The 57,441-nt window shown below is 62.2% G+C and carries 52 protein-coding genes and 1 pseudogene (1 of these 53 cut by a window edge); 32 read left to right on the top strand and 21 right to left on the bottom strand.

The genetic code is table 11. The features are described from left to right. The first annotated feature begins 19 nt into the window (after positions 1-19). The 3 genes from P3T43_RS11870 (at position 20) to P3T43_RS11860 (ending at position 2,832) form a co-directional block, all read left to right on the top strand. A complete protein-coding gene (locus tag P3T43_RS11870) occupies positions 20-397 on the top strand; it encodes a PTS glucitol/sorbitol transporter subunit IIA (protein WP_429281229.1) in 378 nt (125 codons plus the stop codon). A gap of 101 nt (positions 398-498) precedes the next feature. Continuing rightward, positions 499-2,508 (top strand): phosphoenolpyruvate--protein phosphotransferase, encoded by a 2,010-nt coding sequence (gene ptsP / locus P3T43_RS11865; protein WP_429281228.1) that lies wholly within the window; start codon positions 499-501, stop codon positions 2,506-2,508. A 132-nt stretch (positions 2,509-2,640) separates the two neighbouring features. Further along, entirely contained in the window at positions 2,641-2,832 is a 192-nt protein-coding gene (locus P3T43_RS11860; protein ID WP_429281227.1) for a hypothetical protein, read from the top strand. 202 nt (positions 2,833-3,034) lie between these two features. Here the strand turns inward: P3T43_RS11860 and P3T43_RS11855 are convergent, their stop codons facing one another. Together P3T43_RS11855 and P3T43_RS11850 are read right to left on the bottom strand one after the other, a co-directional pair. Further along, positions 3,035-5,440 (bottom strand): FUSC family protein, encoded by a 2,406-nt coding sequence (locus P3T43_RS11855; RefSeq protein ID WP_429281226.1) that lies wholly within the window; start codon positions 5,438-5,440, stop codon positions 3,035-3,037. A 188-nt stretch (positions 5,441-5,628) separates the two neighbouring features. Next, entirely contained in the window at positions 5,629-6,270 is a 642-nt protein-coding gene (locus tag P3T43_RS11850; RefSeq protein ID WP_429281225.1) for a VC0807 family protein, read from the bottom strand. Positions 6,271-6,433: 163 nt separating this feature from the next. On the opposite strand from P3T43_RS11850, the gene arfB reads away from it, so the two are divergent. Beyond that, positions 6,434-6,838, top strand: coding sequence for an alternative ribosome rescue aminoacyl-tRNA hydrolase ArfB (gene arfB, locus P3T43_RS11845; RefSeq protein WP_429281224.1), 405 nt, complete (start codon positions 6,434-6,436; stop codon positions 6,836-6,838). A 24-nt stretch (positions 6,839-6,862) separates the two neighbouring features. Here arfB and P3T43_RS11840 read toward each other — a convergent pair whose 3' ends face one another. The 4 genes from P3T43_RS11840 to P3T43_RS11825 form a co-directional block, all read right to left on the bottom strand. Then, complete coding sequence (locus tag P3T43_RS11840; protein WP_429281223.1) at positions 6,863-8,155, bottom strand: sensor domain-containing phosphodiesterase; 1,293 nt, start codon at positions 8,153-8,155, stop codon at positions 6,863-6,865. A gap of 491 nt (positions 8,156-8,646) precedes the next feature. Continuing rightward, positions 8,647-8,907: a DNA-binding protein gene (locus tag P3T43_RS11835; protein ID WP_429281296.1), complete on the bottom strand. Its 261-nt coding sequence runs from the start codon at positions 8,905-8,907 to the stop codon at positions 8,647-8,649. Between the two features lie 216 nt (positions 8,908-9,123). Continuing rightward, complete coding sequence (locus tag P3T43_RS11830; protein WP_429281222.1) at positions 9,124-9,369, bottom strand: hypothetical protein; 246 nt, start codon at positions 9,367-9,369, stop codon at positions 9,124-9,126. Between the two features lie 371 nt (positions 9,370-9,740). Further along, positions 9,741-10,460: a YdcF family protein gene (locus tag P3T43_RS11825; protein ID WP_429281221.1), complete on the bottom strand. Its 720-nt coding sequence runs from the start codon at positions 10,458-10,460 to the stop codon at positions 9,741-9,743. 272 nt (positions 10,461-10,732) lie between these two features. On the opposite strand from P3T43_RS11825, the gene P3T43_RS11820 reads away from it, so the two are divergent. Then, positions 10,733-11,047, top strand: a complete 315-nt coding sequence (locus P3T43_RS11820; protein WP_429281220.1) for a hypothetical protein — start codon at positions 10,733-10,735, stop codon at positions 11,045-11,047. Between the two features lie 324 nt (positions 11,048-11,371). Here the strand turns inward: P3T43_RS11820 and P3T43_RS11815 are convergent, their stop codons facing one another. Both P3T43_RS11815 and P3T43_RS11810 read right to left on the bottom strand, forming a co-directional pair. After that, positions 11,372-11,623, bottom strand: a complete 252-nt coding sequence (locus tag P3T43_RS11815) for a hypothetical protein (protein WP_429281219.1) — start codon at positions 11,621-11,623, stop codon at positions 11,372-11,374. A 296-nt stretch (positions 11,624-11,919) separates the two neighbouring features. After that, positions 11,920-12,315: pseudogene (locus P3T43_RS11810) on the bottom strand (transposase); the annotation flags it as partial. A 409-nt stretch (positions 12,316-12,724) separates the two neighbouring features. Between P3T43_RS11810 and P3T43_RS11805 the strand changes: the two are divergent. From P3T43_RS11805 to truB, 9 genes are all read left to right on the top strand, one after another. Continuing rightward, entirely contained in the window at positions 12,725-13,627 is a 903-nt protein-coding gene (locus tag P3T43_RS11805; RefSeq protein ID WP_429281218.1) for a LysR substrate-binding domain-containing protein, read from the top strand. A 148-nt stretch (positions 13,628-13,775) separates the two neighbouring features. After that, on the top strand, positions 13,776-14,978 hold the full coding sequence (locus P3T43_RS11800; RefSeq protein ID WP_429281217.1) for a pyridoxal phosphate-dependent aminotransferase: 1,203 nt from the start codon (positions 13,776-13,778) through the stop codon (positions 14,976-14,978). A 352-nt stretch (positions 14,979-15,330) separates the two neighbouring features. After that, entirely contained in the window at positions 15,331-16,530 is a 1,200-nt protein-coding gene (gene scpB, locus P3T43_RS11795) for an SMC-Scp complex subunit ScpB (protein ID WP_429281216.1), read from the top strand. Positions 16,531-16,590: 60 nt separating this feature from the next. Continuing rightward, positions 16,591-18,441, top strand: coding sequence for a 23S rRNA pseudouridine(2605) synthase RluB (rluB, locus tag P3T43_RS11790; protein WP_429281215.1), 1,851 nt, complete (start codon positions 16,591-16,593; stop codon positions 18,439-18,441). 469 nt (positions 18,442-18,910) lie between these two features. Continuing rightward, entirely contained in the window at positions 18,911-19,369 is a 459-nt protein-coding gene (gene rimP / locus P3T43_RS11785) for a ribosome maturation factor RimP (RefSeq protein ID WP_144154063.1), read from the top strand. Beyond that, the gene (nusA, locus tag P3T43_RS11780) at positions 19,366-20,841 is read left to right on the top strand and encodes a transcription termination factor NusA (protein ID WP_429281214.1); all 1,476 of its coding nucleotides are present in this window, start codon (positions 19,366-19,368) and stop codon (positions 20,839-20,841) included. The genes rimP and nusA overlap by 4 nt, the downstream gene beginning before the upstream one ends. 93 nt (positions 20,842-20,934) lie before the next feature. After that, complete coding sequence (gene infB / locus P3T43_RS11775; RefSeq protein WP_429281213.1) at positions 20,935-23,868, top strand: translation initiation factor IF-2; 2,934 nt, start codon at positions 20,935-20,937, stop codon at positions 23,866-23,868. 175 nt (positions 23,869-24,043) lie between these two features. Beyond that, complete coding sequence (gene rbfA, locus P3T43_RS11770) at positions 24,044-24,409, top strand: 30S ribosome-binding factor RbfA (protein WP_429281212.1); 366 nt, start codon at positions 24,044-24,046, stop codon at positions 24,407-24,409. A gap of 73 nt (positions 24,410-24,482) precedes the next feature. Next, on the top strand, positions 24,483-25,418 hold the full coding sequence (truB, locus tag P3T43_RS11765; protein ID WP_429281211.1) for a tRNA pseudouridine(55) synthase TruB: 936 nt from the start codon (positions 24,483-24,485) through the stop codon (positions 25,416-25,418). Between the two features lie 155 nt (positions 25,419-25,573). On the opposite strand, the gene P3T43_RS11760 is transcribed toward truB, so the two are convergent. The 4 genes from P3T43_RS11760 to P3T43_RS11745 are packed head-to-tail and all read right to left on the bottom strand — an operon-like array spanning position 25,574 to position 30,558. Further along, entirely contained in the window at positions 25,574-27,136 is a 1,563-nt protein-coding gene (locus tag P3T43_RS11760; RefSeq protein ID WP_429281210.1) for a DHA2 family efflux MFS transporter permease subunit, read from the bottom strand. A gap of 33 nt (positions 27,137-27,169) precedes the next feature. After that, positions 27,170-28,396, bottom strand: coding sequence for an EmrA/EmrK family multidrug efflux transporter periplasmic adaptor subunit (locus tag P3T43_RS11755; RefSeq protein ID WP_429281209.1), 1,227 nt, complete (start codon positions 28,394-28,396; stop codon positions 27,170-27,172). Positions 28,397-28,451: 55 nt separating this feature from the next. Then, entirely contained in the window at positions 28,452-29,984 is a 1,533-nt protein-coding gene (locus tag P3T43_RS11750) for an efflux transporter outer membrane subunit (RefSeq protein ID WP_429281208.1), read from the bottom strand. Positions 29,985-30,036: 52 nt separating this feature from the next. Then, a complete protein-coding gene (locus P3T43_RS11745; protein WP_429281207.1) occupies positions 30,037-30,558 on the bottom strand; it encodes a MarR family winged helix-turn-helix transcriptional regulator in 522 nt (173 codons plus the stop codon). A gap of 384 nt (positions 30,559-30,942) precedes the next feature. Here P3T43_RS11745 and typA point away from each other — a divergent pair, with 384 nt between their 5' ends. The 6 genes from typA to P3T43_RS11715 all read left to right on the top strand — a co-directional run bounded on the left by typA (position 30,943) and on the right by P3T43_RS11715 (position 40,646). Continuing rightward, positions 30,943-32,769, top strand: coding sequence for a translational GTPase TypA (gene typA / locus P3T43_RS11740; protein WP_074298166.1), 1,827 nt, complete (start codon positions 30,943-30,945; stop codon positions 32,767-32,769). A 329-nt stretch (positions 32,770-33,098) separates the two neighbouring features. After that, entirely contained in the window at positions 33,099-35,960 is a 2,862-nt protein-coding gene (locus P3T43_RS11735) for a 2-oxoglutarate dehydrogenase E1 component (RefSeq protein WP_429281206.1), read from the top strand. Positions 35,961-36,073: 113 nt separating this feature from the next. After that, complete coding sequence (gene odhB / locus P3T43_RS11730; protein WP_429281205.1) at positions 36,074-37,351, top strand: 2-oxoglutarate dehydrogenase complex dihydrolipoyllysine-residue succinyltransferase; 1,278 nt, start codon at positions 36,074-36,076, stop codon at positions 37,349-37,351. Between the two features lie 187 nt (positions 37,352-37,538). Then, the gene (gene lpdA / locus P3T43_RS11725) at positions 37,539-38,969 is read left to right on the top strand and encodes a dihydrolipoyl dehydrogenase (RefSeq protein WP_429281204.1); all 1,431 of its coding nucleotides are present in this window, start codon (positions 37,539-37,541) and stop codon (positions 38,967-38,969) included. Between the two features lie 93 nt (positions 38,970-39,062). After that, positions 39,063-40,160 carry a cell division protein ZapE gene (gene zapE, locus P3T43_RS11720; RefSeq protein WP_429281203.1) on the top strand — a complete coding sequence of 366 codons (1,098 nt, stop codon included), beginning with the start codon at positions 39,063-39,065 and terminating at the stop codon, positions 40,158-40,160. A 243-nt stretch (positions 40,161-40,403) separates the two neighbouring features. Then, a complete protein-coding gene (locus P3T43_RS11715; RefSeq protein WP_429281202.1) occupies positions 40,404-40,646 on the top strand; it encodes a transposase in 243 nt (80 codons plus the stop codon). A gap of 155 nt (positions 40,647-40,801) precedes the next feature. Here the strand turns inward: P3T43_RS11715 and P3T43_RS11710 are convergent, their stop codons facing one another. From P3T43_RS11710 to P3T43_RS11695, 4 genes are all read right to left on the bottom strand, one after another. Beyond that, the gene (locus P3T43_RS11710; RefSeq protein WP_429281201.1) at positions 40,802-41,848 is read right to left on the bottom strand and encodes an LPO_1073/Vpar_1526 family protein; all 1,047 of its coding nucleotides are present in this window, start codon (positions 41,846-41,848) and stop codon (positions 40,802-40,804) included. Between the two features lie 7 nt (positions 41,849-41,855). Then, complete coding sequence (locus P3T43_RS11705; protein ID WP_429281200.1) at positions 41,856-42,059, bottom strand: hypothetical protein; 204 nt, start codon at positions 42,057-42,059, stop codon at positions 41,856-41,858. Between the two features lie 26 nt (positions 42,060-42,085). Then, positions 42,086-42,895, bottom strand: a complete 810-nt coding sequence (locus tag P3T43_RS11700; RefSeq protein WP_429281199.1) for an AbiJ-NTD4 domain-containing protein — start codon at positions 42,893-42,895, stop codon at positions 42,086-42,088. Between the two features lie 76 nt (positions 42,896-42,971). Further along, positions 42,972-43,532, bottom strand: a complete 561-nt coding sequence (locus P3T43_RS11695; RefSeq protein ID WP_429281198.1) for a hypothetical protein — start codon at positions 43,530-43,532, stop codon at positions 42,972-42,974. Positions 43,533-43,945: 413 nt separating this feature from the next. Between P3T43_RS11695 and P3T43_RS11690 the strand changes: the two genes are divergently transcribed. The 11 genes from P3T43_RS11690 to P3T43_RS11640 all read left to right on the top strand — a co-directional run bounded on the left by P3T43_RS11690 (position 43,946) and on the right by P3T43_RS11640 (position 51,820). Next, positions 43,946-44,563, top strand: a complete 618-nt coding sequence (locus P3T43_RS11690; RefSeq protein WP_429281197.1) for a recombinase family protein — start codon at positions 43,946-43,948, stop codon at positions 44,561-44,563. A gap of 104 nt (positions 44,564-44,667) precedes the next feature. Next, entirely contained in the window at positions 44,668-45,246 is a 579-nt protein-coding gene (locus P3T43_RS11685; protein ID WP_429281196.1) for a hypothetical protein, read from the top strand. A gap of 483 nt (positions 45,247-45,729) precedes the next feature. After that, positions 45,730-46,584 carry a hypothetical protein gene (locus P3T43_RS11680; RefSeq protein ID WP_429281195.1) on the top strand — a complete coding sequence of 285 codons (855 nt, stop codon included), beginning with the start codon at positions 45,730-45,732 and terminating at the stop codon, positions 46,582-46,584. Then, positions 46,581-46,781, top strand: a complete 201-nt coding sequence (locus P3T43_RS11675; protein WP_429281194.1) for a hypothetical protein — start codon at positions 46,581-46,583, stop codon at positions 46,779-46,781. Before P3T43_RS11680 ends, P3T43_RS11675 begins: the two co-directional genes overlap by 4 nt. Positions 46,782-46,811: 30 nt before the next feature. After that, the gene (locus P3T43_RS11670) at positions 46,812-47,021 is read left to right on the top strand and encodes a hypothetical protein (RefSeq protein WP_429281193.1); all 210 of its coding nucleotides are present in this window, start codon (positions 46,812-46,814) and stop codon (positions 47,019-47,021) included. A gap of 91 nt (positions 47,022-47,112) precedes the next feature. Beyond that, positions 47,113-47,580, top strand: coding sequence for a hypothetical protein (locus P3T43_RS11665; protein WP_429281192.1), 468 nt, complete (start codon positions 47,113-47,115; stop codon positions 47,578-47,580). 6 nt (positions 47,581-47,586) lie between these two features. Then, the gene (locus tag P3T43_RS11660) at positions 47,587-47,805 is read left to right on the top strand and encodes a hypothetical protein (RefSeq protein ID WP_429281191.1); all 219 of its coding nucleotides are present in this window, start codon (positions 47,587-47,589) and stop codon (positions 47,803-47,805) included. A gap of 73 nt (positions 47,806-47,878) precedes the next feature. Continuing rightward, complete coding sequence (locus P3T43_RS11655; RefSeq protein WP_429281190.1) at positions 47,879-48,358, top strand: hypothetical protein; 480 nt, start codon at positions 47,879-47,881, stop codon at positions 48,356-48,358. Between the two features lie 63 nt (positions 48,359-48,421). Continuing rightward, positions 48,422-48,739 carry a hypothetical protein gene (locus P3T43_RS11650; RefSeq protein ID WP_429281189.1) on the top strand — a complete coding sequence of 106 codons (318 nt, stop codon included), beginning with the start codon at positions 48,422-48,424 and terminating at the stop codon, positions 48,737-48,739. Positions 48,740-48,856: 117 nt separating this feature from the next. Continuing rightward, positions 48,857-49,423 carry a hypothetical protein gene (locus tag P3T43_RS11645; protein ID WP_429281188.1) on the top strand — a complete coding sequence of 189 codons (567 nt, stop codon included), beginning with the start codon at positions 48,857-48,859 and terminating at the stop codon, positions 49,421-49,423. A 75-nt stretch (positions 49,424-49,498) separates the two neighbouring features. Beyond that, positions 49,499-51,820: a hypothetical protein gene (locus tag P3T43_RS11640; protein WP_429281187.1), complete on the top strand. Its 2,322-nt coding sequence runs from the start codon at positions 49,499-49,501 to the stop codon at positions 51,818-51,820. A gap of 47 nt (positions 51,821-51,867) precedes the next feature. On the opposite strand, the gene P3T43_RS11635 is transcribed toward P3T43_RS11640, so the two are convergent. Then, entirely contained in the window at positions 51,868-52,962 is a 1,095-nt protein-coding gene (locus tag P3T43_RS11635; RefSeq protein WP_429281186.1) for a tyrosine-type recombinase/integrase, read from the bottom strand. 173 nt (positions 52,963-53,135) lie between these two features. Then, on the bottom strand, positions 53,136-54,158 hold the full coding sequence (locus tag P3T43_RS11630; protein ID WP_429281185.1) for a site-specific integrase: 1,023 nt from the start codon (positions 54,156-54,158) through the stop codon (positions 53,136-53,138). A gap of 84 nt (positions 54,159-54,242) precedes the next feature. Between P3T43_RS11630 and P3T43_RS11625 the strand changes: the two genes are divergently transcribed. Next, the gene (locus P3T43_RS11625; protein ID WP_429281184.1) at positions 54,243-54,548 is read left to right on the top strand and encodes a hypothetical protein; all 306 of its coding nucleotides are present in this window, start codon (positions 54,243-54,245) and stop codon (positions 54,546-54,548) included. A 139-nt stretch (positions 54,549-54,687) separates the two neighbouring features. On the opposite strand, the gene P3T43_RS11620 is transcribed toward P3T43_RS11625, so the two are convergent. The 3 genes from P3T43_RS11620 to P3T43_RS11610 form a co-directional block, all read right to left on the bottom strand. Beyond that, positions 54,688-55,173, bottom strand: coding sequence for a DUF2147 domain-containing protein (locus P3T43_RS11620; protein ID WP_429281183.1), 486 nt, complete (start codon positions 55,171-55,173; stop codon positions 54,688-54,690). 203 nt (positions 55,174-55,376) lie between these two features. Next, entirely contained in the window at positions 55,377-57,077 is a 1,701-nt protein-coding gene (locus P3T43_RS11615; protein ID WP_429281182.1) for a ShlB/FhaC/HecB family hemolysin secretion/activation protein, read from the bottom strand. Between the two features lie 202 nt (positions 57,078-57,279). After that, positions 57,280-57,441 carry the 3' portion of a collagen-like triple helix repeat-containing protein gene (locus P3T43_RS11610; protein ID WP_429281181.1) on the bottom strand. It continues 1,287 nt past the right edge of the window, so only the last 162 of its 1,449 coding nucleotides appear in the window; its start codon lies off the right edge, out of view; it ends in the stop codon at positions 57,280-57,282.

The raw sequence follows: 57,441 nt of genomic DNA, 5'->3' as shown, positions 1-57,441 counted from the left end.
TGCGTGGGACGGAGTCGTGATGCATTACTACAAGACGGTAATTACAGACGTCGGTCCCGAAGTACGGGACCTGCTTGAGGGCGGCGTGCTGATTCTCTATGCGGAGGGCGCGCCGCCCGAACTGGCCGAGGTGTCGGTGCTTCATCGGGCCGAACCGGCCCATGCCGAGGCGCCGCGTGCAGGTTCGCGCTTGCGCATCGGCGAAGTCAGCGCGCAGGTCAGCGCGGTGGGTCCGACGGCGTGGAACAAGGTGCACGAGATGGGTCACGTGGTGATCAATTTCAATGGCGCGAGCACGGCTGAGCGGCCGGGCGAGATCTGCGTGCAACCGGTCGATATGGACGCCTTGCTGGCGAGCATCCGCAGCGGGACGCTGATTGAAATTATCGATCTTTGAGCGCGTGGCTCGTGACGTATCGAACCGCGCGGTCAGGACGACGGAAGTGACGCTGGTCGATGGTGCTGTCCGTTGAACGCTTGATATGTGAAGGTCCTGCGATGTTAGAAACTGCAATCGTTGTCAAGGTAAACGAAGGACTGCATGCGCGTCCCGCTACGCAGTTCGCCAAGCTCGCGAAAGAGTTTTCCTGTTCGCTGCAGATCGTTCGCGGCGCGACGTGCGCGGACGCAAAGAGCGCCGTGAAGCTGATGCTGCTGGGCGTCAAGCAGGACGATCAGATCCTGCTGCGCGCCGACGGTTCCGACGAAAGCGATGCGGTGCGGCGGCTGCTGGCGTTTCTGTCGGAGCCCGGTGCCGGTGTTTCGCTTGGGGGATGTGGCGCGAATGGCCGTGTGGTTGAAGCGGGCGAGAACGCTAAGACCATGGCGGCTGTGGATAGGGTGGACGAGGAGCGGGCGCAGGGGCACGCACAGTCGCAGGAGTCTGCGGGGCAGGGTGTTGCCGACGTGCCGCTGCATGGCGTGGCGGCCAGCGAAGGTCTCGCCTTTGGTGAAGCATTCGTGTATTTGCCCGAGGCGTTGCGTGCAACGCGGCAGTTCATCGAGCCGGATGAAGTGGAGGGCGAGCTGGTGCGCTTCGGGGTGGCATTTCGCGAAGCGATCGCCGCGTTCGACACGCAGTTCGAAACCTTGGGTCAGCACGATATCGTCGAGGCACTGACCAACGTCGCGCAAAGCGATGAGTTTTCCGGCGCCGTCAAGGACCGCATCAGATCAGGCTGGGATGCAGCTGCGGCGACGCTGCAGGTAGGCGAAGAACTCTGCACGGCATTCCTCGCCATAGAGGACGAATATTTGCGCAGCCGTGCCGACGATATTCGCGGCATTACGCGTCAGGTCGCGTTGAAGCTGCTCGGACGGGACGACGTGAGTCTCGCGTCGCTGAGTCGACCTTGCGTGGTGCTGGCCGCGGATCTGAGCGCGCTCGATTTCGCCCGCGCCTGTGTGGCCAACATCGTGGGCCTCGTCTGCATCAAGGGGAGCGCGACCTCGCATCTGGCCATCATGGCGCGCGCGCACGGCATTCCCGCGGTGCTGGGCTTGCCGGTGACGGAGGAGTGTCTGCGTGAAGTCACGAGCGTCGCGCTCGACGGTGCGCAAGGGCAGGTATGGTTCGATCCCTCGCCGCAGCGGCAGGCGGACTTTGCGGCGCGCATCGCGCAGGACCGGCAGCGGCAGGCCGCCTTGAGCGTGTATCGCGACGTCTCTCCCGTCACGCGCGACGGCCGGCACATCGAGATCGCCGCGAACCTCGGCGCATTGTCGGAGATCGATGCAGCGCTCGAAGCCGGCGCGATGGGGGTGGGCCTGTTTCGCACGGAATTGCTGTTCATGGACCGCCGCGCCTTGCCCGACGAGGACGAACAGTACGAGGTCTATAGCCGGCTCGCGCAGGCCTTTCATCCGCGGCCGGTGGTGATTCGCACGCTCGATGTCGGCGGTGACAAGCCGGTGCCCGGCATCGTCTTTCCGCAGGAGGACAATCCGTTTCTCGGCTGGCGCGGTGTGCGCATGTGTCTCGACCGGCCCGACGTGTTCAAGCCGCAGTTGCGGGCGTTGTTGCGTGCGGCGACGTGCGGCAATGTGCGCGTGATGTTGCCGATGGTCGACGATCTCGACGAAATTCGACGTGCGAAGGCGCTGCTCGCAAGCTGCGCACAGGAGTTGGCTCAGGAAGGCGTCGCTTGCGGGCAGCCGTTGCTCGGCATCATGGTCGAGACGCCGGCCGCTGCGCTCACCGCCGATCTGCTGGCGCCCGAAGTGGACTTCTTTTCGATCGGCACGAACGACCTGACGCAATACGTGATGGCGGTCGACCGCGTCAATCCAAACCTGGCGGCGCTCTACCGGACGGATCATCCAGCGGTGCTGCGCGCAATCGGCATGGTTTGCGAGGCGGCGAAGAAGGCGAACATCAGCGTGGCGGTGTGCGGTGAAGCGGCGGCGCGGCCGGCGATGATTCCGCTGCTGATCGGTCTCGGTGTCAACGAGTTGAGTATGAGTCCGTCGTCGGTGTTGCGGGCGAAGAAGATCGTGAGTGAATTGTAGACGGCGAGCATTGCCGGGGCCTGGTGAGCCGTCCGGCCGCGGCGCAGTATTGCGGTTATGCAAGCCACGTGCAAGCCGGGTGGGCGTAGAATGCCAGGCTTCCTGGACCTAACCCGAGACTCGAGCCGCCTCATGAACGAACCGCGCAAGAAGAACCCGACCTTTGGCGTTGCCGTGTTTATTGTGATCGCGGTGTTGCTGGTGATTGCAACGCTCCTCTACAACGCGATCAGCGGCAAGCGCGAGTTCGATCGCGACAATGCCACGCCGCCGACCGTCGCTTCGGCAACGGCTGCAGCAGCGGGCGCCAGCGCCACGCATTGAACAGGTGAGCGCGGCAGTACGGACGCGCATGGAACGGCTGAGCGCGACATAACCGCCGAAGCACGCCGTATGTGCTGTACCGCATCCTCGAAGCCGAGGACGCAATGCGATTGTGGCGATCCGATCCGTGAGTGCGAGTGGTGTGGTCGGGGCTGCGCCTGCACGCCACGCCGGCCCGCTGCGTTTGCCGCTATTTCCCGCCTTATTCGTCGGGCAGACGGATCACGCTGGCGTCCTTGCGGATCTGATTGGCTGCCGCGAGCATCTGTTTGCATTGATGCGAGAGCAGTTTCAGTTCATGGACGGCCTCCGCCGAATAGTCGGCCGATTTCTCGGCCTCGACCACCATCGCATCGAGTTCGCGCGAGAGCTGTTTCGTCAGTTCGACCTGATCGGCCGGCGGTGCGGTGCCGCTCTCGGCTTCGGTGAGATTGTCCCGCACCACGCTCAGCACCCGTTGCAGCGGTTGCAGTGAGACGCTCTCCTGTTGCTGCGCCGAAATGCGCAGCAAGGGGGCGGCCGCGGTGATCTGCGAGGCCAGCGCATGGCTGCGCACCAGCAGGTCGTTGAGCTCAGGGACGAATTTCTGCGCCGCCTTCGGCTCCAGCATCATGCGCTGGAAAGCCTGGCCCAGATTGGCGAAGGCCACATGCACGTTCTTGCGGGCGAGCCGGTAGCGATAGTCGCGTTCGAGTGCAATGGCCGCGGCGGTGGCGGGAGGGCTCGCGGCGGCGTTGGGTGTGGCGAGCGCAGGCGCCTGCGCCAGCGCCGCCGCGCCAAAGTTCGCGCCGCCGAAACCCGCCGCACCAAAACTGCCCGCCGGGTCCGCCATCGCAGCAGCCGGCGCGCGCGCGCCCGCCTCGGTCACGACGGCCGTGGCGATCGCCGCCGGTTTGCCGCTCCACCACCAGCTGGCCTCCAGATACTGCCGGGTCGCGGCAATCATGCTGTTGACGAGCTTGCCCATCAGCCGGTATTCCCAGTACGGGAACAGATGGCTGGCGGCGATGGCGATCGCGCAGCCGACCACCGTATCGATGGCCCGCTCGCCGATGATACGCATGCTGCCAGGCGCGAGCAGATGGAACAGCAGCAGCACATACGCCGACGTGAACACCACACTTGCCGTGTAGTTGAACAGCAGCAGGCTATAGCTCATGACCATCGAGGCGAACATCACCACCAGCAGAATGTGCGGTTCCTTGACGAATACCATCAGCGCGATGCTGGCGGCGCAGCCGATCAGCGTGCCGACAATCCGCTGCCCGTTACGCTGCTTGGTGAGCGAATAGCCGGGCTTCAGGATGATGACCGTGGTCATCACGATCCAGTACGCATTGGTCAGCGGCAACAGCCGCCCGAGCCAGAAGCCGGCGGCCACCGCAATCGTTACGCGCAAGGCATGCCGGAAGCTCGGCGAGGCCATTGTCAGGTTCGAGAGAACCTGCCGGAACGGCACGCGCCGGCTCGACACGAAGCGCGACAGCGTCCGGTCGAGGCGCAGTTCGGTTTCCGTGGTGCGCGCCTCGCTGGAAAGGCTCTTGCGCATCTTGTCGATCAGCCGCGTCGCACTCCAGATGCGTCTGAAGGTCGCCGATACCGCTGAGTACGCCTCAGGGTTCTTCGTCGCCATATCGTGCTTGCGCATCAGCTCGATTTCGAATTCGATGGCGCGCAATTCAGCCTTCACGTTGACGCGGCTGCGCGGCGGCTGGTTCTGCAGCACGGCGAGGCCAATCTCTTCGAGGTCGGCCGCGGCCTTGCGGATCAGGTCGCGATAGAAGGTGAGCATGTCCGAGCCGCCGAAGGTGTTGCGCACCAGCGGGTAATCGGTATGCGCGCCGACGAACAGTTCGTGCAGGTCGACCGTGTTGATGAACAGATTGAAGAGCATCGCGCGGCGCGGTTCGAGCTTGCGGCTCTTGAGCTTGGGCAGGTTGCGCAGCACGATGTCGCGAGCCGCGTCCTGACGCTCGACGGCCGCGATCTGCTTGGCGATCAACTCGCGGTAGCAGTCGTCGAGGTCGTTGTCGAGATCGTAGAAGTCGGAACGCGCGAGCAGATAGTCCGCGCAGGCGAACACGCTTTCGGCAAGGGCCTGCTGTTCGATGCGGTGCATCTGCCAGCGGCTCACGAGCGTCGACCAGTAGGTGTACCAGAGTCCGCCGGCGAGCATCCATGACGCATTCACAAGCGCCTGCATGGGCGTGAAGTGCTCTTCGAGCGTCACGATCATCATGAAGAGCGTCGCGAAGCTGATTTGCGGCCAGCGATTGCCGTACACCACGATCAGCGACAGCACGAAAGTGAGCGGCACGACCGTGCACCAGAGCGCCACCGGATTGACGGTGGCAATACCGGTGGCGAGCGCCGACAGGAAGCCGATCACGGTGCACGCCAGCATTTCGTTGTGCTTGTATTTGAGCGGGCCTGGCATGTCGACCACGCATGCGCCAAGCGCGCCGGTGGCGATGGTGAAGCCTAGATCCCGCTGGTGGAACAGGAACAGGCAAATGACGGCCGGTAACGATACGCCGACTGCGATCCGCAGGCCGCCATAAAAGTACTGGCTATATAGGAATTTTTTGATCTCGACCGAATAACGCATCGACTGCCTGGAGGTTTCATACCACGACAATGATGAGACTGCAGGGAAGCCTCAAACCGAGAATGAGTCTAACTGATTTTGAGGCCTTTCTGACCTCGTCCGTTCGGCCAGGTTATGTGGCGTCGATGCGTTTGCTATGCTTCTTGCGCGGTTGGTGTGACAGGGGGCGGCGGGTGTTTCCCGATGGCTCAGCCGGGCATGGTGCCCGTCTGCGTGTCGCTGCCGGTGCGGTTGCGCAAGCTTTTGCGGTGCCACAGGGTCCATACCAGCAGAGCGCCATAGATGCCATAGCCGATGAACGGCGAGACCACCAGGAATCGCTCGACCGGCCAGGTCCACGCCATCCACGAGCGCAGGGCGGTTTCGCTGGTAAGGCCCACGCCCCAGACTGCCGTCATCATACGCATGGAGGTGGCGAAGGCCGGGCTTTGTGCCCACAGGGCGTCGATGCGTTCGGCGCCGCCGGCCACTTCGCGCGCCACGGTGGCACGGGCCAGGTAGAAGATGAGCGGACGGCGCATCGGCAATGACAGGAGGAACGCCACGCCAACCGCGCCCGACACCAGCGACTCGCGCAGCAGCAACATGCGTGGGCTGCCGCCCAGCGCCATCGCGCCGATCGACAGAACAATGCCGAGCAGCACGATCACGCTCAGGGCGTCGACGCGCCGAAAGCGCGCCAGTTCGACGAGGCTCCAGGCCACCGGCGGAACGGCCGAGGCAATCAGCCCGCCGGTCTCGCCCCAGTGAGGCATGGCGAGCCGGTACGCCAGCCACGGCAGTAACAGATTGACCGCCAGTTCGAGCAGGAAAGCGGGGCGCAGTTTCATACTAATTTACGGTGTAAGCGATACGTGCGAGTATCGGCGAGGCATCGGCAGGCGGCAACCGTTTTTGCGCACCGGCGCGGTTTGCCGATAGCAGGGAAGGGACCGGAGCCGGCCCGCGCGACGGTGCTGTGTACACTTGCGGTTCGTTGCTCCTTATTGCGCCATGACATCCCGTTATCCGATCCCGCCGAACGAAATCGAACTGACCGCAGTGCGCGCGCAAGGAGCGGGTGGCCAGAACGTCAACAAGGTCTCGAGCGCCATCCATCTGCGTTTCGACGTGCGTGCGTCGTCGTTGCCCGATGTGCTGAAGATGAGACTTCTCGCGCTGTCAGACCGCCGGCTGACTCGTGACGGCGTGGTCATCATCAAGGCGCAGGAGCATCGCACGCAGGAGATGAATCGCGCGTCGGCGCTGGAACGGCTGGATGAACTTATTCAGAGCGTCAGCGTGACGCGCACCCCGCGCGTCGCCACCCGGCCAACGCGCGCATCGAACCGGCGCCGCCTCGACGCCAAGGCAAAGCGCAGTGAGATCAAATCAGGACGTTCGCGCGTGGACGATTGAGGCGGCTGCGGCTGCGGCTGCGGCTCAGCGCTTGCGGTTGCCGGGCGCGGCCGGCGGATCAGGCACATCGAGAATGAAATCGACGCACAGGATGGTGGTCTTGCCGCCGTGGTCGAGCGTGACGGCGGCGGTATAGCAGTCCTGGCCGTCGATCAGCGAGTAGTGCGGTCCCATCATCGCCACCCGGCCGGGCGCGGCCATCGCATGCTTGAAATAGGCCCGCCGCGACCAGTTGCTGCGTGTCGTTGCCAGCAACGGTGCGAGCCGCTGCGGAGGCGGCGGCAAGGTGGGCGCGCTGATGGAGGGCAGCGTTTGCTCGCCCTGCGCATCCGTGACGAAGACGCGCCGCGCTTCGGGAATGTGGAACACTTTCAGCGCCGCCTCCGCGAGATTTCCGCTCGTGGCGAAACTGCCGGCGGCGGCCAGCACCGCTTCGGCGAAGCCGTCGAAGCCGAGTTGCTTGTGGCGCGCGTGCTTGCGTTCGTACTCGGCGAACTTGCGCCACATCGATTCGCTCAGGGCCGGCACACGTGCGCACGCGGCCTGCACGGAGCCCTTCGGTTGACCGAGCCAGAAACCTTGCACGAAGTCGACGTCGGCCTGCATCAGGATCATCAGTTCGTCGTCGGTCTCCACCCCTTCGGCCAGCACCAGCGTCCCCGACTGATGCAGCATCGCGATCAGATGGCCGATCAGCGATTCGTCGCCCTGGCGTTTGCCTGCGCGCGCCACCAGCGAACGGTCCAGCTTGACGATGTCGGGGCGGAAGCGCCACACCCGGTCGAAGTTGGAGAAGCCGGTGCCGAAGTCGTCGATGGCAATCAGGAAATCGCGCGGCTGCGAGGCTGCCAGCATGCTGGCGACGGCGGATTCGTCGTCCGCGGGTTGTTCGAGCACCTCGATCACGATGCGCTCCTGCGGGAGCCCGAAATGCGCAGACAATTCGTCGATAAAGGCGCGGTGCGGCCAGCCGGTTTCGAACACCTGCGGCCGCGTATTGAGAAACAGCCAGCCCACCTCGACGTTCTGTTCCATGAAATTGGCGACGTGCAGACAGCGGGCGATCCGGTCCAGTTCGCGTGCTTCGCTGGCGGTGCGGGTGCCGGAAAACAGCACGTCGGGCGTGACGGGCAAACCGACTGGATCGAACGCGCGCAACAGCGCTTCATAACCCACGATGCGCTGGTGCGTGATCGACAGCACCGGCTGAAATACGCTATGCAGCGTGAGCGCGCGCCACGTGGCGGTCCAGCCGCCCTCGTCGCGTACCAGATGGGGCAGAAGTCCGCTGAGCGTCAGTTCTTCGACTGTGGGCATGATGGCGGGGCCTCAGGCGTGCGGTGCGCAATGATGTCCCGCACCGCACGGGCACACGGCCGTGAGTCTGGCGGAGCGGGGACGCTGCCCGAAGAGACGGAGATCAATACCGGCCACGCTGGCCCCCCGGCTGATTGGTCGAAAACCAGTCTAGCAGTTCGAATCTGACGTGAATGTACGGGTTATCACACACGCGCAAAGCGCGTCGGCGGATAGACTTAAACCTACCACGGGGGACTCGGACATGCCCGCCAAAGTGGCGGGCGACGCCTCGTGCATTGGCGTTTCAGCGGGTTTCTTTCTGCAGACGTTTGCCGCGGTCGCCTGCCCGCGCGAGCTGCGTGCGGTTGCTCAGCCGGCGCAGGTTGGGTCGAAGATGCGGCAAGTCGCATGGGGCCGATGATCGCGTGAGCTTGCCTCACGCGCGACGTGCCACGCAGACAGACGGGCAGCGACGCGCCGGCCGCGTGCCCTGAACGGCGTTCTGACGCCTAGTGCGTCGACTGCGGGACGTCGAGAATCAGGATGATGGTCCAGTCAGCGTCGCCATCGTGGTGATACTGGCGTTCCGCGACGATAAACGGCTGTTGCTTGCCGTCCGGGCCGAGGAACAGCACGTCACCTTCCATAGGCAGACATTCAACGGGCGGCAGGGCAAGGTACGCTTCCTGGCCGCCGCCGCGCGGCATCAGTTTTTCGATTTTGCGGGATGCGGCTTCGGTCCATTCGATGTCTAGCTGGATGTTGCTCATGCTGTCCTCCGCACCATTGTGCGCACGGGTTGGGGTGGTTCTTCGGTGCGCGACTTTAGCATACCGCCAGAGCGCGCCGGACAACAAAAAGCCGAAGCCGGCAGGGCCGGCTTCGGCTTTTTTACTCTCTTGCGATGCGGCCGCGCATTGATCCGCCAGTCGTTGAACCTGCATCACTGCGCACGCAACGCGCGCCATGTGCGCATTCCGGCGCTGTTACTCGCTGGCGGCGGCAGGCTTCGCCGCTTTCATGTGATGCGGCTCTTTCTTGTGATGCTTGGCGGGCATGGCCGGCTGGCTTTCCGCGGCTTGCTGCCGGGATTGCAGTTCTTGCGCACGCTGCTCGACGTCGGCGGCCTTGGCCGGATCGGTGCTCATCATGACGCCGTTGTCGTTCTGTGCATACGCTGCGCCCGTCAGGGCCGAGAGGGAAACCAGGATCGCCAGGGACACTTTCTTCATCGTTACCTCCGTAGAGTGGTTGTGGCCGGGTAATGCTGTCCGATTTGCGGGACCAGACCATTCTAGCCAGCTATATCCGCTCCAATCGAAGCTTTGCAACATTTTTGACAGATAGTTACATTTACTTACCTTTGTGCTGACGCATTGAGCACCTCGGTCTGCCGGTAGCGGGTGTTATTGCCGTGAAACACAGCAAAACCAGGTCGTATCGGAAGAAGCTGCGGCAGGGAGGACGAGGCATTCGCCGTCGCATGTGATTGCATGCGATGTGTTCATCAGTGGCGGATTCGAAAAATAACTTTGCATAACTGATCAATTGACGAGGAGACCTACGATTTTTGCCGAAACGGTTCCTCGCTGATTGGGCGTATTCAAAACCAACCAAGCAGGCGATACACATGAAACTGTGCGATGCCGATCAGTTCGTGGAGCGCCAGGTCCGCATTCACGAGATTGTCATAGCGGGGCAGTACGCCGAGGCTGGCCCGCCGTGTGTTCGACACGACCGGGTGTGGTGTCAGCCCAAACCGGTGGAAGTCGAGCAGGGCGCGTGGCATCTGGTACGCGGACGTGACGAGGATCAGCGCGTCGTAGCGCTTATCTTGCAACAGCGCAGCCACGTTACGGGCATTTTCGTACGTGGTGTGGCTGCGGTTTTCCAGCACGATGTCGGCGCGAGGCACCTGCTTTTGCAACAGATAGGGCAGGTAGTTATCCGCTTCCGAGGCTTCGTGGCGCTGCGGATTGCCGCCGCTGATGACCACGTCGCAACTTGCGCCCGTTCGTTTGCATGCCGAATAGATATCGGCGCTGGTCGCGATTCGTATCAGCGCGTCGTCCTTGGGAACCAGTTTGTGCGCATCGTTGTAGTCAGTGCCGCCGCCCAGCATGACGATTACCGTGCGCGCGGCGAAGGTGGGCGGCGCAACCGATTGTGTGCCCCACTGGGCCCAATCCAGAAGCGGTGCGCTCAGCCAGCCCGCCGCAAGCAGCCAGAACAGGGCCACAGCGGCGAGCGCGAGCGGGGCGCGCAAGCGTCGCGTTAGCACGATTGCTGCAAAAAAAAGCGCTAATAAAGTGAATAGAATCAATTTAAATGGGGTAACGTATGGTTTCTGGGGACATTCACGCCGCCGCTATCGCACCGTCCTGGGCGCATCATGGGCACGTGGGATAGAACGCTAGCACGCGGTTCGAACGGGGACCCTGGAAACATGGAAAAACAGGTGGCGCCTGGCGGCGGACGGTAGATCGCCCTTGCGATAAGTCTGGCCGCCATGGGTGGGTGCTACGCGCGTCACTGGTGGCGCGGTGACGTGCTGCGCAAAGATGTGTCATGGCTGCACTTTACGAAAGAAGTGAGATGACCACGTATTCCAACGAAGTAGTTCTTGAAGCGCTGCGGCGGGCGCAATACCGCCAGGTGCCGTGGGCCCGGCGTCCGGGAGCATTCGAATATCTTCGCGCGCTCGGCTTGATGGAGACGGTTCGGCAACGCACCGTCGCGCCCGCGCCGGGGTTTCATGCGCCGGTTGATATCGCCGTGCTGACCGATCGAGGCCGTGCCGAATTCGCCCGTCTTGAGCGCTATGAGCGTGCGCTGGACTGGACCGCACGGAAGATGCACGACTACGTTGCAGCGGAACACCGCACGGTGGATCTGGAAGTCCGTCCGTAGCACGTGGGCCGGCCGATGATCGAGGCGCTGGCATGCCGTCGGGCTGGGCCCGGGGGCGCGGCGTTGCCGCTATTCATTGCCACTTAAGGTGGAAGGGCGGCGCGCCGCTATCCGAATCTACTCAAAATCGCCCGAAAAAAAGCCCGTATCACGAGGATACGGGCGTACCGGAATTACTACTGCCACGCTGTGCTGATGGCATTGATGAGACTGGTTCAAGCCGCGGTGGTTCCCGCAGTTTCCCGCAAGCTTCGCATCACTATTCATTGCTTCGCTGCAGCGAGGAATCACACGAAACGTTGAGGTTGCGCTTGCGGCTAGCGGCTAGCGGCGCCGTTGCGCATCCTCGCGCGCCGACTCCGGCCGCGTGCGGACATTACTGGCGATATCGCCGCGCAAATCCCCGCGTGGCGAGGGCGGGGTGAATTCTCGAGGGCGCTCGCCCTGCTGCCACACGGAAAGCGTAGCCGGGCGGTCGGGATGCCAGTTCCAGCCCTCAGGCCGTTGCTGGGCGAAAGCAGGTGCGGCAATCAGTGAAACGACAATGCCGCACAGAAGCAGGGACATTGGTTTCATGCTGGGCTCCGTTCAAACCTGACTCATCAGGATTGTGTGCATACTCGTACGGTATGCTTAGGAGCGAAAGCACGCTGTAAATAATCGTAAATGGATGTTTCACTGGGTGTCAGTGAAGAGCGGTCGGAATTCCCGCGCGGCGCTGATGGGCAGCGTATCGCGCACGTGGATGACCTGCGGCTGGTGTGTTTTCGATAAGCCCAGCACAAAGCCGGATGGCATATGCCACGTCACCGGCAGGCGCTGGATACGCACCGGGCGCCCCTAAGGCGCCCGGTGGCGGTGCAGCAGAGTCAGGCCATCTTGACCGGTGCGCGCCAGGATTCCGGATTGGTCCAGAATGCGCCGCGCAGGCGGTCACGGCTCGGCGGTGCGGGCGGCTTGGCAGCCGTCGCGCCAATCCGGCCTCGCAGCGAAATTTCGCGGCCGCTCGTGCCGAGTCGCTTGACTATTTCGGCGAGCGTACCATCGGCTTGCCACTCGTCGAAACGGCGGCGGCAGGTCGGCGGCGAGGGGTAGCGGCCGGGAAGCTTGGACCAGCCTTCTCCCGTCGACAGTACCCAAAGAACCGCATTGACAACCGCGCGTGCTTCCACACGTGGCCGACCGCGTCGTTCGCTCCGTGCTGGCTCCGCACAGAACAACGCCTCGACCAGCGCCCACTCGTTGTCTCTCAAATCGTCGAACAGCATCATGTCTCACCTCAGCGAAGCTAACTCCGGTGCGCTGCCCCGCGCCGCGCACTCTCCATGCACTCAATCGCGAGTGCCAGGCGGGGTCGGGCTTGCCACGGTTCTGGTTGTGCAGTCAGGTCCATGGCGCCGACCCAGTGCGCATCCAAATGCACGAAGCGTGCCACCTCTTTATTAATTTCCTCGAAGTCCCATAACGTCGGGCCAGCGCGGGCGTTAGTCAGGGGCGTATGAGAATCCAAAAACGCCGTCGCGGAAATCGGGACAATCACCAATCTTGTGCGATCAGGCCCGCACAACGTGCGTTTGCGCCTTATTGCTGCGTCGCAGCGAAACGATTGCCGAGGTGTGTCGCGCCTGAAGAAACAATACAATCATCATGAAACGTCACTATTGATGAGATACCGCGATGAATGTCACGCTGCGTCAGCTAAGGGTTTTCATTGAGGTCGCGCGCTTGCAGAGCTTTAGCCGTGCTGGCGACGAAATCGGCCTGACGCAGTCCGCGGTAAGCCGCTGTGTGCGGGAACTGGAGACGGAGATTGGCCTGAAGCTGATCGACCGGACCACCCGAGAAGTGCAGTTGACCGATGTGGGCGGCAATCTTGTGTCGAGTGTGTCGCGCCTCCTGAGCGATCTCGACGATGCCTTGCGTGAAATTCGCGAAATCGGTGAGCAGCGGCGCGGGCGGGTGGTGGTGGCGGCCAGTCCCACCGTCGCTTGCCGGCTGATGCCGAGGGTGGTGGCAACCTGTGGCCGGCAGTTTCCGTTTATCACCATGGGATTGCGCGACGACGTCCAGAGCGACGTGGTGCGCAAGGTCAAATCGGGCGAGGTCGATTTCGGCGTCATCATCGGTCCGTTTTCCGCCGACGATCTACTGAGCGAAGCGCTGATGACGGACTCGTTTTGCGTGGTGTCGCGCAGCGATCATCCGCTGGCAGCCCGATCTCGGGTGGCATGGACGGATCTCGAGGGACAGCAGCTGGTGATGCTCGATCACGCGTCGGGCAGCCGGCCGATCATCGACGCTGTCATGAGCGAGCATGGCGTGAGCGCGACGGTGGTGCAGGAACTGGGGCATTCGGCGACGGTGTTCGGGCTGGTGGAGGCGGGTGTGGGCGTGAGCGTGCTGCCGTGGCTCGCGTTGCCGCTGCCGGCAGATACCTCGCTGGTGGCGCGGCCGCTGGTGCCGCGCGCCGAGCGCACGGTCGAACTGGTGCGGCGGCGTGACCGTTCGCTATCGCCGGCGGCCGAGGCGGTGTGGGGGTTGATCCGGCAACTGCCGGGGCGGGCGGAGGATCTAAGGTAGCGATGGCGGGTGGGACAACAAGCTGGGAAGGGGAGCAGTGCGCGCCTCCCCCAGGCCGTGCGGCACGCTAAACTGTCGCTCTGCCTGATGTCGCCACTCCTGGTCCCTGTGAGCTGACGACCTGAACCGACCTCTCCTGGATCCCTTGATGAGCGAATCCGATTTGCCCACGCCCCTCTTGCCGAACGCGCGTGACGCCGTCCGTGCGCTGCGGCCCTCCCAGATTCGCGAAGTCGCGAACGCTGGCTTTGGTGTCGACGACATGCTGCCTTTCTGGTTCGGCGAGTCGGACCGCGTGACGCCGGAATTCATCCGTCGCGCAGCAAGCGAGGCGCTGGCGCAGGGCGCCACCTTCTACACCCACAACCTCGGCATTGCGCCGCTGCGCGCGGCGCTTGCCGACTACGTGACGAACCTGCACGGCGCGACTTCGGTCGACCATGTCGCCGTCACGAGCGCCGGGGTCAATGCGTTGATGCTGGCTGCGCAACTGGTGGCCGGCGCCGGCGACCGCGTGGTCGCAGTCACGCCGCTCTGGCCGAACCTGGTCGAGATTCCGAAGATTCTCGGCGCGCAGGTCGAAACCGTCGCGCTTGATTATGGGGCGCAGGGCTGGACGCTCGACCTCGAGCGCCTGTTGGGCGCGCTCACGCCGGACACGAAGTTGCTGATGGTCAACTCGCCCAACAACCCGACCGGCTGGGTGATGAGCGCCGCCCAGCAACGCGCCGTGCTGGAGCATTGCCGTCGTCACGGTATCTGGATCGTCGCCGACGAGGTCTACGAACGCCTGTACTACGCGGACGACACCGCGCGCAGCGCGCCCTCGTTTCTCGATCTGGCTGGGCGCGACGAGCGCGTCATCTGCGTCAATTCGTTCTCGAAGGCGTGGCTGATGACCGGCTGGCGGCTCGGCTGGATCGTGGCGCCCGCTGCGCTGATGGACGATCTGGGCAAGCTGGTCGAATACAACACCTCGTGTGCGCCCGCGTTTGTACAGCAAGCGGGCGTCGCCGCTGTGCAGCAGGGCGAATCGTTCACCGGACAACTCGTGGCCGACCTGAAGGCCTCGCGCGATTACCTGGTACGTGCCTTGGCCGCGCTGCCGGGTGTCGATGTGAAAGCGCCACCCGGTGCGATGTACCTGTTCTTTGCGCTGCCCGGCGCCGCGCAGAGCCTCGCCTTGTGCAAGGCGCTGGTGCGTGAAGTGGGGCTCGGCATCGCGCCCGGTAGCGCGTTTGGTGCGGAGGGCGAGGGCTTCGTGCGCTGGTGCTACGCCTGCGACACGGCCCGGCTCGACGCAGGCGTCGCGCGGCTTCAGACGTATCTTGGCCGGCATGCCACAGGCTGAAGCCACCGTTACGCCGTTTGGCGGAGCGGCGCTCCGGCCTTTGTTTTTCACGGGTTTTGCACGTCGCTGCCCACAAAGCGCTAAAAAGGATAACAAGCCGGGATGAAAAGCAGCCGTTGTAAGGATTTCGTCTTTACGCACTGAATGTTTTTGCGTAATATGGCGTTCAGTCACGCGATTCCTTTCAGGAATATCGCTGCTCCGTCCGGCTGGGTTTGGCTCGATTGCCTGTTTCGCCTCCCCCCGGTGCGTGCTCCCATCAATATGACCGATCAGAATCGGGCGAGCGCGTCTTCAGTTCCAAATCGTCTGTTTGATCCGGTTCTTTGACCACAGGGTCTGACCTAGCTGCATGAATACCCAAGAGGCGAAGATCGTCCTCGAGACTGCCTTGATCTGTGCGCAGGAGCCTCTAAAGCTCGGTGATCTGCGCAAGCTCTTTGCCGACGGCGTGTCGGCAGATACGGTTCGCACGTTGCTCGAAGACCTGAAGCGGGACTGGTCTGGACGAGGTGTGGAGCTGGTCGGGCTGGCATCGGGTTGGCGTTTTCAGAGTAAGCCTGCGATGCGTTCGTATCTCGATCGTCTGCATCCCGAGAAACCGCCGAAATATTCGCGCGCGGTTCTTGAGACGTTGGCGATTATTGCGTATCGGCAACCTGTCACGCGCGGCGATATCGAAGAGATTCGCGGCGTGACCGTGAACACGCAGGTTGTGAAGCAACTCGAGGATCGGGGCTGGATTGAAGTGATCGGCCATCGCGACGTGCCGGGTCGTCCCGCGCTGTATGCGACCACCCGACAGTTTCTCGACGACCTGGGCTTGACGGCGCTCGACGAATTGCCGCCGCTGGACGATCCGTCGGCGCAGTTGAACGCCGATCTGCTCGGCCAGCATGCGATCGAGTTTCCCGACGCTGTCGCGCAGGGCGACGGCGACCAAGCGGAGGTTGCTGCCAGCGACGCCGATACCGGGGTGAATGAAGAAACAGCTGAAGACCTGACCGTCGAAGCCTCTGCCGAAGCGGCGACAGAGGCGGCGGTCGAAGCCTCAGATGAAACGGTGGCAGAGGCGGCGGTGGAAGCCTCTACAGCGGTTCCGGCAGCAGAACAAGCAGGCGATGCATCAGAGGCCGTCGAACAGCCCGTTGCAGCGGCTTTGAACAGCGCCCATGACACTGTCGCGCCGGCATTTGCCGAACCTTCTGACACCGCAGCGGGTCACGAGGAAGAAGCAGGCACGCCGGCAGCAAAGGAATTCAGTGGCGTGACGGGCGAGTCCGGTGACGCCGCCGATGAGGCTCACACCAGCCCGCAGGCGGACACTGCCGCAAGTCACGCAGGCGCCGCTCACGCTGCACCAGATCAGGATCCGGTCTCCCAGGCCGATCCCGCAGTACCCGCGCACGATTCGGGCGAACTCCGCAGTACGGAGTACGCCATCGAATCGAACCCGACACGTGTGGCGCACGGCGATCCTGAGGATCGCCGCGATGCTGCACAGGACGCGGGCGTACTGACCGACGACGAAAACGAGTCGCGCAGCGCCTGACGTAACGAACTTTTGCCGCGCCCGCAACGGGCGCGCGCGACCTGACATTTTGAGGTTGTTTTGACAGATACCCACGACACCGATTCGTCCGAATCCGAGCACGCCGTGCAATCCTCGCGTCCCAGCGAAACGCGTACTTCGCAGGCTCCGGGTGGCGAGACTGATCGCCCGGCGCAAGCTGAAGGCGCTGAGGGGGAAGAGCGTCCGCGTCGCGGGCTGCGCCGCGGGCCGCGCAGCCTGATCGCGCGTCGTCGCGCGGGGGCGAAGAACAAGGGTGCGGAAGGCGCGACCGAGCCGGTCGTGACGGAGGCGCCGCCGGACGGTGAAGTGGTGGCGCAGGTCCGTATGCCGCGCAAGGAACCAGGCTCCAAGGGCCAGGGTCCGCGCCGCAATGCCGGTCCGCGGCGCGAAGGCGCGGCGAACCGCGAAGGCGGCCCGCGCGAGGATGGCCAGCCACGTGAAGGTGGCCAGCGTGAAGGCGGCCGGCCGCGTCAGAATCGCCGTGGCGATGCGCCGGCTGTAGCGGCGCCGGCAGCGGATGCCAGCCAGGAAGATCTGTTTTCGTATGTGACCTCGCCCGCGTTCGATGCGGACAACAGCACGACCGGTGGCGTGCGTGCTCCGATGCTGCGTCGTGGCAAGCCGGCCGCGCCGAAGCGCGTGTTGTCGCCGGACGACGACGCCCCCAAGCTGCACAAGGTGCTCGCCGAGGCGGGCATGGGATCGCGTCGCGATATGGAAGAGCTGATCATCGCGGGCCGTGTCTCGGTCAACGGCGAACCGGCGCATATCGGCCAGCGCATCATGCCGACCGACCAGGTCCGCATCAACGGCAAGCCGGTCAAGCGCAAGCTGCAGAACAAGCCGCCGCGCGTGCTGCTGTATCACAAGCCGACGGGTGAAATCGTCAGCCACGCCGATCCGGAAGGTCGTCCGTCGGTGTTCGACAAGCTGCCGCCGATGAAAACCGCCAAGTGGCTCGCAGTCGGCCGTCTCGACTTCAACACCGAAGGTCTGCTGATGCTGACAACCTCGGGCGATCTGGCGAACCGCTTCATGCATCCGCGCTACAGCGTCGAGCGTGAATACGCAGTCCGCGTGGTCGGTGAGCTGGCCGAAGGGATGCGTCAGAAGCTGCTGCACGGCGTCGAGCTGGAAGACGGTCCGGCGAATTTCCTGCGCATCCGCGATGGCGGCGGCGAGGGCACCAACCATTGGTATCACGTCGCGCTGGCCGAAGGCCGCAACCGCGAAGTGCGCCGCATGTTCGAGGCCGCCGGCCTGATGGTGAGCCGCCTGATCCGTACCCGTCACGGCCCGATCTCGCTGCCCAAGGGCCTGAAGCGCGGTCGCTGGGAAGAGCTGGAAGACAATCAGGTGCGCAGCCTGATGGCGTCGGTGGGCCTGAAAGCCACCAGCGAAGAGAAGGGCGGTCGCAGCGCGGCCCCCGAGCGCAAGCAGCCGGATCCAATGCAGACTTCGATGGGCTTCATCAATCGCGAACCGGTGCTGATGTCGCATGGCCGTTTCGATCAACAGCCGCCGCGTGGCGGCGGTCAGCGGCGCGGCGCGGCGGGCGGCGGTGCGGGCGCAGGTGCCGGCGGCTACGGCCGTGGCGCGGGCCGCGGTGCCAGCACGGGCTTTAGCGGACCGATGAGCAGCGGTGGCGGCGCGAACCCGTCGCGTGGTGGACGTGACGTCGACGGCAATCGTGCGCCGTCGGGCAACGGCAATCGCGCGCCAGGCGGCGCCGGCAAACGCGCAGGCGCCGGTGGCAATCCGGGCAGCGGCGGTGGCCGCGGGCCGGGAGCCGGTAATCGTGGCGGCGGCCCGAACCGCACTGGCGGCGGTAATGCGAACGCCGGCGCCAATCGCGGCGGCGCTCCGCGCGGTCGCTCGCGCGGCCGCTAGATCGCGACTGGCGAGCGCGACAGGCGCCGCCCGTTCGAGACTCAACCGGCACTGGATGGACCGCGTGCGATGCGTGCGGAAAAACAGTGCCGGATAGAGATAAGATCCGAACCCGATCGAACCCCTTGAGTCGAAGCGGATAGTGTGCGGCAAGCGCGTCACGCTCCCATCTGCGCGAAAGATTGCAGTGAAATCAAGCGGAAATGCGTACTTTGCGCGCTCCGCCGGTTTGCGTTTGTCCCGAAAAATGGCTACAATCGCAGAGTCGCTGGGCGTGCGGCTTTTCATGTGCGGCTCAGATGCGACCACCGGCAATAAGATGATGGGCGTTTCGCCCATTTTTTTTTGCCGCTTCGTTTGTGGTTCGGCATCTCGGGTAGCAGGAACGTGCGCCGGCTTGGCGCGCGGCCCGCAGGTTGTTTGCAGGTAAAACCGGCAGGCTTGCCGCGCGAACATCTTAGAGGGCACTGTGCAACTGACGGAACTGATTGAAACCACGGTCGTGGGTCTCGGCTACGAGCTCGTCGACCTTGAGCGCACCGGGCGCGGCATGCTGTGTATCTACATCGACCAGCCGGCCGGCATCGCAATCGAAGATTGCGAGAAGGTCACGCGTCAGCTCCAGCACGTTCTGACGGTCGAAAATATCGATTACGAGCGGCTTGAAGTATCGTCGCCGGGGCTCGACCGTCCGCTCAAAAAGCTGGCGGATTTCGAACGCTTCGCAGGCAGCGAAGTGGCCATTACATTGAAAAAGCCATTGGACGGACGGAAATCGTACCGGGGCATCCTGCATGCTCCGCAAGGCGAAACGATCGGTCTGGAATTTGAAGGGAAGGAAGGCGCCGCGATGCTCGATTTCACGCTCGCGGACATCGATAAAGCACGCCTCGTTCCGAAAGTTGACTTTAGGAGCCGCAAACAATGAGTCGCGAAGTGTTGATGCTGGTGGATGCGCTGGCACGCGAGAAGAACGTCGACAAAGACGTGGTATTTGCCGCGCTCGAAGCGGCTCTCGCTTCGGCCTCCAAGAAACTCTTCGAAGAAGATGCGGACATCCGCGTCCAAATCGACCGTGAAAGCGGCGAGCATGAAACCTTCCGGCGCTGGAAAGTCGTGCCGGACGAAGCCGGCCTGCAAGAGCCGGATCAGGAAATCCTGCTGTTCGAAGCGCGCGAGCAAAAGGCCGACGCGCAACTGGACGACTACATCGAAGAACCGGTGCCGTCGATCGAATTCGGCCGTATCGGCGCGCAGGCCGCCAAGCAGGTGATCCTGCAGAAGGTGCGCGACGCCGAACGCGAGCAGATCCTGAACGACTTCCTGGAACGCGGCGAAAACATCATGACCGGTACGGTCAAGCGCCTCGACAAGGGTAACTTCATCGTCGAATCGGGCCGGGTCGAAGCGCTGTTGCGCCGTGACCAGCTGATTCCGAAGGAAAACCTGCGCGTGGGCGACCGGGTGCGCGCTTACATCGCCAAGGTCGATCGCACCGCTCGCGGTCCGCAGATCGAACTTTCGCGTACGGCGCCTGAGTTCCTGATGAAGCTGTTCGAGATGGAAGTGCCGGAAATCGAGCAGGGTCTGCTCGAAATCAAGGCGGCGGCGCGCGATCCGGGTGTGCGCGCCAAGATCGGCGTGATTGCGTACGACAAGCGCATCGATCCGATCGGCACCTGCGTGGGCATCCGCGGCTCGCGCGTGCAGGCCGTGCGCAACGAGCTCGGTGGCGAAAACGTCGACATCGTGCTATGGTCGGAGGATCCCGCCCAGTTTGTGATCGGCGCGCTCGCGCCGGCAGCCGTGCAATCGATCGTCGTCGATGAAGAAAAGCATTCGATGGACGTCGTCGTCGACGAAAACGAACTGGCGGTCGCAATCGGCCGCAGCGGCCAGAACGTGCGTCTTGCCAGCGAACTGACCGGCTGGCAGATCAATATCATGACGCCGGACGAATCTGCGCAAAAGCAGAATCAGGAACGCGGTGTTCTGCGTGACCTGTTCATGGCGCGTCTCGATGTCGACGAAGAAGTGGCTGACATCCTGATCGACGAAGGCTTTACGAGTCTCGAAGAGATCGCTTACGTTCCGCTCAACGAGATGCTTGAGATCGAAGCGTTCGACGAAGACACAGTTCACGAACTGCGCAATCGCTCACGCGATGCGTTGTTGACGATGGCGATCGCGAACGAAGAAAAGGTCGAAAATGTGGCGCTCGACCTGAAGAGCCTGGACGGCATCGACGCCGACCTGCTCGCAAAGCTGGCGGAACACCAGATTCACACGCGTGACGAACTGGCCGAGCTGGCGGTAGATGAACTGGTCGAGATGACCGCGATGGAAGAGGATGCCGCTAAGGCGTTGATCATGAAAGCACGTGAACATTGGTTCCAGTGAGAAATGACCATGGCGCACTAAATTGAAGCGGCCTTCAGGCCGCATGACACGATGCTAACCGCAAGGAATCGGTCCTTGCATTAAGAGGAATGAATGGCGAGTAACAACGTAGCCCAATTTGCCGCGGAACTGAAAATGCCTGCAGGCGTGCTGCTTGAGCAGCTGCAGGCGGCAGGCGTTACCAAAGCGAGCGAAGACGACACCCTGTCCGAGACGGACAAGGCGCGTCTGCTCGACCACTTGCGCAAGTCTCACGGCTCGACTGATGCGGACAAGCGCAAGATCACGCTGACGAAACGGCATACGTCGGAGATCAAGCAATCCGACGCGACGGGTAAGGCTCGTACCATTCAGGTCGAGGTGCGCAAGAAGCGCACGTTCGTCCGCCGCGATGAAGCGGGTGGCGAAGGCGGCGATGCATCGAATCATGTGGCTGAGGCCGACACCGAAACGGACGACCTGGAACTTCAGCGTCGCGAGGAAGAGGCGCGTCACGAAGCCGAACTGCTCGAAAAGCAGGCTCAGGAGCTGAAGGCCCGTCAGGAACAGCTCGAGCGCGAAGAGGCAGAGCGCCAGGCGCACGAACAGGCTGCTGAAGCCGAGCGTCGCCGCGCGGAAGAAGAAGCGGCGAAGAAGCGCGCCGCTGCCGCCGCAGAAGCTGCCGCGCAGAAGAAGGCCGAGCAGGTCGTGCAGGTTGCACAGCCCGCCGCCGCGCCGGCTGCCGCGAGCGAGCAGGACGACGAGCGCGCTGCCGCAGAACGGGCCGCACAACGCGAAGCCGCGAAGAAGGCGGAAGACGCAGCGCGTCAGGCCGCGGAAAAGACGCGTGCCGAGCAGGAAGAAGTCAGCAAGCGCCGCGCCAAGGCAGAGGCCGAAGCACGTGCGATTCGCGAGATGATGAACACGCCGCGCAAGGCTCAGGTCAAGGCGCCGGAACCGGCGCCGGCGGCCAAGCCCGCTGAAGCGCCCAAGGCTGTGGAAGCCAAGGGCACGCTGCACAAGCCGGCCCGTCCGGAAGGCGCAGCACCGGCACGTCCGGCGGCGAAGAAGCCGGCAGCGGCAGCACCGGCCGCCACCACGGCACCGTCGGCTGGCGACAAGAAGAAGCCGGGCGCAGGCAAGGGCGGCTGGCAGGACGACGCTGCGAAGCGCCGCGGCATCAAGACGCGTGGCGATACGAGCGGCGGTGTCGATCGCGGCTGGCGCGGTGGCCCGAAGGGTCGCGGCAAGCATCAGGATCAGAACACCACGTTCCAGGCACCGACCGAACCGATCGTGCGTGAAGTGCACGTGCCGGAAACCATTACGGTCGCCGATCTGGCTCACAAGATGGCCGTGAAGGCGTCGGAAGTCATCAAGTCGATGATGAAGCTCGGCCAGATGGTCACGATCAACCAGATGCTGGACCAGGAAACGGCGATGATCATCGTCGAGGAACTGGGCCATCATGCGGTTGCGGCCAAGCTGGACGATCCGGAAGCCATGCTGGTGGAAGGCGAAATCAGCGACGCGGAATCGCTGCCGCGTCCGCCGGTCGTGACCGTGATGGGTCACGTCGACCACGGCAAGACGTCGCTGCTCGACTACATCCGCCGCGCCAAGGTGGCGGCCGGTGAAGCGGGCGGGATTACGCAGCACATCGGCGCTTACCACGTCGAAACGCCGCGCGGCGTGATCACGTTCCTGGATACGCCGGGTCACGAGGCCTTTACGGCCATGCGTGCTCGCGGTGCCAAGGCAACGGACATCGTGATTCTGGTGGTCGCAGCCGACGACGGCGTGATGCCGCAGACGAAGGAAGCGATCGCCCACGCGAAGGCAGGCGGCGTGCCGCTCGTCGTCGCCATCAACAAGATCGACAAGCCGGATGCGAATCTGGACCGTGTGAAGCAGGAACTCGTCGCCGAAGGCGTCGTGCCGGAAGAGTACGGTGGCGAATCGCCGTTCGTGCCGGTGTCGGCAAAGACCGGCGCGGGCATCGACGATCTGCTCGAAAACGTGCTGCTGCAGGCCGAAGTGCTGGAACTGAAGGCGCCGGTCGACGCACCGGCCAAGGGTCTGGTCATTGAAGCGAAGCTCGATAAGGGTAAGGGTCCGGTTGCAACGATCCTGGTCCAGTCGGGTACGCTGAACCGCGGCGACGTGGTGCTGGCAGGTAGCGCGTATGGCCGCGTGCGTGCCATGCTCGACGAAACCGGCAAGCCGACCAAGTCGGCCGGCCCGTCGATCCCGGTCGAGATTCAAGGTTTGTCGGAAGTGCCGCAAGCGGGCGAAGAAGTCATCGTCATGCCGGACGATCGCAAGGCGCGTGAAGTCGCACTGTTCCGTCAAGGCAAGTTCCGCGATGTGAAGCTGGCCAAGCAACAGGCCGCCAAGCTCGAGAACATGCTGGAGCAGATGACCGAAGGCGAAGTGCAGTATCTGCCGCTTATCGTCAAGGCCGACGTGCAAGGCTCGCAGGAAGCGCTGGTGCAATCGCTGCAAAAGCTTTCGACCGACGAAGTGCGCGTGCAGATCGTGCACGGCGCGGTGGGCGGCATCAGCGAAAACGACGTCAACCTGGCAACGGCTTCGAAGGCGGTCATCATCGGCTTCAACACCCGTGCGGATGCCCAGGCGCGCAAGCTGGCGGAATCCAACGGTATCGATATTCGCTACTACAACATCATCTATGACGCTGTGGATGAAGTGAAGGCTGCGATGTCGGGCATGCTGCCGCCGGAGAAACGCGAAGTGGTCACCGGCATGGTCGAAGTGCGTCAGGTCTTCAAGGTACCGAAGGTGGGCGCAGTGGCCGGCTGTATGGTGACGGACGGTTTCGTCAAGCGCTCGTCGTCGGTGCGCGTGCTGCGCAACAACGTCGTGATTCACACGGGCGAGCTCGATTCGCTCAAGCGCTTCAAGGACGACGTCAAGGAAGTCCGTCAGGGCTTCGAATGCGGTATGTCGATCAAGAACTTCAACGACATCATCGAAGGCGATCAGTTCGAAGTCTTCGAAGTGACCGAAGTCGCGCGTTCGCTGTAATTCAGGCGTAACGCTGAAAGGGGCGGGGCGGGCGCTTGGCGCCTCGCTCCGCCCCTTGTTTTTGTGCCAGCCGCTTGTGCTCGTTCGTGCTCGCGTCTGCGCGCGGCCAGTCATTGCCGCGTTTGCCGCGACGCGAACCTCATTGCTATCCGCCAGAGCGGATTACGGATTCACCATGCCTAAGAAACGTTCTTCCCCCAATCGCAACGTGCAGATCGCCGATCAGATCCAGCGCGACCTGTCCGATCTGTTGCGCGAGGTCAAAGACCCGCGCATTGGTATCGTCACGATCCAGAGCGTCGAACTGACGCCGGACTACGCGCACGCCAAGGTCTACTTCACCACGCTGACGGGCGACCCGCAGCAGACGCTGGAAGCGCTGACGCACGCAGCTGGTCACCTGCACAACCAGTTGTTCAAGCGCCTGCATATCCATACGGTGCCGACGCTGCATTTCCACTACGACAAGACGATCGAACAGGCCGTCGAGATGTCGCGTCTGATCGACGAGGCAAACGCCAGTCGCGCGAAAGAAGACTGATTTCCTTCACGCGTGCTTTCGCGCCAATGGATACCTGCGTTGCTGATTCACCGTTTGCCCTCATTTTCCTGACATGACTGCACCTCAACGGCCTCGCGTGCCGCGTCGCGTGCTCGACGGCGTGTTGCTGCTCGACAAGCCCATTGGGCTGTCGAGCAACGACGCGCTGATTCGGGCCAAGCGTCTCTATCTGGCGAAGAAAGCCGGCCATACCGGCACGCTCGATCCGCTCGCTTCTGGTTTGCTGCCGCTGTGCTTTGGTGAGGCGACCAAGTTCTCGCAGGATCTGCTCGAAGCCGACAAGACTTATGAGGCCACCATGCGCCTCGGGATCCGCACGGCGACCGGCGACGCCGAAGGCGAGGCGATCGAGACGCGGGAAGTCACCTGCGACGAGCCGGCGGTGCTTGCTGCCATGGCGCGTTTTCGCGGCGATATCGTGCAGGTGCCGCCCATGTATTCCGCGCTCAAGCGCGACGGCAAGCCCTTGTATGAGTACGCGCGGGCCGGCCAGGTGGTGGAGCGGGAAGGGCGGCCGGTGACGATTCATGTGCTCGAACTGCTGGCCTGCGCGTTGCCCGATGTCACGTTTCGCGTGACCTGCAGCAAAGGGACGTACGTGCGCACGCTGGCTGAGGATATAGGCGAAGCGCTCGGTTGCGGCGCGCATCTGGTGGCGTTGCGGCGCACGGGTGTCGGCGCGTTGACGCTGGAAAATGCGGTGACGCTCGATGCACTGTCCGACGCCGCGGATACCGAGCGCGATCAGTGGCTGCAGCCGGTCGACGCGTTGCTGTCGACCTTTCCGTTGGTGGAACTCGATGCCGACGCGACGCGGCGGTTTTTGCACGGTCAGCGGTTACGCCTTGCGGATCTCACGTTGAGCGATGAGGCAGCGGAAGCCGAGCGCGTGCGCGTCTATGCCGCGGCGGGTCGATTGCTAGGTGTCGCGAAGCTGGGCGATGGCGTGCTCGCGCCGGAACGCCTGGTGGTGACCGCCGAAAGCTGAAGCACGCCGCAGGCACACGCAGAAGGCAGAAAGACACAAAAAAGGCGGGACCGCATCACAGCGGTCTCGCCTTTTTCTTTGCTCCGAGCCTTATCCGAAGACAGCGCGTTAACGTCCCAGATCAACCCGTATCGTCAATCCGACACGTCCACGCATCAATGCGCGGCCGCCGCTGCCGCTCCCGCATCGCCGCCGGCGCGCTCGGGTCTCGTGATCCAGATCAGCGCAATCAACGCGACGAAGATCCCCGCCGAGATGAAGAACAGATCGTTCACGCCCAACTGCGCCGCCTGCTGCGACACCATGTTGTTGAACAGACCATACGCTTGCGGCTGACTGAAGCCGGCCGCGCCCATCTGACGCATCGACTGATCGAACGCCGGGTTATATGGATTGGCCTGCGCGGTCAATTGCGCGTGGTGCAGGATCGTGCGGTGATCCCAGGCAGTCTGGAAAATCGATGTGCCGATCCCCCCGCACATGATCCGCACGAAGTTGGACAATCCCGATGCGGCCGGAATGCGGTTGCCCGGCAAGCCCGACAGTGTGATCGACACCAGCGGAATGAAGAAGCCAGCCATGCCGATACCCTGGATCAGCGTGGGAACCAGCAGTGAATAGGTATCGACGCCGGTCGTATAGCGCGAACGCATCCAGAAACACAGCGCGAACACGAGGAACGAGGCGGTGGCGATGTAGCGCGGATCGGTGCGTGGCAGGATCTTGCCGGTGATCGGCGAGAGCAGCACCGCGAAAAAGCCGACCGGCGCCATCACGAGACCGGCGTTGGTGGCCGTGTACCCCAGGTCGGTTTGCAGCCACAGCGGCAATAACACGAGGTTGCCGAAATAAAGTCCGTAGCCGATCGACAACGCCACCGTCCCCCCCGTGAAGTTCCGCTTGCTGAAGAGCGACAGATCCACCACCGGATGCTCCGCAGTCAGTTCCCAGACGATGAAAAACGCCAGCGCAATCACCGCGGTCAGCGCCAGCACCACGACCGTGGTCGAGGCGAACCAGTCGAGGTCTTTACCCTTGTCGAGCATGACCTGCAGCGAGCCCACCCAGATAATCAGCAAGGCGAGCCCCACGCCGTCGATCGGCGTTTTGCGGATCACCGAATCGCGATTGCGGAAGATCGTCCACGTGGCAATCGCGGCGACCGTGCCGACCGGAATGTTGACGTAGAAAATCCACGGCCATGAGATGTTGTCCGAGATCCAGCCGCCCAGAATCGGTCCGGCCACCGGCGCGATCAGCGTGGTCATGGCCCACATCGAAAGCGCCATGGGCGCTTTTGCGCGCGGGTAGCTGGCGAGCAGCAGGGTCTGCGACAGCGGAATCATCGGGCCGGCCACCGCGCCTTGCAGCACGCGTGAGGCGAGCAGGAAGGGCAGCGTGGGCGCGAGGCCGCACATCCACGACGAGATCACGAACAGGATGATCGACGCCATGAACAGGCGCACCTGGCCGATGCGCTCGGTGAGCCAGCCGGTCAGCGGCACGGAGATCGCGTTCGCCACGGCGAACGAGGTAATCACCCACGTGCCCTGGTCCGACGAAACGCCGAGGTCTCCGGAGATGGACGGAATCGACACGTTCGCAATCGAGGTGTCGAGCACGTTCATGAAAACGGCGAGTGACACCGCGATGGTGCCGATTACCAGCTTCGCCCCCTCTAACGGAGGATGAGGGATTTGCGCTTGAGCCTGAGCCATGTATTGGAAACCTTGTTAGTACGTGGCGCAGCTTTACATCGCCTTGGCAGGAGCCTTCGTGTCATGGGCGGCAACCGATCGTTGCGCGCCGCCGCTCGGACCTGCGTTTTCCGCAATGATGCGGGCGATTTCGGCATCGGCCTCGTCGCCGTACTTGTCGAATACGTTGGTCTGATAGATCGTGTTCTGTGCGTCGCCCAGTTGGCCGCCGTTTTCGTCCTTGATGCTGACGTCGACGTTCATGGAAAGGCCAATGCGCAGCGGATGCTTGGCGAGCTCTTGCGGATCGAGCTGGATCCGCGCCGGCAGACGCTGCACGACCTTGATCCAGTTGCCCGTCGCGTTCTGCGCCGGCAGCAGCGAGAAGGCCGACCCCGTGCCGGCGGAGAAGCCCACCACCTTGCCGTGAAACACGACCGACGAACCGTACACGTCGGCGGTCAGTTCGACCGGCTGGCCGATGCGCATGTGCTTCAGTTGCACTTCCTTGAAGTTCGCGTCGACCCACACGCCGTTCAGCGGCACGATCGCCATCAGCGGGTTGCCCGGCGAGACGCGCTGGCCAACCTGCACCGAGCGCTTCGCGACGTAGCCGGTGACTGGCGCCGGCAGCGTGTTGCGGGCGTTCGCCAGATAGGCGTCGCGGACCTTGGCGGCGGCGGCTTCCACGTTCGGATGGTCGGCAATCGTGGTGTTGGCGGTCAACGCGCGGTTCGAGGCGAGCTGCTGTTTGGCGGCGTCGAGGGCGGCTTGCGCGCTCTTCACGGCGTCACGCGCGTGGGAGATTTCCTCCTGCGAGACGGCGCCGGTCTGGGCGATCATCATGCGGCGGCGCAGGTCGTCCTGGGCGCGCGACAAATCCGCCTCGCGGACTTCCACCTGAGCCTGGTACTGGTTGTCGTCGGCGAACAGGCCGCGCACCTGGCGCACCACCTGGCCGAGATTGGCCTCGGACTGTTGCAGCGCGACGCGGGCATCCGCCGGATCGAGCACGACGACCGGGTCGCCGGCCTTGACCGTCTGGGTATCGTCGGCGTTGACCGCGATGACCGTGCCGGTCACCTGCGGCGTGATCTGCACCACGTTGCCGTTCACGTACGCGTCGTCAGTCGACTCGTGGAAGCGCGCAACCAGGAAGTAGTACAGCCCGTAGGCGATCGCGGCGATCAGGATCACGATGACGAGCAGCGTCATCATGCGCTTGCGTTTGCCGTTGTTCGCCGGTTGTGCGCTGGCGGCAGGTTGCTGGGGGGTGCTCATTGATATGCTCCGTATTCTCTCAATCTGCTTCGTTTATTCGGGTGGGCATTCGGATTCAGTTCGCTGCAGCCTGCGCCGCGGGTGCGGCCGACACGGCGGTCGGGGCGTTGGCCGCGCCGTCGTTCGGCGGCACGGCGAGGCCGCTTTGCGTGGCTTCGAAACCGCCGCCAAGCGCCTTGATCAGGCCAATCTGCATGTCACGGCGTCGCATCTTCAGATTCGTCACCGTCTGCTCGGCGGCAAGACGGTTCTGGTCGGCATTGAGCACCTGCAATTGCTCCGACAGGCCGGCTTTATAGCGGATCACCGCCAGTTGGTACGCCTTGGTCGATGCGTCGAGCGCGCGCTGGGCGTCGCCCGACTGCAGGTCGATTGAGCGGATCGTCGCAACTTGCGTGGCCACGTCCGACAGCGCGTTGATCAGCGTCTGGTTGTAGTTCGCGACATCGAGGTCGAAGTCGGCATAGCGGCCTTTCAGTTGCGAGCGCAAGGCGCCCGCATCGAAGAGCGGCAGGTGGACGGCCGGCCCGAACTGCATCTGGCGGCTCGACGCAGTGAGGAATCGGCCCCAGCCGAACGCATCGAAGCCGAAGCCGGCCGAGAGATTGACGTCCGGGAAGAATTCCGCCTTGGCTTCCTTTACGTCGTGCAGCTCGGCTTCGACCTGCCAGCGTGCTGCCACGATATCCGGGCGGCGTGACACCAGATCGGCCGGTACGTTATCCGGCAGCGTGACGGTGTTGCCAGTCGTCAGGACTGGCTTGGCGATCTGCAGCCCACGATCCGGACCCTTGCCGAGCAGCGCGCCGAGCTGATACCGCACGGTGGTGATCTGACCGTCGAGGTCGGTCACGTTGGCCTGGCTCGTGGCAATGTTGCCGTTCGCCGTCTGCCGCTCGACGTTGGTATCGAGGCCGGCGACAACGCGCCCATTCGTGATCCGCCCAATATCCTGACGATTGGCGATTTCACGCGCGGCGATGTCGCGCAGCGCGTACAACTGCGCGAGCTGGTTATAGGTGCTGGCGACCGCCGCCGCGAGCGTGACGCGCGCCTGCTGCAGGTCCGCTTCAGCCGCTTTTTCCTGCGACACCGCCTGGCCAAGCCGCTGACGGTTCTTGCCCCACAGGTCGAGATCCCACGACGCGCTGGCCAGCACGTTGTTCTCGCTATACCAGGTGCCGCCGTAGGGCGGCGGATAGATCGAGTTGGCCGAGAACATCTCGCGATTCCACGAGTAGCTGCCATTGACCTTCGGATAGAGCGCCGAGCGCGAACTTTCGATGTACGACGACGCCTTGGCGATGCGCGCCTGCGCCTGGGCGATCGACGGGCTGCCTTCCAGCGCCTCTGCGATCAGCTGCGGCAGTTGCGGGTCGCCGAACTGATTGGCCCAGTCGAGCGACGGCCACTGACCGCCCTGCGACGGCACGCTCTGGCTGGACTCGTACTGCGCCGGCGCCGACATCTGCTTGTCGCTCTTGATACCGCTGTAGTTCGCGCACCCCGTGAGGGCAAGCGCCGCCACCGCGACGGTGACAGCGGCCCGGCACGACACCGCGGGCGCGGACAAGGAAAGGGATTTCATCGCTCGACTCTTTGGGTGTCAGTAAATTGTAATGATGGACGCTGCGAACAGCTTATGACGATTTACCGTCGCTATTGCTTGTCGCGTCACGGGTTATGCCCGATAGATCGCAGCCGCTATTGGTCAGCACGCGGCGCAGCATGCTCTTCAGAAAACCCACTTCTTCCGGCGTGAAGCCGGCCAGCAGGTTGTCGATCACACCGTTGAAAATGGCCGGCATGCGGATCGCGATGCTCTGGCCTTCGGGCGTCAAGGCGAGCCGCACGACCCGCCGGTCTTCGTCGCTGCGCACCCGGGTCAGCAGGCCGCGTTTCTCCAGCCGGTCCACCAGGCGGGTGACGGCGCTGGCGTCGATGCCGTACTCGCGGGCCAGTTCCGCCGCCAGCAGGCACTTGCCGCTCGCCACCATGAACAGGATGCTGGCTTGCTGACTGGTGATGCCCAGCTCGGCCATGGTGCGCTGGGTGATCAGATTCGACATGGTCGATTTGGTGCGCGAAATCAGATAGCCGACGCTTTCGCCTAGCTGGTAGGCACTGATTTCCGGCAATGGCGTAGGGGTCTGATTCGTCATGATTCTCATGCGTTTGCAATGGTTGACTAGGCAGGATTATAGGGGCGCGTTAGTTGACGCGGCAAGCGTTATTGCATGGGCGGAAAGGGTCTTTATCGGCTCGGGCTATTCAAAAGCCCGCGCGGTTGTGAAAGACTCGGGCCGCGAAGGCCGAGGGCGCGGGCCCATTGGGGCATTTTGTTGTGACGAATTGAAAGGGAAATCTGTCAGGCGGAGAGTGCGCCGCGGACGGTGCGCGCTGGAGAGAATGACGGTGAGTTAGGGAATACCAGAGACTCTTAATCTGCGCGTGCTACAATATTGGGTTCCCAAAAGTGCGCTTTGGGCTTTGTTGGTTTTGTACACAATGCTGCAGCTGGCGCACTCAACTGTCTCCAGGCTCCTATGACTCGCGCCCTACGCAACATCGCCATTATTGCCCACGTCGACCACGGCAAGACTACACTCGTCGACCAGCTGCTCCGTCAGACTGCCACGTTCCGCGACAACCAGCAGGTTGTCGAGCGCGTGATGGACTCGAACGACATCGAAAAGGAACGTGGCATCACGATCCTCTCGAAGAACTGCGCGGTCGAATACGAAGGTACGCACATCAACATCGTCGACACGCCGGGCCACGCCGACTTCGGCGGTGAAGTGGAGCGCGTGCTGTCGATGGTCGACTCGGTGCTGCTGCTCGTCGACGCCGTGGAAGGCCCGATGCCGCAAACGCGCTTCGTGACCAAGAAAGCGCTGGCGCTCGGCCTGAAGCCGATCGTGGTGATCAATAAGGTCGACCGCCCGGGCGCGCGGATCGACTGGGTGATCAACCAGACTTTCGACCTGTTCGACAAGCTGGGCGCAACGGACGAACAGCTCGACTTCCCGATCGTCTACGCATCGGGTCTCAATGGTTACGCAGGTTTGACCGCGGACGTGCGCGAAGGCGACATGCGTCCGCTGTTCGAGGCCGTGCTGCAACACGTGCCGGTTCGCCCGGCCGATCCGGAAGCGCCGCTGCAATTGCAGATCACGTCGCTCGACTATTCGTCGTACGTCGGCCGTATCGGCGTGGGCCGCATCACGCGTGGCCGTATCAAGCCGGGCATGGCCGTGGCTGTGCGTTCGGGCCCGGACGGCGCGATCCTGAACCGCAAGATCAACCAGGTGCTGTCGTTCAAGGGCCTCGAGCGCGTCCAGGTGGACAGCGCCGAAGCTGGCGACATCGTGCTGATCAACGGTATCGAGGAAATCGGCATTGGCGTGACCATCTGCGCACCGGAACAGCCGGAAGCGCTGCCCATGATTACCGTCGACGAACCGACCCTGACGATGAACTTCCTCGTGAATTCGTCGCCGCTGGCCGGCCGTGAAGGCAAGTTCGTGACGAGCCGTCAGATCCGCGACCGTCTGTTCAAGGAACTGAACCATAACGTCGCGCTGCGCGTGAAAGAAACGGGCGACGAAACCACGTTCGAAGTGGCGGGCCGCGGCGAGCTGCACCTGACCATTCTCGTGGAAAACATGCGCCGTGAAGGTTACGAGTTGGCCGTGTCGCGTCCGCGCGTGGTGATGCAGGAAATCGACGGCGTGAAGCACGAGCCGTACGAAAACCTGACCGTCGACATGGAAGACGGCCACCAGGGTGGCGTGATGGAAGAGCTGGGCCGCCGCAAGGGTGAAATGCTCGACATGGCGTCGGACGGTCGTGGCCGTACGCGTCTCGAGTACCGTATTTCGGCGCGTGGCCTGATCGGCTTCCAGTCGGAATTCCTCACGCTCACGCGCGGCACGGGCCTGATGAGCCATACGTTCGACTCGTACCAGCCGGTCAAGGACGGCGCGGTCGGCGAGCGTCGCAATGGCGTGCTGATTTCGCAGGACGACGGTGCGGCCGTTGCTTACGCGCTGTGGAAGCTGCAGGATCGCGGCCGTATGTTCGTGTCGCCGGGCGAGCCGCTGTACGAAGGCATGATCATCGGCATCCACAGCCGTGACAACGACCTCGTCGTGAACCCGATCAAGGGTAAGCAGTTGACCAACGTGCGTTCGTCGGGTACCGACGAAGCGGTGCGCCTTGTCCCGCCGATCCAGATGTCGCTGGAATACGCGGTAGAGTTCATCGACGACGACGAACTGGTTGAAGTCACGCCGCAATCCATCCGTCTGCGCAAGCGTTACCTGAAGGAACACGAGCGTCGTAGCGCGAGCCGCAAGGGCGCCGTGGACTAAGCTGCGCGCTTCTATCGTGCAATGCAACACAAAAGCCGCCTTCGGGCGGCTTTTGTTATTTCAGGCCGCGTAAAACACTATTCTCGGGATGCGTGAAAGAGCCCGTCGCGGCCCCCGGAAAGGTACGCGAAAGCCCGCCAGGAAAGGCTTTCGCGGCACTATGCCGGCTATCTGCAGTATCTGTTCTGTGCTATGCTTCCGCGGATGCAAGTTAAGGTCCTTCCAAGCAAGACTTGATTCGCGCAATCCGCCAAACGGTCAGGCCGTGTCGCGGAAGGTTTGAGTAACCCGCTATTTCTCGAGAAACTCGAAGAAAGGTGAGCGTAAATATGATGAAGCAATTCCAGTCGAACTCCTATCTGTTCGGCGGCAATGCTCCGTACGTAGAAGAAATGTACGAAGCATATCTCGACAATCCGGCGTCAGTGCCCGAGAACTGGCGCAGCTATTTCGACGCGTTGCAGAACGTTCCTGCATCGGATGGCAGCAGTGCTAACGACGTGGCCCATGGCCCGATCGTCGAATCGTTTGCGCAACGGGCCAAGGCCAATGCCTTCATCCCGCGCACCGCGCCTGGCGGCGAAGATCTCGCTACCGCGCGCAAGCAGGTCTATGTGCAGTCCCTCATCGGCGCATATCGCTTCCTCGGCTCGCAATGGGCCAATCTCGACCCCCTGAAGCGCCGCGAACGTCCCGCTATTCCCGAACTTGAACCCGCGTTCTACGACTTCACCGAAGCCGATATGGACCAGGAGTTCAGCGCGACCAACCTGTATTTCGGTTTCGAGCGCGCATCGTTGCGGGAAATCGTCAAGGCGTTGCGCGACACGTACTGCGGTACGCTCGGCGCTGAATATATGTACATCAGCGACCCGGAACAGAAGCGCTGGTGGAAAGAGAAACTCGAGTCGATCCGTTCGACGCCGAATTTCTCGAACGACAAGAAAAAGCACATTCTCAATCGCCTGACGGCAGCCGAAGGCCTCGAGCGCTTCCTGCACACCAAGTACGTCGGCCAGAAGCGCTTCTCGCTGGAAGGCGGCGAAAGCTTCATCGCCTCGATGGACGAAGTCGTGCGTCACGGCGGCGCTCGCGGCGTGCAGGAAATCGTCATCGGCATGGCCCACCGTGGCCGTCTGAACGTGCTGGTCAATACGCTCGGCAAGATGCCGGCGGACCTGTTTGCTGAATTCGAAGGCAAGCACGTGGACGATCTGCCGGCTGGCGACGTCAAGTACCATAAGGGTTTCTCGTCGGACGTGTCGACCGAAGGCGGCCCGGTTCACCTGTCGCTCGCGTTCAACCCGTCGCACCTTGAAATCGTCAACCCGGTGGTCGAAGGTTCGGCCAAGGCGCGGATGGACCGGCGCGGCGACGACAGCGGCCTGCAAGTGCTGCCGGTGCAGATCCACGGCGACGCGGCATTCGCTGGCCAGGGCGTCGTGATGGAAACGCTGAACCTCGCGCAAACGCGTGGGTACGGCACGCACGGCACGCTGCATATCGTCATCAACAACCAGATCGGCTTCACCACGTCGGATCCGCGCGACTCGCGCTCGACGCTGTACTGCTCGGACGTCGTCAAGATGATCGAAGCACCGGTGCTACACGTGAACGGTGACGATCCCGAAGCGGTCGTGCTGGCTACGCAGCTCGCCATCGACTTCCGCATGCAGTTCCACAAGGACGTCGTCGTCGACATCGTCTGCTTCCGCAAGCTCGGCCACAACGAGCAGGACACGCCGGCGGTCACGCAGCCGCTGATGTACAAGACGATTGCGAAGCACCCGGGCACCCGCGCGCTGTACGCTGAAAAGCTGGTGCAACAAGGCGTGATCACCGCGGCGGAAGGCGAAGAATTCGTCAAGGCGTACCGCAAGGCGATGGATGAAGGCCATCACACGGTCGATCCGGTGCTCTCGAACTACAAGAGCAAGTACGCGGTGGACTGGGTACCGTTCCTGAACCGCAAGTGGACCGACGCTGCCGACACGGCAGTGCCGCTCGCAGAACTGAAGCGCCTCGCGGAACGTATCACCACGGTTCCCGAAAACTTCAAGGTTCACCCGCTGGTCGAGCGCGTCATCAACGACCGTCGCGCGATGGGTCGCGGTGAAGCGAAGCTCGACTGGGGCATGGGCGAACATCTGGCCTTCGCGTCGCTGGTCGCATCGGGCTACGCCGTGCGTCTGACCGGTCAGGATTCGGGCCGCGGAACGTTCACGCACCGTCACGCGGTGCTGCACGATCAGAACCGCGAACGCTGGAACGACGGCACGTACGTGCCGCTGCAGAACATCGCCGAAGGTCAGGCGAAGTTCACGGTGATCGACTCGGTGCTGTCGGAAGAAGCGGTGCTCGGCTTCGAATACGGTTACTCGACCGCTGAACCGAACACGTTCGTCGCATGGGAAGCGCAGTTCGGCGACTTCGTGAACGGCGCGCAGGTCGTGATCGACCAGTTCATCTCGTCGGGCGAAGTGAAGTGGGGCCGCGTGTCGGGCCTCACGATGCTGCTGCCGCACGGCTACGAAGGTCAGGGTCCGGAGCATTCGTCGACCCGTATCGAACGTTTCCTGCAAATGTGTGCAGATCACAACATGCAGGTCGTTCAGCCGACCACGCCGGCGCAGATTTTCCACCTGCTGCGCCGTCAGATGATCCGCCTGTTCCGCAAGCCGCTGATCGTCGCTACGCCGAAGTCGCTGTTGCGTCACAAGGAAGCCGTGTCGGATCTGTCCGAACTGGCGAAGGGCGCGTTCCAGCCGATCATCGGCGAAGTGGACGAAGCAATCGAAGCGAAGAAGGTCAAGCGCGTGATCGTCTGCTCGGGTCGCGTGTATTACGACATCGTTGCGCATCGCCGCGAAGTCAAGGCAAACGACGTCGCGATCATCCGTATCGAACAGCTCTATCCGTTCGCGCACAAGCAGTTCGAAGCGGAAATGAAGAAGTACGACAATGCGACCGAAGTGGTCTGGGTGCAGGACGAGCCGCAGAATCAGGGCCCATGGTTCTACATCGAGCATCATCTGAAGGAAGGCATGAAGGACGGTCAGAAGCTGGCATACAGCGGTCGTCCGGCTTCGGCTTCACCGGCAGTCGGGTACTACGCGAAGCATTACGAACAGCTGAAGGCGCTGATCGAAGGTGCATTCGGCCGTCTCAAGAGCGCGTCGATCGCCAGATAACTTTTTGAACCGAACCGGGAAAGCGCAGAGCGTTTTCCCGCGCCGCGTCTGACGGTTCATACACGGTTTGCAGACGGTTCGTTGTTACCAGATACGTATTCAGGATAATCACAATGGCTATTGTTGAAGTCAAAGTTCCCCAGCTTTCGGAGTCGGTTTCGGAAGCCACTATGCTGCAGTGGAAGAAGAAACCCGGCGAGGCTGTCGCGCAAGACGAGATCCTCATCGAAATCGAGACCGACAAGGTCGTGCTGGAAGTGCCGGCCCCCTCGGCTGGCGTGCTCGCGCAAGTGATCGCCAACGACGGCGACACTGTCACCGCTGACCAGGTGATCGCGAAGATCGACACGGAAGGCACGGCGGGCGCCGCTGCCGTCGAAGCAGAAGTGAAGCCGGCTCCGGTTGCGGCTCCCGCACCGGCAGCAGCGCCTGCTGCTCAGGCTGCATCCGCAACGGGTGCAAGCACGGCCGCTTCCCCGGCCGCCGCCAAGCTGATGGCGGAAAAGAACCTGGGTTCGGGCGACGTCGCCGGCTCGGGCCGCGACGGCCGCATCACCAAGGGTGACGTGCTGACCGCGGGTGCCGCTCCGGCGCCGGCCGCCAAGGCGGCTCCGGCTCCCGCACCGAAGGCGGCCAAGCCGTCGCTGCCGGACGTCAAGGCACCGGTTTCCGCCGACGCATGGCTCAAGGATCGCCCGGAACAACGCGTGCCGATGTCGCGTCTGCGCGCACGTATTGCCGAGCGTCTGCTCGAGTCGCAGCAAACCAACGCCATTCTCACGACGTTCAACGAAGTGAACATGGCGCCGGTGATGGACCTGCGCAACAAGTACAAAGACCGCTTCGAGAAGGAACATGGCGTGAAGCTCGGCTTCATGTCGTTCTTCGTCAAGGCTGCGGTCCACGCGCTGAAGAAGTTCCCGCTGGTGAACGCGTCGATCGACGGTAACGACATCGTCTATCACGGCTACTTCGACATCGGTATCGCGGTCGGTTCGCCGCGTGGCCTGGTGGTGCCGATCCTGCGCAACGCCGATCAGCTGAGCCTCGCCGACATCGAAAAGAAGATTGCCGAATTCGGCCAGAAGGCGAAGGACGGCAAGCTGTCGATCGAAGAAATGACGGGTGGTACGTTCTCGATCTCGAATGGCGGTGTGTTCGGCTCGATGCTGTCGACGCCGATTATCAACCCGCCGCAATCGGCGATTCTGGGCGTGCACGCCACCAAGGAACGCGCTGTGGTCGAAAACGGCCAGATCGTGATCCGCCCGATGAACTACCTGGCGCTGTCGTACGACCACCGGATCATCGACGGTCGCGAAGCGGTGCTGTCGCTGGTTGCCATGAAGGATGCGCTGGAAGACCCGGCGCGCCTGTTGCTGGATCTGTAAGCGCCGTACGGTATGGGCGCCGGCTGGCGATCACGCTTGTGATCGCATCGGCCGGCGCCATATAGGTAAAGCAGCACAGCGCAAGCCACAGTACCCAGGCAGCACGTATATCTAGCACTCCGCAGTACTGGAACAATGTGCGCCACGAAGCGTGGCCGCGCGTTGTCCCGTCATCAAAAGGATTGTCATGTCCAAAGAATTTGACGTCGTCGTGATCGGTGCCGGTCCCGGCGGCTACATCGCAGCCATCCGCGCTGCGCAGCTCGGCAAGTCGGTCGCCTGTATCGAGAAATGGAAGAACCCGGCGGGCACGCTGAAGCTCGGCGGCACTTGCCTCAATGTGGGTTGCATTCCGTCGAAGGCGCTGCTGGCGTCGTCGGAAGAATTCGAAAACGCATCGCATCACCTGGCCGACCACGGCATCAGCGTGGAAAACGTGTCGGTCGATATTTCGAAGATGCTGGCCCGCAAGGAAAGCATCGTCGAGAAGATGACCAAGGGCATCGAATTCCTGTTCCGCAAGAACAAGATCACGTGGCTCAAAGGCCACGGCAAGTTCACTGGCAAGACGGACGCCGGCGTGCAGATCGAAGTGAGCGGCGAAGGCGAAACGGAAACGGTCACGGCAAAGAACGTGATCATCGCTACCGGTTCGAAGGCACGTCACCTGCCCAACATTCCGGTCGACAACAAGATCGTCGCCGACAACGAAGGCGCGTTGAGCTTCGACTCCGTGCCGAAGAAGCTGGCCGTGATCGGCGCCGGTGTGATCGGTCTGGAACTGGGCTCGGTGTGGCGCCGTCTTGGCGCCGACGTCACGGTGCTCGAAGCGCTGCCGGAATTCCTCGGCGCGGCTGACCAGGCGCTGGCGAAAGAAGCCGCCAAGCAGTTCAAGAAGCAAGGTCTCGATATTCACGTGGGCGTGAAGGTCGGCGAAGTGACGACGACTGACAGCAGCGTCACGCTGAACTACACGGACAAGGACGGCAACGCGCAGAAGCTGGAAGCGGACCGCCTGATCGTGTCGATCGGCCGCGTGCCGAACACCGACAACCTCGGTCTGGAAGCGATCGGCCTGAAGGCCAACGAGCGTGGTTTCATCGACGTGGACGATCACTGCGCCACCGCCGTGCCGAACGTGTACGCGATCGGCGACGTGGTGCGCGGCCCGATGCTCGCGCATAAGGCGGAAGACGAAGGCGTGCTGGTCGCTGAAATCATCGACGGTCAGAAGCCGCACATCGACTACAACTGCGTGCCGTGGGTGATCTACACCGAACCGGAAATCGCATGGGTCGGCAAGACGGAACAGCAACTGAAGGCAGAAGGCCGCGAGATCAAGACGGGCCAGTTCCCGTTCATGGCCAACGGCCGTGCGCTCGGCATCAACAAGGCGGATGGTTTCGTCAAGATGATCGCCGACGCGAAGACCGACGAACTGCTCGGCGTGCACATCATTTCGGCCAACGCGTCGGACCTGATCGCGGAAGCCGTGGTGGCGATGGAATTCAAGGCGGCGTCGGAAGACATCGGCCGGATCTGCCATCCGCACCCGTCGTTGTCCGAAGTCATGCGCGAAGCGGCACTCGCCGTGGACAAGCGCGCGCTGAACATGTAATCGCCGCGCACGCCTGACAGATCGCAACAGCTTAGCTTGACGACGAAGGCGGGCGGGTTCACTCCCTCCCGCCTTCTTTTTTGCAGCCAGAAAATGAACGTCACCGAATACTACGAAAAAGAACTGCAGACGCGGGGTTATCAATCGGACCCGGCGCAACGCGCGGCGGTCGACCGTCTGCAGCGGTGCTTCGAGGAGTGGAGCGAATACAAATCGCGCCGCTCGAATGCGTTCAAAAAGCTGCTGATCCATCCGGACCTGCCCCGCGGCGTGTACATGTGGGGTGGGGTGGGGCGCGGCAAGAGCTTCCTGATGGACAGCTTCTTTACGGTGGCGCCGCTGTATCGCAAGACGCGTCTGCATTTTCACGAGTTCATGCGCGAAGTACATCGTGAGCTCGAAGAACTGAAAGGCCAGGCCGATCCGCTGGACGAACTCGCGCGGCGCATCGCCAAGCGTTACCGGCTGATCTGCTTTGACGAATTCCACGTCTCCGATATCGCGGACGCGATGATTCTTTACCGCCTGCTCGACAAGATGTTCGAGAACGGCGTGCAGTTCGTGATGACGTCCAACTACGACCCCGATACGCTCTACCCGGACGGCTTGCATCGCGACCGCATGCTGCCGGCGATCGAACTGATCAAGGCCAAGCTCGACGTGATCAACGTCGACGCGGGCATCGACTACCGGCAGCGCACGCTGGCCCAGGTCGAGGTGTATCACACACCGCTCGACGCCGCCTCGGACAAGGCGCTGCGCGCAGCCTTCGGCAGCCTTGCCGCGGTGCCCGACGAGAGTCCGATCCTGCGCATCGAAAAGCGCGAGCTGAAAGCGCTGCGCAAGGCCGACGGCGTGGTCTGGTTCGACTTCGCGACGCTGTGCGGCGGCCCGCGCTCGCAGAACGATTATCTGGAACTGGCGAGCCGCTTTCACGCGGTGGTGCTGTCGGGCGTGCCGCAGATGAGCGCGCGGATGGCCTCGGAAGCGCGGCGCTTTACCTGGCTGATCGACGTGTTCTATGACCATAAGGTCAAGCTGCTGATGTCCGCGGCCGTGCCGCCCGAGCAGTTGTATACCGATGGCCCGATGGCCAACGAATTTGCCCGCACGGTTTCGCGCATTGTCGAAATGCAATCGAAAGAATACCTCGACGCGCCACGCCGGATCGTCGATACGTCGCTGACCTGAGTGAGCCGTAGCGGCCAGAGGCGCAGAGGCACCGGGAGGCACGGTGACGCCTCCTGAGCGCTTCTCAAGGGGCGGGCGCGGCCTACCTTTGCCTCGGTGCCGCGTTCTTTTGCGATAGATGGTGGTCTGCCGGGCAATCCCCGGCGGCTCCAGTCGCATTTTCAAGATTCAGATTGGTCTTATATTCGGTCCAGGGGCAAGCCGATATCTTCTTAGTCATAGATTTTGACGAAGGAGAAATCCATGACCCCGTACCGTGATATCAATGATGAAGAATGGCAACGTGTCGCACCGTTGCTCCCCGAACTGCGTCCGCGTTCGGAATTGCGCGGCCGCCCGCTCGCCAACACGCGCTCCGTGCTCAATGGCGTGCTGTGGGTGATGTATAGCGGCGCAACCTGGTCCGCCATGCCGCGTAAATACCCCTCGTATCAAACCTGCCATCGCCGCTTCAAGGCGTGGCAACATCAAAGACACCGCTTCTAGTAAGGCCGCTCGCCTAGGTGAACGACCGCTTTGTGAGGCCGGTTGTCCCAGCGCTGTCCCAGTGTCCCGAGTAGCGCCAGCCTCCAGTGCATCAACCGCACCCACCGACCTGCGCCATTATTGTGCCATAGTCAAGGAGTCCAACCGACGAGGCACTATTTGATCCACACGCCAAGATCAGCGGTCACGAGGCGACGCCTGACGGCGTTTGCGTGACCAATCGCCTGTCCAACAGACGTTAATACATAGTGCTGCACCGAAGATTTATTCCACGTGTGGAATAGTGTCTTCACCGCTTCGCTCGTAGGGGCGAAGAGAGCTTCGATGTCGTTATCCGCCAGCGGGCGTTCCTGGAGCTTGCGTCCCAGATTGAAGCGGGCATGTTCGGAGATGCCAAGTTGTTCGCACAAGCTGTTCACGGCAGGTTCACTTTGCCCTCGCACCTGCACAAGCTCGGGGTTGGCTTCTGAGGGCACTAGCATCTTTTCTACTTCTGGCTCTGCCGCAATTAGCGTATCGAAGACGGGTTTCTCGAAACCACGTGAAAGCAGGCCCGGGTACTCGCCTTTTAAGATCGTTTGCATGGACGTCGGGGCTAACGTATGCTGCGCGACGCCAGCGTAGACTAGATACGAGAGGACGGCATCTCCTTCCGGTATCGCCGTTGTGAATTGAGCCGCCATGAGAAGCGGACCAATGATTTGCATTCGCAACGTCAGCCCCGGCGTAGCGCAGTGGCGCAGGAGAAAGATAAGCGATAGCAAATCGATCTGTTGCGGCGTAAGCCGAGCAACAGCGATAACTGCCTCGTTCAAGACCACTTGCCGTATGTTCCGATCAGACTCTGTAGCTCGCTGAACGAGCAGATCGACCAATACGGCCTCCGTTGCGTCGTCGCCAGCGCGTGCAAAGGCTTTCTGAGCCTCGAATAGGATGTGCTGGAAGTCAGGGCTTGCGGCTTCGGAGATGTTCGGCACCCCCTTCGCCTGCAATTTGTTGAGGAACTGGTCTATCAAATGCTCGGCGCGCTCGGTGGCCACCTGCTTTGCAAGCCCCTGCATTTCCAGAGCGTTGGCGCGGTAGACATCTGTTGCAATTTGACGTGCTTCTGTGTACGTGATGCCTTGCACAACCACGTCACGGCCCGCCTGCACGTTCATCGCGTTGTCGCCGCCTTGCTGGTTTTGTTCGTTGTTAAGCATAGGCTGGTCAATCTTTCTGTTTATGAATGTCACCGATTTTGACATCGCGACCGGCTTGTACATTGATCGACTTGTCACCGCCTCGTTGCCGCTGGCCGCCATGCTCAGAGCGCCTGAATAGGGCGCTTCCGATCCAGCCAATGACTGCAATTACGAACGCACCGCCAATTCCATCAAAAAGCCATTGCTTGTTGTCGATGATCCAATGCATAACGCTGCTCACGATGAGGGGCTGTTTTATACGAGGGTTTTGAGATAGTTCACGAACGCAGTGCAGGCGATGAGGAAATACTTCGCTTCGTCGGCGGTGAGGTTCTGCTCATCCATCAACGCGTGACGAATGCCGTTCGCGTCGCTCGTGTAACCATACAATGCCGTGTATCCCCTTCGCAGAGCCCCATGCAATTTGCCCACCTTTTCCAGCGCGATCAAGGCTTCTCCGAGTTCGGCCTTGTCTTTCCCGCTGACGATCTTGGCCATCGACTCGACGGCTGAGATCGATTCCTTTATGGAATTGCGATAGTCGGGGTTGTGGCGGCTGCTTAGGTGTGCAAGGGCGGTCGCTAGGTGTTCGCTGACGGGGCCGAATTTGCCTTTGTCAGACAGCGCCTCCTGGAGCGCTTGCACTTCCTGCTCGGAGGTGACCGGGACTATCTGATTGTTCACGACGCGGTACGCGGCCAGTTCCCCGGCCAGTACTCGATCAACAGCGCGCCCCAGTTGTGCGCCTTGATAGAGTGTCGCAATGAGAAAGTCCAGCAAGTCATAGACGCCGTGCCACTCTGTGCGAAAGAAATGGTCACGGACGGTACGCCATGCATCACCGTAGTGAGGGCTGCCGTATCCACGGGTGACTGGAATTGTGTCAACCGGACGCTTCCAGAACTCTGCCCAGATTGCGCGCAAGACTTGATCTTCAGGTTGACGTTTCCGCCAACTATCGAACACGTTCCAAAGAGAACTCCGCAACTCGTCGGGCATCGCGTCAGGTTTCAGCGCTTCCGGCAGCGGGTTGATTCCCATGCGTTCACTAAATCGCAGAGTCATTTTTAAGCGCCTGAACGGGTTGCTGGGCTAATGGTAATTGTACCCGGACCCAATTTCGCTGCACCTATTCGCGGTCCTACTTCGTTACACCGCTGATGGAATCACGACCCGATACCGCCCCTGCAAAGGCGACCGCGGCCATTGAAGTGAACCGTTCGAGCACTTCATGTGGTGACATCTCAGCGACCTTCGGCTCATGTTGGTCCGATGAATTGTCCCGCGCGTTCACGTGCTCCCTTATGCGTTGCAGGAAGTGCTTGAACGGCAACATGTCCTCGTCGGTTAGCCGGTAATCTACGCGATGGCCTAGCCGGTTACGCAGGCTGTTCAGGTGTTTGATCGCTTCTACCGGATTGAACGGCTTCGGTATCGTCCACGAAGAAAGCAGCGCCACGCGCTGGCCGAACGTCAGCCGTGCGTCTTCCCATTCGAGGCCGGGATGGTGTGCTTTAAGGAACGCGTCCATGTAGTGCTCGATGATGAGATGACAGGACAGCAGGTATCCCATCAGTTCGTAGTCGATTTCGCCGACACGGACCCATGTACGGTTCCCATCCTCGATAGGGCCGAACATAGGCGGCAGCCCAGCGCGCTTCGCTGGCTTGGCTTTGTCGTTGTCTGCTGTGGGTTCGCTCATGGCTGTTTTTGTGTGCTGAGGTGGACTGTATTTTGTCACATCTATTTGCGGGCACTTACGCCACCCACGCGCGCTCACACGCCCCCGTAGGCGCGCCCGCGCGCATCTTTCCAGCCAGCGGAGTGGGCCACGGTGCCCGGTCGATGGTCCGGCCTGTGCAGCAAGGCGGTGCAATGGTCCTACGGCGGGCCGCCGACACCTCGGACACGGCAACGCATAGGCGCAGGACAGCAGCGGTAGTAGCCGCTCGCCTGCCTTCGCCCGGCGCAAAGCCTGCAACGATGGCTCGAATAGGTACACAGTATCGAGCTAAGTGCAGGCTGCAATAAACTTGGATCGAAATAGTTGACCGCCAATTCGATCCATGCTGTAATTCGATCTAGTAACAAATTCGAGCCAACAGCGGGGACGACATGAAGCGCATTTATTACGGGCGAATCAGCACTACGGACGGTCAGACATCGGCCAGCCAGTACGCGGACGCCGAGGCACAGGGTATCGAACGCGAGGACACGTTCATTGATGAAGGCGTGAGCGGCTATCACGTCGCACCGCTCGACCGCGAGCAATGGCCGCACGTTGAGCGCGATCTGCGCAAGGGTGGCGTGCTGGTGGTCCGCTGGCTTGACCGGATCAGCCGCCGCTATGACGAATTACACGAGACGATGCAGCGACTGATGAAGCGCGGTGTCCGCGTCGAATGCACGCTGAACGGCATGGCCTTCGACGGCGCAGCTAAGGATGCGATCAGCAAGGCCACGCGGGATGCAGTGCTGGCCTTCATGGCAGCGCAGGGCGAAGCGGACTACCTGAACCGGCGCGAGATGCAGGCACGCGGTATCGCTATCGCCAAGGAAGGTGGCAGCTACGCGAACGTAGGACGCAAGCGCAAGGCCGACTATGCAGAGGTCAGAGAGTGGCGGGCCGAACACGGCGCTTCGATCAGCCAGACAGCCGAACACTTCGGCATCTCTACAGCAGCCGTCAAGCGGGCCATTGCCGAGGCCAAAGGAGACGCGACAGCAGAGTAGGCGCTGGCGCCGCACACCGTAGCAACCCGGTTCAGTCTTGGCGGATAGACCGGGCAACCATCCAACACGCGGGCCAGCGCGCCTGCACATTATCGCAGACCATCATGAGCCAGAACATCGCACTGAACATCGAAGCTAACCGCACCGCCGCCGACATCGACGGCACTGATCTCCACGACGAGGCATACAACGAAGGCGTGTTCTACGCCGAGACGGATTGGCAGCACTGCCGGAAGCGTCCGGAGTTTCTGTGGGGGCCGACGAGCATGGCGGAGCATTGCGCCGTTGTGTGGGCCGACATCATTGCGAACGTCTACCCGGAGTGGAATAACGAGCACGCGCGGCTCTCGTTCTACATCGGTTATGAGGATCGGGCTACCGAGCTTGCGGACGCTGGTGAGGCCGGATACGAGGCACTGGCCGAGGCCGGGACCGTGGCCGATACCGAAGGCTGGATTCTCCAGTGCGCGCCGTGGGCGGTGAAGACCAGCGACAGCGAGAAGGCGCTCCGCGCTGTCCGGGCTGCATGGGCGGGTGCGGAGGCGTGGCAGGCGCGGGCACATGCAAGCGGCGAGCGTGGTGACGCGATCCGAGCGGGGGAAGCGCTTATCCGCGCTGAGGCCGCAGGCGAATACATGCTGGACAGCCGGTATGTGGCAGGGAGCGTGACGCACGCCCATTGATCGAGCGGCGAGTCACCGCCACCACATTGCAGCAGACGAGGCCCGCCACAGTGCGGGCTTTTTGCTTTCTGCCCGATCCGTAAGCGGGCAGTGAATCCCATTTTGGACAACTCTCCAGACACACATAAACGTGTCGGTTCGAAGCCGGGCCTGATCGCGCTCGGCAAGTACGCCAGTGGGAGTCCAATTACGCGTGACTTACAAGGCACAGAACCGTGCTTTGTCAGTCGCGTGGAAGTCGGCGCAGGAGCGCGGGCAGGCGACCTGTACCCGCATGTCATTAAATCCCCGAGGGCGTACGAAAGAGCCATGCGCTCCAACGCCCCCGGCGGTAGATCGACCCGGAATGAACCGGCAGACCGTAGGATTTCCCTCACTTTCTGAGGGGTGTTTTCCTTTTAAATCAACAGCTTGCAGCATACTCTATAAGATGACATAGACCGTGCGCCAGCCAGTGACCCAACGCTAACTAAGGATCGAACAATGCAGCATCCGAGCAGCACCCTTTACAAGAATGGCCGGTGTCTGGCCGACCTTATCACCACCTGCGAGCGTATCGAGTCCACGGACGAGTGGGCTGTATTCGAGACAGTGCAGAAGCGGAGACGCCTCGCCAAGCCGCTGAGATTGAACGGCAAGACCGTCACCCGCTATCAGGTACGAGAAGCCGTCAGTTACGTCAACCTCGCGACCGGGGAGGTACTCCCCGCAGCCGACGCAGCCAAGGCGGGACTATCCGTAGCGGGCCACGTTAGCGAGAAGATGTTGCGCCGGGAGTCAGTCTTGAGTGGACTGCGGCCAGAGGCCCGAGCTTTCGCGGCGTTCTGTCTGGAGTTCCGCAACAAACGCCGGGGCGTGACTCCCGGATTCGACAAGCTTTGCCACTGGTACGCAACACTGAACGGGAAGCGGGCAGACAACGTACGCCGACTGCTGCCCGCACTACGGCAAGCCGGAGTCATGGCAGGCGAATCGTTGGTCGGCGTGGAGTGGCAGATCAGCGGAAGCAACAAGAGCGCAGCCGACCATCTGAATGAGGATGCAGACGCGGAGCACAAATTCGGGCTGATGCTGGCGAACAAGGGCGCTGAGATTACCTTCGAGTGCAAGAACCTTATGGTTGCCATCACCGGCAAGCTCGCTGCCCCTATGTGGGCCGAAGTAATGGAGGCTGAGTACGAGATCTACCTAGCATCTGGCGGAGAACCTGACGCACCCGCCATCGAGCCAATCAACGCAGCCAACATTACGCCCGGTCAAGAAGCAACGCTGCTGCGAGCTATCGCTTTCCTCACTGCTCATAAGCACGTCTATCTTAATCAGGATACCGAACAATGAGCCGTGACCACCGACGCAAACGCGAACCTATTGCGGTCATGCTGTCCCGCCAGCGAGCCGACCTAGATCGCTCGTGGAATGCGGCCAGCCAGCGCCGCCTCGGCGGACCCGCAATGATCCGCTCGCCAGAGCACATGCAGCGCATCCAAGAGGCTCGCGAGGCCGAAGCAGCATTCACCCTTGATCTCGATAACTGACGCCCACAGTGGCGTCCTATGGAGCACAGTATGAAAACCATTGCACATCCACTGGAGCACAACGCCACCGCACGCGCCTATTACGAGTCGCTCACGAAGCGAGCCTCACGCGGCGGCGTGTGCATCTGGCGGGAAGTAGTAGAGCAGCTTACCGGCAGTTTACCGACCTACGCCACGCGCAAGCAGCGCGCCCGCGAGAAGGCCGCTATGCGCCTCGAAGCGCCTGCGCGAACTGACTGAGCAGCACCAGATTCAACAGGCCCGCCGTGCGCCTTCGAGCACGGCACCCGCCGCATCATCGCGGCAACTCACACACTAAGGAGTACAAATTATGGCAGGTGGCGCATACATCGTCCGCACAGGCGCTAACGGAGAAGCAGCACCGAGCAAGTTCAACGGACGACTTCCCGGCAGCGGTGGCGGCGTGAAGCAAAGCAATCGCATTGGCTCGACAGGCGCGGCAGTCGTCTATGACAAGGAGACGCAGGACGCAATCTTCGCAGGCTACATGCCCGCAGCGTTGATGGCCGGTGACGGCAGCAGTGTTCGATACGACGTTGACCCGGTGCATTACGTGCAGGTCGCGGGTATCCGCCCGCGCTCGCAGACAGACGTGGAAGCACTCCAGAAGTACCCGGAACTTGCTTTGCACTTGCTGAACGAGGCAGGGCGTGCGAACAGCATGGCGAAGGCGACCGTGGGTTATGTGGCCGGTACGGCGATTCACGCCAGCCTCGGTAGCAACGCGCCAGCAGACGCGAAGGCATCGGCTACGTTCGTGCCGAATGGCCGCTGGTAATCAGCTATGTCCGAACTAACACGCGAGCAGATCGTGGCGGGACTCGAACTGCTGACCGATTCTGAGAAGCGCGAGGCCCGCAAGTATTCGACCGTTCTGGCGGTCCGCATGGCAGAGCAACGCGCCGAATACCACGCGCGCGTATTCCGGCGTCAGCAGTTCGGCCAACCTCGTCCAGAGGGCGAGACACCGCTGTGCAGGTGCGTACGCTGTACGGGCGCTTAACGCACACCCATTAGCACGCCCGCCGTGGGCGTACCACGGCTCCCACCAACTCACAGACCAACAGGAATTCAACATGGCAAAGAAGCAAGATAACAAATTCGCACTTCCGATGACTTCGGAAGATGCCCGTTCTCGCATGCAAGAATTGTCGGCGGTAATTTTCGAAGCAAAGCCCCTTGTGGAGCAGCTTGAGAAACTTCTCGCCTCCAAGGACGTGCTTCGGGCAGCCGAGGCAGAACTGGGCTTTATCAACGAGAATCTGGAAAGCATTCGGCGCACGGAATTTGAGCGACAGGTTGACGCTTACGAAATCAGCGAAATCACACGGATCGATGAGGGGCGCAACGCGAACGCGCTCCACAAGTACAACGTACACGGCACCTTTGAAGGTCGTCCGTTCACGCATCCATTGGCGAGCCAGTCGCGGGTTCTGCTGGCCGCAGTCGCACGCCGTTCCGAACTAATCCCTGCCGAGATTCTGGCGATGCGCTCGGACCCGCTGGACTGCCTGCTGAAGAACGTGCGCGACGTCAATCGAGGCTACCGGAACTAACCTCTGTCATGCCGGGTTGTGTCGAAGCCGAAGCGTCGCCAATCAAATAACATAGGACTACAAATGAAGAAATTAACCGCACAAGAAATCCGCGCTGCACGTATCGGCTTCGATGCCGAGCGTTTCAGCGAAACCGCGAAGCGCATTGCCTGCCACCCGGCTGACGTACACCGCGCCGTGTCGTACGAGAGTCTGACGCCCGAGGAACGCAGCGAGATCATTACTGCATTTCTGAGCGCCGAGCGCGTAGGCGACATCGCGAACCGACTCGGCACCACGCAGACAGCCGTGCTTAAGACGGTACGCGGCGCACTGATCCATGCCCGCGTTGAGGCCGCGCTCAAGGTTGCAGCGTGTTCATCGAGCGCGCAATTGTCCTGATGCAGCGCCGCGCTCGGCGCAGTGAGGCGCGTCTAATGCAGTATCACAGCACAGCGCCCGCGATGGCGCGTATGCACGTCATCGAGTCCGATTGGTGGTATGGCCGCTGGAGTCGTGATGAGCGCCGCCGCGAACGCTTTCTTCAGATGCCCCAGCGACAGGCACGCGATGAAGCCGCACGGTAGCAAGAACGCGCGAGCACGCGGCCTATGGCAAGTCGCGCCGTATGCTTCGAAGCTCACGCGGGCACACCGCGACGCTGCGCGGGCAGACCATGCATTCGCGCAGGCGCTTCGAGAGCAGACGATCTACCCGACGCGCGTTGATGCGCTGATCGCTGGCAAAGTATGGTTTGACGGTAAGCCGTGCAGCAACTGCGACGGCACGCGGCGGCGCGTCTATAACTTGTCCTGCTACGACTGCACAAAGCGCGATGGCTTTAAGACGGATGCCAAAGGCCGGTGTGTCGCGCTACCGCCTGCGAGGCAGTCCCGAGATGGCTGGCTGGCGCGCAATGACGAGCGCAGGCGGGAAGCAGCGGGCGAATACATCGAATACCGAAGCGGCGAATGGATGGCGCGGCAGTACCCGACAGGGCGTCTCAGCGTGCAATGCTTCCGCCATCACATCGACAACCCGGACTTCGGGAAGCTACCGGGGGCCACGCATTTTCGAAATGTGTAAGCAACACATGGACCTCTTGACCTTGCTCAGGCTGGCAGGATGGTCTATCTAACTAACAGACGATAAGGAATACGAATGGCTATCAATTTCAGTCTTGGCTCGGATGGCGGCACCGTCATTCAGACGGACGCGAGCGGCGGCGGAAGCTCCACCACCTTCAATGGCGGTGTGAGCGGCGGCTCGCAGTCCAGCGGCAGTACCGCGCAGGGCGGCACGGACTACGCGGCGCTCGGGCGCGCTGAGTCCTCGCAGGGCGTGTTCGGCTCGGGTATCAGCATCGACAGCTTTAACAAGCTGACGCAGGGCGCGATCCAGCCGTACATCGACCGCGCGAAGAAGGAGCAGTACGCCGAGGGCATGGCGCAAGCGGCGCAGGGCAAGTCGATCATCGACATCGAGAACGACCAGCCTTGGTACACAAAGATTTACGGTCCCGACGCAACGGTGCAGGGCGCGCAGATGTTCAACGTGAATGCAGCGATGAACGATGCGCAGACCCAGTTCATGCAGGCGATGCCGCAGCTTCGCTCGCGCTCGCCCGATCAGGTGCGCCAGTACCTCGTGGACAAGATGTCTCAGGTGCAGTCAACCGGCGATCAGTTCACCGACGCAATGGTGCAGCAGAAGCTGGCAGAGCAGTTGCCGCAGATGCTCGACCAGCACATGCAGCAGTACGTGCAGTACACACAGGAGCAGAACTACCTCGGCTTCACGAACATGGGGACGAGTGCGGCGCGCTCTATGCAGGCCACACTGTCGGCTAATCCGAACGCAACCAACGACGACATTCAGCAGGCGTACACGAACTACAACGCGAACCTTGAGAAGCCCGACAACATGACCGACGAGGCGTACCAGCGGGCGCTGAAGGACATCACGGTCTCGAATGCGAGCATGGGTAACTGGCAGGCCGTGCGTGCGATGAAGCAGAGCGATGCGTACCAGTCGATGGACCCAATGCTGCGGGCCGATCTGGACGATAAGATTCCGCTGCTTGAGGCGCAGGCCGCTGCGAAGAATCCTGACTATGCGCAGAGTCTCGACAACGCGGCCACGCTTGAGTTCGCCATGACGCGCGGCGGCGGCACGTATCCGTCCACGCCTGCGGGGCATGCGGCGGCGCTGCAAGCAATGGACGCAGTGAACCAGCAGTACTCTACGCAGTGGGGCGACGCGACGGTCCCGTTCACGCCCGAGAAGCAGCGCGAGATTCTGGAGAGGATGGACGCGACCAATCGGACGCAGTATCTGCAAGGTCTGAAGGCGCAGCAAAAGCAGTTGAGCTACAACCAAGCCGCGACGATGGTGCAAACGAAGTGGGCGGCAGATCGGCCCGAAGACCTGAAGGGAATCCCGATCCCCGAAGGCGCACAGGTGTCTGCGCTGAACGGTCTGTACATCGACATGACGAAGGCCGGTGCCGACAGCCCGCAGGCGAACACATTCTGGCAGCACGCCAGTGCGAACGCCCGCGACAAGGACATGCAGCCGCCGATGCTCACGGGCTACATCAACTCCACACTCGGTAGCTTCTTCGACGGGGCAGGCGCGGCCACACCTCAGCAGATGAATGTGGTTGACATGGCTCAGAAGCTCCGCAGCGGTCCCGGTGGAGTCGATGCCGTGCAGTCCTACTTCGGAGACCACGCGAGCGCCATGCTGGCGATTCTGGACAGCGGCGCGGACATCCATGACCCGGCGCAGTTCGACATGATCCGCACGCAATGGCAGCGCGGCAGGCTCGCAACGCCAACGCCGCAGGACACGAAGGACGCGCTGAACTACGTCCAGTCTCAGGACACGGCATGGTGGAACCCGTTCCGCATCGGCTCGCTTGCGGGCTGGGATGTTAGCGACGGCAGCAAGACTGCTCTGGCCCAGCAGATCGCACCAGTGATGGCGCAGAAGATGCGCGCGTTCGGCCTGTCGCAGGATGACGCGGCCCGCGCGGCCTACACCCAAGTCATGGGTAACGCCGACATGGTGCCGGGTGCGCTCGTGCCCGAGGACAAGGGTAAGTGGGGCAACGGGCAGGGCTGGCAAGACTACGTTGCCAAGGTGCCGGGTGCGGTGTCGAGCCAGAACTCTGCGCTGTATCAGGACTCCATGCGCTCGTACATCAACGACCTCGCCACGCAGAACCTGAAGGCGGCAGGCGGCGACATGAGCAACTTCGACCCGAACGACTACAAGGTTCAGTACGGCACGTACCTCGGTAGCGGCTTGATGCACCTGTACCTGTCGAAGGGCGACGGCGCATACGTTGGCGTCACGATGAACTCGCAGGACTTCGGTAAGCGCATCGCAGACGCAGTGCAGTCACACGCTTATGGCGCGAATGGTTCACAGGCTCCGCAAGGTATGCCTGAGAAGAACGCATTCGGCTGGGGCTACTAAGCGCAGTGCGGTAGCGGCTTCTTACGAGGCTGCTACCTCAACTGCGCTTATTCGTCCTGTGGCTCCGATCCTTTGCCAAGCATCCGGCGTAACTCGTCAATCAATTTCTTGAGTTCGGACTCGCTTCCCGCAGGTGGATCGTCTAACCGCCGCACTAAATCCTTTGCACGCAAGTGCGTGTATCGGGCGAGCATCGCACGCGTCTTATGCCCGGTAATCGTTGCCACTTCTGTGTCATTAAAACCGCGTTCGAACAGCCGCGAGGTTGCCTCGTGTCGCGTGTCGTGAAAACGGAAGTCTTCAATGCCCGCACGTTGCCGTGCTCTCTTGAAGGCGAGCTTCAAAGCGTTGCGGGTAACATCGGGGAATACTGGCCCCTGTAGAGGGCCGACGCGTGAGCCGCGTATGGATTCGATCACAGCCATGCAACGCTTGTTGAGAGGCACGGTGCGCGTTGAAAGTGTTTTTGTGGCGGCAGCAGGCAGAGTCACCACGCAGTCTGTTGCGTCGATGTTCTGCCAAAGCAGTGTCCTCACCTCGCCCTGCCGCATGCCGGTATGGATAGCAAGCTCGACAATAGGCGCGAGCCATGTTACGCGCGCTTGTCGGCATGCGCAGAGCAGCACTGACTGCTCGGCAATCGACAGGCGGCGCTCGCGGGCCGGATTCGAGCGCGGGCGGCGAACACCTGCGACGGGATTGCAAGGCATAGCTATGCCCCAATCCTTCCGCGCGGCCTCGAATACTGCGTGAAGCAAGTTCATCTCCCGATTTACCGTCGAGCCGCTCACCTTTAACAGTCGCCTGTCGCGCCATGCCGCGATTATTCGCGGCTTGACGGTTGCGAGCGAGTAGGAGGCCATCGGATCGCGCTGCATCGCCTGTAGTCGGATGATCTCCTCTGCTGCTCCTTTGTGAGAAGGCGACTCTTCTGTGGCGTACCGCGCCAGCGTATCTTTCAGCAACGTTTGCCGTGCGGCGGTCGCATCGACGAAGCATTCGCGTGACATGGCCGACTCAGTGTCCGATAGCCAGCGTTGAGCGTCCTTCTTGGTGGTGAAAGTGCGTGATTGTGGCGGGTAGCCGTGGCGGCGAATTTTGGCTGAATACGACCCGTTCGGTCGCTTCTGAATCGTTCCCATACCTGTTCTCCATGATTAGTGGGTGCAGGTGTAGGCGGTCAGTGCCCCGACGACTCAGCAGTTTCAGTATGCCATAGCGAATGCTGCATCTGATACGCGCGGGCGTCAGCCGAGCCAGCGGTTGCAAGGCGAGACGCGCCGAGACAAAAGCCCGCCCGCGTGACCAGACTTGTTTAGTCGAGCTTAGCCAGCAAATGATCCATCGACAGGTGCGAGTATCGCCGTAGCATGCCGAGTGTCCTATGACCGCTGACCGAGGCTACCTCCATCGCGTTCAGCCCGCGCTCGAACAGGCGACTAACTGCCTCATGGCGCAGATCATGGAACCGCAAGTCAGGCATCCCGGCCTTGTCTCTGGCGCGCATGAACGCATGACGGACAACCGTCGCTGCGACGTGCAGAAACGGCCCGCCAGCAGGCTCGCGCGACCATTTGTATACGCGGGCATCCCGCATCGCTTCCAAGGCCTTGACGGCCCTGTGGGTTAGTGGTATGCCCCGAGGCGAGCCGTTCTTAGTGACCGGCAAGTACGCCACCCGGCGCGCGGTGTCGATCCGATCCCACGTCAGCGCCAGCATCTCGGACTGCCTCATGCCCGTCTCTATGGCGAGCACAACGATGTGTTCGAGGTAGGGTGCCCGAGCCGCACGGCACTCCGTCAACAACGTTGCCTCCTCACCCGGCGCTAGTCGCCTCTCCCGAGCTTCATTCTCATCCGGCAACCTGATCAACGCGACCGGGTTCTCTGCCAAGTACAGCCCCAACTCTTTCCGACCGTGGTCGATGGCCGCGCGCAGCATAAGCAGTTCCTTACGCACCGTCGAGCCGCTGACCGACAGCAGCCTGTGGTCCCGGTACTCCACCAGCGCCGCGCGTGTCAGGTTCGCCAAGCTGTACGCGGTGATCGATTGCCGCATGATGAACTTGCAGCGGCTGGCCGCAGCCTCTCGACCCTTCTGACGAGGCACCACATCATCGTGGTATCGCTGCATCAGATCGCGGAGGATCGTGTCTCTGGCGTCCCGGTGGTCTACGGCGTGCCCGAGATCGTACTGAGCTTCAATGCCTCTGGCCCATGCCTCTGCCTCGGCCTTCGAGGCAAACGCCTTGCTCTGTGACGGGAAGCCCTTACGTCGAACCTTCGCTTGCCATCTGCTCCCCGGTGTGTTATCCGGCCTGCTCGTAATCGTTGCCATCTGCGCTCCGCTGAATTGTCCCAGCGGTGTCCCAGCAGCCTCGCCACCACGTACGCCATAACCCACCGCGCAACGCCCGGACTCGTGCCGACGAGCGCGGAGCGTGAGGAGAGGGCCGCGCGCCAGCGTGGACCCCATCGCCGCTTCAAGGCGTGGCACGAGTCGGGCGTTCTCAAGCGTGTGATGGACCAGCTGTTCGGTGAAGCGAGCGGCGAGTTGTGCGGCATGATGGAAGCGCGTATGCGTATCCACGTCAGCCCGGAAGAGAAGGTTGCGCGTACGGCGGCGCCCGCCGCGCCGGCTAAGGCGCCAGTCTTTGGCGCGGCTTCTTCCCAGCCGGCGTTGTCTTCGGTATTCGGCTTCCCTGGGTCCTACAAGCACGCTGCATGACGAGTCTCATCGCCAGAATCCGCGTCAGCATGAAAAACCGGCCGCACGAGTCAATCGTCGGCCGGTTTTTTTATCTGGCTGGGGCACTTCGCTATTCGCGCATGCCTCGCGTGCAGTGAGCTACGCAGATGCCGAGAGCTTATTGCTGGCGAATCCACGTCTGCGAGCGGCCCAGCAGCGAAACGCCGATGTACCCACGCACCACCAGTTTCTGCCCACCTTCTTCCAGGTGCATCTTGCACTTGTAGAGCTTGCCGTTTTCGGGGTCGAGAATCTGACCGCCGTCCCAGCCCTCATCGTCCTTTTTCATGTCGCTGATGATCGTCATGCCGAGAATCAGCTGGTCCTTGCGCGCGTCGGTGCACGCCGTGCAGCGGCGGTCGGGCTGATCGTTCGGACCGAGGCCCTTGATGACCTTGCCGTCCAGCGCACCGTTGCCGTCCTGCGTGATCTGGACGAGTGCCTTGGGCTGGCCCGTGTGATCGTCGATGGTTTGCCACGTGCCGACCGGGCTGTCGGTCTGCGCCATGGCGGTAACGGCGCTGGCGAGCAGAACGCCTGCGAGCGCGGCCTGTCTGGCGGTGCGCATCATGATGGCGCGCGTACCTTGGGTGAATCGGCTCATTGTCTTCCTCCTGGATAAAGGTCGGCGCGATCATGGTCGCGCGGCGTGATGGGCATGTCAGGCAACCTGGCGCCTTTTCATGCCGCATTGCTTATGTTTTACTACGTTGGCCAGCGCAGAATACGTGAAACTGCGTCGCCCGTTTGATAGGGGAGCCTCTAATCAAACGCGCGGCGCGTGCCCGCTGCCGCGCGGCGCGTTGTTCAGTTCAACTGATACGAAAAGGTGGCGTTGATCCGCGGGCTGCGCGACGCGCTTTCCACCGGCGCATCGCCAACGGCCTTGCCCACCGACAGATCGAGCGTGTAGTACTTCGAGTCGGAAATTCGGAATCCGAACGAGACTGAAGACAGCTTCGAGGGCGACGGCGTGCCCGCATGCAGATAGACGCGAGCCATGTCGAACGACACGTACGGTGTGACGCTTTGCAGATAGGTGAAGCCCGGCGTGAAGCTGCGATTGACTTCGACCGATGCGCCCCAGCCCGAATCGCCCGACGCTTCACCCGGCTCGTAGCCTTGCGCGAAATGCTGCGCGCCAAACGAAATCTGCTCCGAGGTAGGCAGCGAGTCCGGGCTGTACTGACCCGTCATGGCGATGGCCGTGCCGATCTTGAGCGGCCACTCGTTGGTCTGCGAAAAACTTGCGCCGGTGCGCGTGAAGGTGAGCGAAACGGGGTTGGGTTCCACGAGGCCCGGGATATTCGAGTCGCCGGATTTCGACGCTCCGAGAATATTGAACGCCTGCGCGACGTTGACGCTTGCCTTCCGCACCTGGCCCGTCTGCACGTTGGTGTAATCGGCCTGCAACTGCATCACGCGGACTTGCGAACGCAGACCGATCTGCGCGCCGTTGATCTGGTTGTGATAATCGTCTTCGTCGTGCGACGCATACGCCGACACGGTACCGAGCAGGCTCTGGCTGTTGCTCAGAAGGAGCGGGTAGGCGAGCGAGCCGCCGAACTTGTCGTTGATGACCGTCCGCTCCACGTACGAGGGCAGGCCGGGATTGTCCACCGGATTGCCGCGATAATGCGACGCATCGATCTTCGCCACCAGACCGTCGCTGCCGATCGGCAGCGCGCCGTGGGCGGCGAGATACGTAACGTTGTCGCGCCCTTTGGGCAGCAACGCCGAAACGCTCAGTTGCTCGCCCAACGAGGTGAGGCCGTTCTCGGTCGCGGTCAGCAGGCCTTGCACGCCTGGCTGGTTAAAATTGACACCGGTGCTCACGTTGACGGCTTTGTGCTCGACCTTGAGTTCGAGGGTGGTCGCGCCGTCGGTATTCTGCGGCGGCGGTACGTTCGCCGCGACCTTGATGCCCGGCAGGAGGCCCAGCACGTTGATGTAGCGCTCGAAGGTGGAATGTCGCAGCGGCCGGTCGGCGCGAATGTGCTCGGCGATCGCGCGAATCTTCTCTTCTTCCCTGCCCGGATTGCCGGTGATCTTGACCTCCGACACGTAGCCCTCGACGATCGTCACGCGCACCACGCCGTTCTCGAAAGTCTGCGCCGGCACGAACGCGAACGACAGCGCGTAGCCGCGCGCCTGATACAGCTTGGTGACGCCATCGGCCACCTGGATCAGGTCGGCAATGGTGATGTCCTTGCCGACGAGCGGGGTGAAGCGTTGCGCGACGTCGTCGAAGGGAATCGATTTCACGCCTTCGACCTGAAACCGGGTCGGGCTCAGGTGTGTCGCCAGCAAGGCCTGCAACTGCGGCGCCTGCGGTTGTACCTGGAGGGTGACGTTGGGCCCTTTATCGGGCGCGTTGACTTGCGGGATGGAGTCCAGCGGATTGCCCCCTACAGGGTTGCCGCCGACCACCGGGCGCGTTTGCGCCTGTACTGCGCTCGCGGCCATGGCCGCAAGCAGAAGGGTCCATCTGCTGTACCCGAGTTTCATCGGTTTTCCCTCGTATATCGTTCTTATCATTCGTACGCGCCGCCCGGCCAGGCTGGTCATGTACGTTTATGTGCGGCTCCGCGCATACTGCCATGCCTGCGCGTGTTACGCCACGTGCTCCGCTGGTTACGGAGCACGTGGGTCATGCGAACTGCCTGTTACCACTTGGATCTCTCACTGCTTACCCGGTCATTTTTACGGACTACTTATGTTGCGAGGGCAGCAGCCCCCCAAGCAAGGTGGTCACGCCGCTCGTGGCGGTACTCGACGAGGTGGTCGTCGAGGTGAGCGTGGTGGTGACGGTCGAGACCAGCCCCGTCACCGGCGCCAGTAGCGGGCCGGCCGGCGTGCCGTTGGCGACACC

Source organism: Paraburkholderia sp. GAS41, assembly GCF_050436545.1.
GTDB lineage: Bacteria > Pseudomonadota > Gammaproteobacteria > Burkholderiales > Burkholderiaceae > Paraburkholderia.
This window is presented reverse-complemented; position numbering and strand designations above follow the sequence as displayed.

Bases quoted from the DNA above. Each gene is read 5' to 3' on its own strand.
- P3T43_RS11870 (WP_429281229.1), top strand. From the start codon at position 20: ATGCATTACTACAAGACGGTAATTACAGACGTCGGTCCCGAAGTACGG.
- ptsP (WP_429281228.1), top strand. From the start codon at position 499: ATGTTAGAAACTGCAATCGTTGTCAAGGTAAACGAAGGACTGCATGCG.
- P3T43_RS11860 (WP_429281227.1), top strand. From the start codon at position 2,641: ATGAACGAACCGCGCAAGAAGAACCCGACCTTTGGCGTTGCCGTGTTT.
- P3T43_RS11855 (WP_429281226.1), bottom strand. From the start codon at position 5,440: ATGCGTTATTCGGTCGAGATCAAAAAATTCCTATATAGCCAGTACTTT.
- P3T43_RS11850 (WP_429281225.1), bottom strand. From the start codon at position 6,270: ATGAAACTGCGCCCCGCTTTCCTGCTCGAACTGGCGGTCAATCTGTTA.
- arfB (WP_429281224.1), top strand. From the start codon at position 6,434: ATGACATCCCGTTATCCGATCCCGCCGAACGAAATCGAACTGACCGCA.
- P3T43_RS11840 (WP_429281223.1), bottom strand. From the start codon at position 8,155: ATGCCCACAGTCGAAGAACTGACGCTCAGCGGACTTCTGCCCCATCTG.
- P3T43_RS11835 (WP_429281296.1), bottom strand. From the start codon at position 8,907: ATGAGCAACATCCAGCTAGACATCGAATGGACCGAAGCCGCATCCCGC.
- P3T43_RS11830 (WP_429281222.1), bottom strand. From the start codon at position 9,369: ATGAAGAAAGTGTCCCTGGCGATCCTGGTTTCCCTCTCGGCCCTGACG.
- P3T43_RS11820 (WP_429281220.1), top strand. From the start codon at position 10,733: ATGACCACGTATTCCAACGAAGTAGTTCTTGAAGCGCTGCGGCGGGCG.
- P3T43_RS11815 (WP_429281219.1), bottom strand. From the start codon at position 11,623: ATGAAACCAATGTCCCTGCTTCTGTGCGGCATTGTCGTTTCACTGATT.
- P3T43_RS11805 (WP_429281218.1), top strand. From the start codon at position 12,725: ATGAATGTCACGCTGCGTCAGCTAAGGGTTTTCATTGAGGTCGCGCGC.
- P3T43_RS11800 (WP_429281217.1), top strand. From the start codon at position 13,776: ATGAGCGAATCCGATTTGCCCACGCCCCTCTTGCCGAACGCGCGTGAC.
- scpB (WP_429281216.1), top strand. From the start codon at position 15,331: ATGAATACCCAAGAGGCGAAGATCGTCCTCGAGACTGCCTTGATCTGT.
- nusA (WP_429281214.1), top strand. From the start codon at position 19,366: ATGAGTCGCGAAGTGTTGATGCTGGTGGATGCGCTGGCACGCGAGAAG.
- infB (WP_429281213.1), top strand. From the start codon at position 20,935: ATGGCGAGTAACAACGTAGCCCAATTTGCCGCGGAACTGAAAATGCCT.
- rbfA (WP_429281212.1), top strand. From the start codon at position 24,044: ATGCCTAAGAAACGTTCTTCCCCCAATCGCAACGTGCAGATCGCCGAT.
- truB (WP_429281211.1), top strand. From the start codon at position 24,483: ATGACTGCACCTCAACGGCCTCGCGTGCCGCGTCGCGTGCTCGACGGC.
- P3T43_RS11760 (WP_429281210.1), bottom strand. From the start codon at position 27,136: ATGGCTCAGGCTCAAGCGCAAATCCCTCATCCTCCGTTAGAGGGGGCG.
- P3T43_RS11755 (WP_429281209.1), bottom strand. From the start codon at position 28,396: ATGAGCACCCCCCAGCAACCTGCCGCCAGCGCACAACCGGCGAACAAC.
- P3T43_RS11750 (WP_429281208.1), bottom strand. From the start codon at position 29,984: ATGAAATCCCTTTCCTTGTCCGCGCCCGCGGTGTCGTGCCGGGCCGCT.
- P3T43_RS11745 (WP_429281207.1), bottom strand. From the start codon at position 30,558: ATGACGAATCAGACCCCTACGCCATTGCCGGAAATCAGTGCCTACCAG.
- typA (WP_074298166.1), top strand. From the start codon at position 30,943: ATGACTCGCGCCCTACGCAACATCGCCATTATTGCCCACGTCGACCAC.
- P3T43_RS11735 (WP_429281206.1), top strand. From the start codon at position 33,099: ATGATGAAGCAATTCCAGTCGAACTCCTATCTGTTCGGCGGCAATGCT.
- odhB (WP_429281205.1), top strand. From the start codon at position 36,074: ATGGCTATTGTTGAAGTCAAAGTTCCCCAGCTTTCGGAGTCGGTTTCG.
- lpdA (WP_429281204.1), top strand. From the start codon at position 37,539: ATGTCCAAAGAATTTGACGTCGTCGTGATCGGTGCCGGTCCCGGCGGC.
- zapE (WP_429281203.1), top strand. From the start codon at position 39,063: ATGAACGTCACCGAATACTACGAAAAAGAACTGCAGACGCGGGGTTAT.
- P3T43_RS11715 (WP_429281202.1), top strand. From the start codon at position 40,404: ATGACCCCGTACCGTGATATCAATGATGAAGAATGGCAACGTGTCGCA.
- P3T43_RS11710 (WP_429281201.1), bottom strand. From the start codon at position 41,848: ATGCTTAACAACGAACAAAACCAGCAAGGCGGCGACAACGCGATGAAC.
- P3T43_RS11705 (WP_429281200.1), bottom strand. From the start codon at position 42,059: ATGCATTGGATCATCGACAACAAGCAATGGCTTTTTGATGGAATTGGC.
- P3T43_RS11700 (WP_429281199.1), bottom strand. From the start codon at position 42,895: ATGACTCTGCGATTTAGTGAACGCATGGGAATCAACCCGCTGCCGGAA.
- P3T43_RS11695 (WP_429281198.1), bottom strand. From the start codon at position 43,532: ATGAGCGAACCCACAGCAGACAACGACAAAGCCAAGCCAGCGAAGCGC.
- P3T43_RS11690 (WP_429281197.1), top strand. From the start codon at position 43,946: ATGAAGCGCATTTATTACGGGCGAATCAGCACTACGGACGGTCAGACA.
- P3T43_RS11685 (WP_429281196.1), top strand. From the start codon at position 44,668: ATGAGCCAGAACATCGCACTGAACATCGAAGCTAACCGCACCGCCGCC.
- P3T43_RS11680 (WP_429281195.1), top strand. From the start codon at position 45,730: ATGCAGCATCCGAGCAGCACCCTTTACAAGAATGGCCGGTGTCTGGCC.
- P3T43_RS11675 (WP_429281194.1), top strand. From the start codon at position 46,581: ATGAGCCGTGACCACCGACGCAAACGCGAACCTATTGCGGTCATGCTG.
- P3T43_RS11670 (WP_429281193.1), top strand. From the start codon at position 46,812: ATGAAAACCATTGCACATCCACTGGAGCACAACGCCACCGCACGCGCC.
- P3T43_RS11665 (WP_429281192.1), top strand. From the start codon at position 47,113: ATGGCAGGTGGCGCATACATCGTCCGCACAGGCGCTAACGGAGAAGCA.
- P3T43_RS11660 (WP_429281191.1), top strand. From the start codon at position 47,587: ATGTCCGAACTAACACGCGAGCAGATCGTGGCGGGACTCGAACTGCTG.
- P3T43_RS11655 (WP_429281190.1), top strand. From the start codon at position 47,879: ATGGCAAAGAAGCAAGATAACAAATTCGCACTTCCGATGACTTCGGAA.
- P3T43_RS11650 (WP_429281189.1), top strand. From the start codon at position 48,422: ATGAAGAAATTAACCGCACAAGAAATCCGCGCTGCACGTATCGGCTTC.
- P3T43_RS11645 (WP_429281188.1), top strand. From the start codon at position 48,857: ATGAGCGCCGCCGCGAACGCTTTCTTCAGATGCCCCAGCGACAGGCAC.
- P3T43_RS11640 (WP_429281187.1), top strand. From the start codon at position 49,499: ATGGCTATCAATTTCAGTCTTGGCTCGGATGGCGGCACCGTCATTCAG.
- P3T43_RS11635 (WP_429281186.1), bottom strand. From the start codon at position 52,962: ATGGGAACGATTCAGAAGCGACCGAACGGGTCGTATTCAGCCAAAATT.
- P3T43_RS11630 (WP_429281185.1), bottom strand. From the start codon at position 54,158: ATGGCAACGATTACGAGCAGGCCGGATAACACACCGGGGAGCAGATGG.
- P3T43_RS11620 (WP_429281183.1), bottom strand. From the start codon at position 55,173: ATGAGCCGATTCACCCAAGGTACGCGCGCCATCATGATGCGCACCGCC.
- P3T43_RS11615 (WP_429281182.1), bottom strand. From the start codon at position 57,077: ATGAAACTCGGGTACAGCAGATGGACCCTTCTGCTTGCGGCCATGGCC.